Origin of the sequence: Campylobacter sp. P0109, assembly GCF_002138755.1 — a bacterium.
In the GTDB taxonomy this organism is placed as follows: Bacteria; Campylobacterota; Campylobacteria; order Campylobacterales; family Campylobacteraceae; genus Campylobacter; species Campylobacter devanensis.
In genome coordinates this window covers 1-43,464 of the sequence record NZ_MJKK01000008.1, presented here as the reverse complement: position 1 = coordinate 43,464, position 43,464 = coordinate 1, and the positions used below count along the sequence as shown (strand labels likewise).

General features: G+C 32.5%; 40 protein-coding genes, 5 tRNA genes and 1 pseudogene. 8 read left to right on the top strand and 38 right to left on the bottom strand.

What is annotated here, in order from left to right:
* Positions 1-494: 494 nt before the first annotated feature.
* From CIGNP109_RS07640 to CIGNP109_RS07490, 32 genes and pseudogenes are all read right to left on the bottom strand, one after another.
* Positions 495-2,264 carry an asparagine synthase-related protein gene (locus CIGNP109_RS07640; protein WP_086228818.1) on the bottom strand — a complete coding sequence of 590 codons (1,770 nt, stop codon included), beginning with the start codon at positions 2,262-2,264 and terminating at the stop codon, positions 495-497.
* Positions 2,265-2,822: 558 nt separating this feature from the next.
* A complete protein-coding gene (locus CIGNP109_RS07635) occupies positions 2,823-3,398 on the bottom strand; it encodes a formyltransferase family protein (RefSeq protein WP_086228817.1) in 576 nt (191 codons plus the stop codon).
* Positions 3,395-3,526: a WbqC family protein gene (locus CIGNP109_RS08875; protein ID WP_201789959.1), complete on the bottom strand. Its 132-nt coding sequence runs from the start codon at positions 3,524-3,526 to the stop codon at positions 3,395-3,397. The genes CIGNP109_RS07635 and CIGNP109_RS08875 overlap by 4 nt, the downstream gene beginning before the upstream one ends.
* Positions 3,516-4,094 (bottom strand): WbqC family protein, encoded by a 579-nt coding sequence (locus CIGNP109_RS07630; protein WP_201789958.1) that lies wholly within the window; start codon positions 4,092-4,094, stop codon positions 3,516-3,518. Before CIGNP109_RS07630 ends, CIGNP109_RS08875 begins: the two co-directional genes overlap by 11 nt.
* Positions 4,095-4,200: 106 nt before the next feature.
* Entirely contained in the window at positions 4,201-5,196 is a 996-nt protein-coding gene (locus CIGNP109_RS07625) for a glycosyltransferase family 2 protein (RefSeq protein ID WP_086228816.1), read from the bottom strand.
* Complete coding sequence (locus CIGNP109_RS07620) at positions 5,193-5,663, bottom strand: adenylyltransferase/cytidyltransferase family protein (protein WP_086228815.1); 471 nt, start codon at positions 5,661-5,663, stop codon at positions 5,193-5,195. Before CIGNP109_RS07620 ends, CIGNP109_RS07625 begins: the two co-directional genes overlap by 4 nt.
* Positions 5,656-6,747 (bottom strand): pyridoxal-phosphate-dependent aminotransferase family protein, encoded by a 1,092-nt coding sequence (locus tag CIGNP109_RS07615; RefSeq protein ID WP_086228814.1) that lies wholly within the window; start codon positions 6,745-6,747, stop codon positions 5,656-5,658. The genes CIGNP109_RS07620 and CIGNP109_RS07615 overlap by 8 nt, the downstream gene beginning before the upstream one ends.
* Entirely contained in the window at positions 6,747-7,988 is a 1,242-nt protein-coding gene (locus CIGNP109_RS07610) for a hypothetical protein (RefSeq protein WP_086228813.1), read from the bottom strand. Before CIGNP109_RS07610 ends, CIGNP109_RS07615 begins: the two co-directional genes overlap by 1 nt.
* Positions 7,985-9,511, bottom strand: a complete 1,527-nt coding sequence (locus CIGNP109_RS07605; RefSeq protein WP_086228812.1) for a DUF1796 family putative cysteine peptidase — start codon at positions 9,509-9,511, stop codon at positions 7,985-7,987. Before CIGNP109_RS07605 ends, CIGNP109_RS07610 begins: the two co-directional genes overlap by 4 nt.
* Positions 9,511-10,587, bottom strand: a complete 1,077-nt coding sequence (locus CIGNP109_RS07600) for a DegT/DnrJ/EryC1/StrS family aminotransferase (RefSeq protein WP_086228811.1) — start codon at positions 10,585-10,587, stop codon at positions 9,511-9,513. Before CIGNP109_RS07600 ends, CIGNP109_RS07605 begins: the two co-directional genes overlap by 1 nt.
* A complete protein-coding gene (locus CIGNP109_RS07595) occupies positions 10,572-11,438 on the bottom strand; it encodes a rhamnan synthesis F family protein (protein ID WP_086228810.1) in 867 nt (288 codons plus the stop codon). Before CIGNP109_RS07595 ends, CIGNP109_RS07600 begins: the two co-directional genes overlap by 16 nt.
* On the bottom strand, positions 11,420-12,250 hold the full coding sequence (gene rfbD, locus CIGNP109_RS07590; RefSeq protein ID WP_086228809.1) for a dTDP-4-dehydrorhamnose reductase: 831 nt from the start codon (positions 12,248-12,250) through the stop codon (positions 11,420-11,422). The genes CIGNP109_RS07595 and rfbD overlap by 19 nt, the downstream gene beginning before the upstream one ends.
* Positions 12,240-12,788, bottom strand: coding sequence for a dTDP-4-dehydrorhamnose 3,5-epimerase (gene rfbC, locus CIGNP109_RS07585; protein WP_086228808.1), 549 nt, complete (start codon positions 12,786-12,788; stop codon positions 12,240-12,242). Before rfbC ends, rfbD begins: the two co-directional genes overlap by 11 nt.
* Positions 12,789-12,872: 84 nt before the next feature.
* Positions 12,873-13,736, bottom strand: a complete 864-nt coding sequence (locus CIGNP109_RS07580; protein WP_086228807.1) for a glycosyltransferase family 2 protein — start codon at positions 13,734-13,736, stop codon at positions 12,873-12,875.
* Positions 13,737-13,942: 206 nt separating this feature from the next.
* On the bottom strand, positions 13,943-18,466 hold the full coding sequence (gene rpoC / locus CIGNP109_RS07575; protein WP_086228806.1) for a DNA-directed RNA polymerase subunit beta': 4,524 nt from the start codon (positions 18,464-18,466) through the stop codon (positions 13,943-13,945).
* On the bottom strand, positions 18,459-22,598 hold the full coding sequence (rpoB, locus tag CIGNP109_RS07570) for a DNA-directed RNA polymerase subunit beta (RefSeq protein WP_086228805.1): 4,140 nt from the start codon (positions 22,596-22,598) through the stop codon (positions 18,459-18,461). The genes rpoC and rpoB overlap by 8 nt, the downstream gene beginning before the upstream one ends.
* 94 nt (positions 22,599-22,692) lie before the next feature.
* Positions 22,693-23,067 carry a 50S ribosomal protein L7/L12 gene (rplL, locus tag CIGNP109_RS07565; RefSeq protein ID WP_086224027.1) on the bottom strand — a complete coding sequence of 125 codons (375 nt, stop codon included), beginning with the start codon at positions 23,065-23,067 and terminating at the stop codon, positions 22,693-22,695.
* 29 nt (positions 23,068-23,096) lie between these two features.
* A complete protein-coding gene (gene rplJ / locus CIGNP109_RS07560; protein ID WP_086226552.1) occupies positions 23,097-23,582 on the bottom strand; it encodes a 50S ribosomal protein L10 in 486 nt (161 codons plus the stop codon).
* Between the two features lie 102 nt (positions 23,583-23,684).
* Entirely contained in the window at positions 23,685-24,389 is a 705-nt protein-coding gene (gene rplA, locus CIGNP109_RS07555; protein ID WP_086228804.1) for a 50S ribosomal protein L1, read from the bottom strand.
* A 56-nt stretch (positions 24,390-24,445) separates the two neighbouring features.
* Positions 24,446-24,871 (bottom strand): 50S ribosomal protein L11, encoded by a 426-nt coding sequence (rplK, locus tag CIGNP109_RS07550; protein ID WP_086224024.1) that lies wholly within the window; start codon positions 24,869-24,871, stop codon positions 24,446-24,448.
* A gap of 11 nt (positions 24,872-24,882) precedes the next feature.
* Positions 24,883-25,416, bottom strand: coding sequence for a transcription termination/antitermination protein NusG (nusG, locus tag CIGNP109_RS07545; RefSeq protein WP_179186969.1), 534 nt, complete (start codon positions 25,414-25,416; stop codon positions 24,883-24,885).
* 6 nt (positions 25,417-25,422) lie between these two features.
* Positions 25,423-25,602, bottom strand: coding sequence for a preprotein translocase subunit SecE (gene secE, locus CIGNP109_RS07540; protein WP_086224022.1), 180 nt, complete (start codon positions 25,600-25,602; stop codon positions 25,423-25,425).
* A 13-nt stretch (positions 25,603-25,615) separates the two neighbouring features.
* Positions 25,616-25,691, bottom strand: a tRNA-Trp gene (locus CIGNP109_RS07535).
* Positions 25,692-25,716: 25 nt separating this feature from the next.
* Complete coding sequence (gene rpmG, locus CIGNP109_RS07530) at positions 25,717-25,884, bottom strand: 50S ribosomal protein L33 (protein ID WP_086226555.1); 168 nt, start codon at positions 25,882-25,884, stop codon at positions 25,717-25,719.
* Between the two features lie 49 nt (positions 25,885-25,933).
* Entirely contained in the window at positions 25,934-27,133 is a 1,200-nt protein-coding gene (tuf, locus tag CIGNP109_RS07525; RefSeq protein ID WP_086228803.1) for an elongation factor Tu, read from the bottom strand.
* 73 nt (positions 27,134-27,206) lie between these two features.
* A tRNA-Thr gene (locus tag CIGNP109_RS07520) sits at positions 27,207-27,281 on the bottom strand.
* 139 nt (positions 27,282-27,420) lie between these two features.
* Positions 27,421-27,497 (bottom strand) — tRNA-Gly (locus tag CIGNP109_RS07515).
* Between the two features lie 9 nt (positions 27,498-27,506).
* A tRNA-Tyr gene (locus CIGNP109_RS07510) sits at positions 27,507-27,591 on the bottom strand.
* Between the two features lie 57 nt (positions 27,592-27,648).
* Positions 27,649-27,724: transfer RNA gene (locus CIGNP109_RS07505), tRNA-Thr, on the bottom strand.
* A gap of 113 nt (positions 27,725-27,837) precedes the next feature.
* A pseudogene (locus CIGNP109_RS08870) lies at positions 27,838-28,242 on the bottom strand (methyl-accepting chemotaxis protein); the annotation flags it as partial.
* Between the two features lie 1,537 nt (positions 28,243-29,779).
* Positions 29,780-30,268 (bottom strand): peptidylprolyl isomerase, encoded by a 489-nt coding sequence (locus CIGNP109_RS07495; RefSeq protein WP_086228801.1) that lies wholly within the window; start codon positions 30,266-30,268, stop codon positions 29,780-29,782.
* A gap of 9 nt (positions 30,269-30,277) precedes the next feature.
* Positions 30,278-30,985: a YebC/PmpR family DNA-binding transcriptional regulator gene (locus CIGNP109_RS07490; protein WP_086226558.1), complete on the bottom strand. Its 708-nt coding sequence runs from the start codon at positions 30,983-30,985 to the stop codon at positions 30,278-30,280.
* A gap of 111 nt (positions 30,986-31,096) precedes the next feature.
* Between CIGNP109_RS07490 and CIGNP109_RS07485 the strand changes: the two genes are divergently transcribed.
* The 5 genes from CIGNP109_RS07485 to lgt are packed head-to-tail and all read left to right on the top strand — an operon-like array spanning position 31,097 to position 35,994.
* The gene (locus CIGNP109_RS07485; protein ID WP_086226559.1) at positions 31,097-31,300 is read left to right on the top strand and encodes a heavy metal transport/detoxification protein; all 204 of its coding nucleotides are present in this window, start codon (positions 31,097-31,099) and stop codon (positions 31,298-31,300) included.
* Positions 31,301-31,308: 8 nt separating this feature from the next.
* Positions 31,309-33,453 (top strand): heavy metal translocating P-type ATPase, encoded by a 2,145-nt coding sequence (locus tag CIGNP109_RS07480; protein WP_086228800.1) that lies wholly within the window; start codon positions 31,309-31,311, stop codon positions 33,451-33,453.
* A gap of 3 nt (positions 33,454-33,456) precedes the next feature.
* Positions 33,457-34,599, top strand: a complete 1,143-nt coding sequence (locus tag CIGNP109_RS07475; RefSeq protein ID WP_086224015.1) for a Y-family DNA polymerase — start codon at positions 33,457-33,459, stop codon at positions 34,597-34,599.
* 41 nt (positions 34,600-34,640) lie between these two features.
* Positions 34,641-35,192 carry a hypothetical protein gene (locus tag CIGNP109_RS07470; RefSeq protein WP_086228799.1) on the top strand — a complete coding sequence of 184 codons (552 nt, stop codon included), beginning with the start codon at positions 34,641-34,643 and terminating at the stop codon, positions 35,190-35,192.
* A gap of 22 nt (positions 35,193-35,214) precedes the next feature.
* Positions 35,215-35,994 (top strand): prolipoprotein diacylglyceryl transferase, encoded by a 780-nt coding sequence (gene lgt / locus CIGNP109_RS07465; RefSeq protein ID WP_086228820.1) that lies wholly within the window; start codon positions 35,215-35,217, stop codon positions 35,992-35,994.
* Between the two features lie 68 nt (positions 35,995-36,062).
* Here the strand turns inward: lgt and CIGNP109_RS07460 are convergent, their stop codons facing one another.
* Positions 36,063-36,257 (bottom strand): hypothetical protein, encoded by a 195-nt coding sequence (locus tag CIGNP109_RS07460; RefSeq protein WP_086228798.1) that lies wholly within the window; start codon positions 36,255-36,257, stop codon positions 36,063-36,065.
* A gap of 119 nt (positions 36,258-36,376) precedes the next feature.
* On the opposite strand from CIGNP109_RS07460, the gene CIGNP109_RS07455 reads away from it, so the two are divergent.
* Together CIGNP109_RS07455 and CIGNP109_RS07450 are read left to right on the top strand one after the other, a co-directional pair.
* On the top strand, positions 36,377-36,847 hold the full coding sequence (locus CIGNP109_RS07455; protein ID WP_086228797.1) for a hypothetical protein: 471 nt from the start codon (positions 36,377-36,379) through the stop codon (positions 36,845-36,847).
* The gene (locus tag CIGNP109_RS07450; RefSeq protein WP_086228796.1) at positions 36,834-37,274 is read left to right on the top strand and encodes a hypothetical protein; all 441 of its coding nucleotides are present in this window, start codon (positions 36,834-36,836) and stop codon (positions 37,272-37,274) included. Before CIGNP109_RS07455 ends, CIGNP109_RS07450 begins: the two co-directional genes overlap by 14 nt.
* 84 nt (positions 37,275-37,358) lie before the next feature.
* On the opposite strand, the gene CIGNP109_RS07445 is transcribed toward CIGNP109_RS07450, so the two are convergent.
* From CIGNP109_RS07445 to CIGNP109_RS07430, 4 genes are read right to left on the bottom strand one after another with little or no spacing between them, the layout of a single operon-like run.
* On the bottom strand, positions 37,359-39,191 hold the full coding sequence (locus CIGNP109_RS07445; RefSeq protein WP_086228795.1) for a primosomal protein N': 1,833 nt from the start codon (positions 39,189-39,191) through the stop codon (positions 37,359-37,361).
* On the bottom strand, positions 39,188-39,547 hold the full coding sequence (locus tag CIGNP109_RS07440) for a type II secretion system protein (RefSeq protein ID WP_086224012.1): 360 nt from the start codon (positions 39,545-39,547) through the stop codon (positions 39,188-39,190). Before CIGNP109_RS07440 ends, CIGNP109_RS07445 begins: the two co-directional genes overlap by 4 nt.
* Positions 39,531-39,770, bottom strand: coding sequence for a hypothetical protein (locus CIGNP109_RS07435; protein ID WP_086224011.1), 240 nt, complete (start codon positions 39,768-39,770; stop codon positions 39,531-39,533). Before CIGNP109_RS07435 ends, CIGNP109_RS07440 begins: the two co-directional genes overlap by 17 nt.
* Entirely contained in the window at positions 39,767-40,000 is a 234-nt protein-coding gene (locus CIGNP109_RS07430; protein WP_086224010.1) for a hypothetical protein, read from the bottom strand. Before CIGNP109_RS07430 ends, CIGNP109_RS07435 begins: the two co-directional genes overlap by 4 nt.
* 159 nt (positions 40,001-40,159) lie before the next feature.
* Between CIGNP109_RS07430 and uvrB the strand changes: the two genes are divergently transcribed.
* A complete protein-coding gene (gene uvrB / locus CIGNP109_RS07425; RefSeq protein WP_086228794.1) occupies positions 40,160-42,136 on the top strand; it encodes an excinuclease ABC subunit UvrB in 1,977 nt (658 codons plus the stop codon).
* 108 nt (positions 42,137-42,244) lie between these two features.
* Here the strand turns inward: uvrB and CIGNP109_RS07420 are convergent.
* The coding region (locus CIGNP109_RS07420) for a flagellin (RefSeq protein ID WP_141081050.1) at positions 42,245-43,464 on the bottom strand (1,220 nt) is incomplete at its 5' end.

Below are 43,464 nucleotides of genomic sequence, written 5' to 3'. Positions count from 1 at the left end.
CCCATCAATCCTAGCTTTTATCTCATCTTTATACTTGGAATTTATTGATTTTAAATCTAGAAATGGCATCATAAAATTACTCCGATAAATAAAGTGTTAATACTTTATTTATAAATTTTTATCAAATTCTAAGTTATATTTTTATTTTTAGAACTTTAACTTTCTCTATTATGCTATAAAATAAATTTTAATTATCATATAGCACAAAATTTAATATATTTTTTTCCTTATTTCATTATACTCTTGCAAAGTAAATTTAAAATAATAGTTTTATTCATCTTTGCTTGTTATTATAGCGCTAAACCCCTTATATGGCGCCTAAATAATCAAAAAATATTATTAATCCTACCAGAGCTTTCGCTATCTTTTACTCCTGCAATATGCATTATAAATTTAAGCATGATTCTCGATAATTTTTAAATTATATTTTTGCAACCAAACTCCCAATTATTTACTTAGTTGTCGTTTTTAAGTATACCAATTTACATGCCTTGCTAATTAAGATATTTTTTACTAAATGAACGCAAATAGAATTCTGCAGTTAATATAAGAGCTATTTTCCAAGCATTCTTATGCTCAACAAACTTTTCGATATCTTTCCAGCTAGAATATGAAACATAATTTTTTAAAATCGAATTACTATTAATATAATTTTCTTTTATGTATTTTATATTGAGATCATTAGATAATTCTTTGTCATAAACATGAAATGTGCGCTTATAAATTAAATTATTAATATTGATTCTTTTTTTTATTGAATTTTTCTGCTTTTTACTGAGAAAATTTAAATTTTCAATTTTTTCCATTAAGGCATTTATATTTTTTTTGTTATTTTTATAAATTCTCCCTTGAATTGGCAAATTATATCTATTCCAAGGTATATCATTGTAATATTCCGGATAAAACTTTAACAACAAATCTGCATATAAATGATTATGAGCCCTATATTTATCTGGAATTGAGTAGACAAATTCTATTATTTTGTTATCGATAAATGGCAACAAATACTCATTATAGTTGTTACCATAATTAAGCATTTGGGCGGTATATCTTCTAACCATATTCATAAACAAGTGCGGCTCAATCTTATCTATATTATAAAAATCATTATTATAATCTGAAAATTCATAGTATTCTCCGTAAAAATGCTTAGCAATTGTTGCGTTTATTCTTTGATCCAAAAAGTCGCTATTCTGCTTAAAAGTCTCTCCAAAAACCATATCCCCAACATAACCGCATAAACTATAATGATATTTTTCTATAGGCTTATAGCTCCCTTGTTCAATATATATCAGCATACCATCTGTTTCCCAGGGATAATCTTTTCCGTTTTCAATATAATTTGAATATCCCATCGGCAAATTTAAGCTATGCTTATATCCAAACTTTTTACAAAGCCTCTTCGCAAAAACCACATCTGTGCAATCTTTTGTGCCATTAGTAAATATATGTGCTGGCATTTTATCATATTTATTCAATATTGCAAAAATTAATCTGGAATCCAACCCTCCAGATAATGGTAGCTGTGCGTTACTTAAGTCAATTTTAGAAATTCTTTTTAAAACAGCGTCCTCGATTAAATTATGCAATATATCAATAGAATCTTCATATGAAATATTTGTTTTTTTGATTTCACTAAATTTCCAGTAATACTGTTGAGATAAAATATTATTTTTGATATCATACTCTAGGATTGTTGAAGGATTTAATAATTTTATATTTTTAAACATAGTATTATCATTTAATAAATAAAAATTACTTCCTCCATTGACAAAGCATTCAAAAGAATTTTTATCAATTTCTCTATCTATCTCTTTTATAGCCAAAATTCCCTTGACTTCACCAGAAAAAGCAAATACGCCATCTTTATAATAAAAAAATAAAAAACGGGTTCCTAATCGATCTGAAATTAAAAAAATCTTCTTTTTAATTTTATCGTAAATTACAGCATGAAAATAACCATCAACTTTATTAAAAAAATCTTTTAAACAATTTTTATTATATGCCCAATATATAAATTCCTGAAATGTCTCATATTTGGTTTTAAATAACAAATTTAACTCTTCTATATTATAACAGTAACCCTCTACAAAAATGATAATATCATTTTTATTATAGCTTTTAAATAAATTTGCTTTTAATGAAACTTGAGATATACTCACTAACTCATCAGTAAAAATATCTTTTCTTTCTACATTTGGCGTTGTCTGTAATTCATTGATCATTTCATTAATATCTATGTTTCTTATACACCCCCCCCACATAATCCACTCATATAGCTTCCTCCACAAATATATAATTCTTTCAACAGTTGGTATTTTAACATTATTTTGTAAATATTACAAAAATATTACAATCCCGTCCATCAAATGATTTTAGCAAATAAACAAGCGCCTATTATAACGCTCACTCATTTAAGTATATTACTATAATGCATATCAATCCAAATACTATATAAGAAATTTTTATTGCTGTATTAGCAAAATCTTTGCTTATTATAGCGCTAAATATCTTACAAAATGCTATACTTTGGCATTATTTTTTAATACTAAAATGACTTTTTAAAATCCAAGCTAATAAAAGTAAAGCTGCTCCCCCTCCCCCTTTTTTACCATTAATCAGATTTAGTGCATCAAGATCCGCTTGTACATCATATACAATATCCAACATCACATTATTCTGTAAATTTTATTAAAAATCTTATTTTCATCTACAGCAAGATACCGGTCTTTATCAAGAATAGCTTTTTATTCTTTTGTCGATTTCTGACCCAGATTTATTATTAATCTTTTTTAAGTATAAATATCAGAAATTTATATTTTTCACTTAAACATAATGTTTTGTATTGTTTTAATTAGCAAGTCACCCTCTAAGTCAAAAATTTTTCCACCTAATTCCCAAGGGGTGAGCGAATAATCTATCTTAATTTTTTCTTGAAATATTATTTCACCAGCATCTATTTCTGAAGTAACAAAATGAGTAGAACATCCTGCATAAACTTCTTTATTTTTCATTACAGATTCTTGTACTTTTACACCATACATACCTTTCCCGCCATATTTCGGCAATAATGAGGGATGTGTGTTAATAATTTTATTGCCAAACATGCAACAAATATCTTTTGATAATATTGTCATAAAACCTGCTAATACAATTAAATCTGGATTAATATCCAATTCTTTTTTTATTTGTTTTTCAAATTCTGTTGGCTTTAACTTTTTTTTGTCAATTAAAACATATTCAATGTTATTATCAACAGCACGCTTTATCGCCGCACATTCCTTATCGCAAATTAACTTGACGATTTTATAACCAATCAAATTTTGTTTATCGATAATTTTTTGAAAATTTCCACCGCCACCAGAAGCACAAACGATTATTTCAAATTTTTTGTTCATACAAGAACACACTCCTCTAATATTTTTTTAATCTCTTCTTTATTATTAAACATCATTACATCAATTATAGATAAATTAGGGACAAATTCATTTTTGAATTGTTTATAAATAATTTGATTAGTTTTCAAAAAAATAAAGCTTGATATTATTATTTAAAAAGTCTTCTTTATTGTATAATTCCAATCCACCAATTGGATTAATATAAATAGTAGATTTTTTAACTTGATTTATATATATAATTCTATCTTGAGCTTTAAGCGATTCTTCTTTTAATATATTGGAAGATTTAGAAATTTTTGTATTAATTGACAAGTAATCGCATATTTGTTTTATAGAAAAATCAATATATTTAGATAAATTTATTTCATCATTCAAAATACATTTTTCAATCACTGGGTAAGCATTATGAAAATAAGGGGCTTTTTTGTATGGCATATTTATAGTTTTTAAAAAATTAATTTTATCTTTATCAAAAAACTTTAATTGAGTATCTTTAATTAATTTATTTTGAGAAGGCTTATTTAAAGGAATTGAAAATAAATAATCTTTTCCATTAAGTAAAATTGAATTTCTATTTATGTATCCTCGAGTTATAAAACTAACATCATCAAGTAAAATAAATTCATCAACCATATTAATTAACTGCCAATAACCAATATAAGGAAATAAATAAGGCTGCATTATTGCTATTTTCATGCTCATCTTAACCTTTCTAAAATATATACTATTCTCCGTAAAATATCAAATGATTTTAAGCCAAGTTCAGATAATTCCTGTTCTGTATAAAAATTAGATTTCATATTTATCTCCCAACAATTAAATAAAGTATTATTATAAACAGTATCGCAGATAACAATCTAAAAAATGATATTTTCCTTTTTAGTCGACGTTGCTTTTTATGGTCATTTTTGGCTAATAGAGATGGAATAAATTTTTCCCATAATTCTGAAAATTCTTCTGACATTTGCTCTATGGTTGCGAAATCCTTGCGTTGTAAAAGTATATGTATCATCCTGTGTCCCATATATATGATGTTGTTCGTTTGGTCTATATTAAACATACTTTCCAATATCTGAAAAAATCTAATATGAGGAATACCACAACGCAAAAACCATTCATCTGTTTCTCCGGCTCCTGTCCAAATTCCACCTTGATTCCTGCGATAAACACTCATAACTTGTGGTAAAAAGCCTATTTTACCATGTTTTGCATGTAACAAGTGCCACAAATAATCGCACGGCAATATTCTTTTTTGAGGCCACATTTCTTTTTTTAGACACCAACGATACATTACAGAATTTGTTTGAATAAAGTTGTGTTTTAATAAATCTTTCAAAGTCAATGTATCTTTATGAAATCTTAAATCCGAGGTTGGAAAAATACTTTCTGGTTGAGAGTTATCTTCCCACACTACTTTCACCGGATGAAAACAAACACTAAAATCGGGATTAGCATCCAAAAAATCTACTTGTCGTTGTAGTTTGTTTTCATCTATCCAAAAATCATCACCTTCATTCATTGCAACATATTCGCCTTGAATATACTCCAACATACAGTCAATTATTATATCTTTTCCTTGTGAAAATTGATTTTCTTTTTGGTAAATCGGTTTGATAATATCAGGATATTTTTTTTCATAATCCCTAATTATCTCTGTTGTACCGTCGGTAGAAGCATCATCGTGAACAATAACCTCAAAAGGAAAGTTTGTTTTTTGCATAACAAAGCTATCCAAAGCTTTACCTATAAAATCTTTATGATTATACGTTGTACAAATAATGCTTACTTTAGGTTTCATTTGTTATCTTCCTTTGTTTCGGCATCTAAAGGAAAGTGATTATTTGCCGCATCTTGTAATTTTTTATAATTATCATAAATTCGTTTCTTTAGTGAACTTGAGCTAATACCTTGCCCGTAAGGAAAATAGATAACATCGACTCCTTGTTCCTCTAAATAATCGTATTTTCCAGACCAATCATCTCCAACAACAAATATATCAAAGTTTAATTTTTTTACTTTATCTGTATGGTCTAATGATTTTTGCGGAATTACGATATCAGGATATTTTAAAGCTTTAACAAGAGCTATCCTTTCTTCAAACGGAATAATGGGTTGAGATTTGTATGATGCCACTAATTCATCAGTGTTTACACCTACGATAAGTATATCTCCTAAAGCTCTTGCATATTCAATCATTTTTAAATGATTGGCATGAAGCATGTCAAATGTACCAGAAGTGTATACAACAATCTTATTTTTAATCATTTTTCTTACCTCTTTTTATTTCTTTTATTGCAATTTGAATTTTATCAAACAAATCATCAATATCAGAAACAGAAGTATTGCCAATGTGTGATACTCGGAACAACTTAGTTGCAAGCTCTCCTCCACAAGGATTTATGTATATTTGAAAATTATCTTTCAGGTATACAAATACGTCATAAGCGCTAACCTCTTCAAAATACAAAGATGTCAATAAATTAGATTGAGGAAATTCCGGCAACTTAAAGCCTAGAGACTTTGCTTTAGCTCTAAAATATTTAGCTTTTTCATCAATCTTTGCTAACCATTGTTCTTTTCCACCTGCCTCATCTATCATATTAAGCATATCCTCCAATTCATACATAACACATACGGGCGGAGTAAAAGGTGTTTGTCCTCTATCTATATTACCAATATAATTTTTAAAATTAAAATAGTAGCTTTGAGGATTGGGTAGTTCCAAAATACGTTTTTTCATACGTTCGGAAAAAGCAACAAAAGACATTCCAGGGGATAAGCACAACCCCTTTTGTGATGAAAAGATGGTAATATCAATTCCATATTTATCCATCTCATAATCATCGGCTAAAAATGTACTTATCGCATCAACAATCAAATACATATTGTTACTGTGGCAAAATTCAGATAATATTTTTATGTCATACAACTGTCCCGTTCCTGTTTCATGTAAATTAACAATCAGTGCTGTATATTTTTGATTATTGTACGGATGTAAATGTTCAGCCGTTAACGTTTCATTCCAAGCTAAATCAATTGATGAGTATTTTATTTTATACCAGTCACACAACTCACAAAAACGATGACCAAAAGCACCTCCATTAATAATTAGTACGTTATCATCTTTAGTGAGGCAATTATCTATTACCGCGTCCATAGCACCGGTGCCGGATGATGCCATATAAATTAATCCATCTTCTGTTGTAGTACCTAGCAAATTTTGCAAACGTTTTAAGCTTGACTTTACCAAATTTCCATATTCAGTAGTACGAAAATGCTGTACTCCTTTAATTCTTACAGCGCGTGTTGATGGGTACATTTCAACAGGACCTATTGTAAATAATTTCATTATATCTTCTCCTTAAAAATTTCGTTACATATATAATCATATATATTAAAAGCTGCTGATTTATTGTTTGGTGGTAAAAACTGGTCATAAATAATTTGTTGGCGATGATTACTTAAAGAAGAATCTTGTTTTGAACATACTATGTTATCCACAAAATTAATAACATCGTCATAACAATTTGATTTATACAAATTATCTTTAAGTTTTTCTGTGAAAGAATTAAACTTAAAATTATGCTTAGGTGTTTGTATACACATTGGCTTGCCTGTAATAAAATATTCAGCGATAAAAGATATAGAATCCAATATCATCGCATCAGAAGAAAAGAACAAATCAATAAACTCGCCTTCAGAGACAAAAGCATTAGGTAAATCTTGCCAAGATTGATAATAATTATCAATCTCAGTTTTATTCCAATGAGCAACACGTTGAAGAGAGCCTTTTAACCCAGGGTGAGGTCTAAAAGCAAATTGAATATCTGTTCTGGTTTGAGCCAAACTTAAGAATAAATCCTTATATTCCAAAAAATTTGACAACGGAGCATCCAAATGATGTGGTGCCCATATAATTCTTTTTATTGCTTTATCTTTAATTTTCCAAACATCTTTAAAACTATTTTGGCTAAACAGTATATTGTCAACTTTTAAATAGCCTAAAAATTCTCCTTCTTTATTTTTTTTGACAGCAGAAGCATTTTTCCACATTTGGGATAAATCTTTTGTTTCAAAAAAGCACTTATGTGCATACATATACGCATTAGTATTAGAATTGTATTTTAAATTATCATCTAGGAAGTAGCTATATGGAGTTATATATACAAGCTTTTCTCTAAAATTGTCGATTTTAAACTCTTTAGGAAACCAATCATAATGGTGACACATAAAAACAATATCGGGATTTATTGTTTTTGCAATATCTACAAAAACATCATCTTTTTCATCATGACCACAAACATAAGGTATTTTCAAGCTGTCCAGATATTCTTTTGCCTGATTTTGAATTTGTATCATTACTTCTTTAGAACCATAAGAGTTAGGTACAATAACCATGTAAGGTTCAAATCTTTTGTCTTTTTTAAACTCACTATATATTCCGGAAAATAAATCACAACTTGCTCCAAGTGCATAACCTAAAAAAGCAACTTTTATTTTTTTCTTTTTCCTCAGTTCTTTTATCAGTTTTTGGCGTTTAAATTCCAGATAATAAAACTTTAAAATGGTTTTAAATTTTTTTATACTCATTGTTTAGCCTCCAAAAATTCATTAATTTTCTTTGTCAGCTTTATTGAACCATGTATATTTAAATGATCTGCATCGTAAAAATCTGAGTCATTAAAATCTTTGTCTTTATAAAAGGAAATAAAAGAAATTCCATATTGATTACAAATATCTTTCAGCTTTTTTTTAAAATCTGTTGATATATATTTTTTATACATTTCAGTATATGGCGGAATTACGCAATATAATGTGATATCTTTTTGTTTTGCTAACTCAATAATTTTTATTAAAAATTCCTTCATTGTATCATTTTGGGCAAAGTCCATATGTTTTAATGCACGTTTTTTTATTTCTTCTTCTATTAATTCTTCACTTTCAAACAATGGATTGTTATCTGCTTTGATAGAAATATTCTTTAAAAAACATTTAGATGCTTTTTTATATAGTTTTTTATTAATACTATTATCTTCTTTATAAGGCTTAATTCCAAAAACAGTCTTCATAAATGCGGTACGATATTTTTCTGACGAATGAGAAATATTAAAGCCGGATGAAAAAGGAGAATAAAATAAAATTATATTTTTAATAGTTGAACAATTTTTTAAAGCATATTCAAACATTTTATAGCTTTGATACAAATCTTGAGATGTTGTTGCTAAATTAACCGTTGGTTGTTTCATAAACATGGAATTTATGCCACGATTTCCATGTGAAGATCCAAGAATTATGGTTTGAATATTCTTCTTGTTTTTAAAAACGTACTTCTTTTTATAATACTCTAATACCAATGATGATTCTTGCCTGAATATGGTAATGCCGCAAATTTTAACCTTTATTCCATTTTCATTTTCTTTTATCTTGTAAAGTTTCTTTAACATATTAGAAAAACAAAATAACTGTTGCTTAGGACTTTTAACTGATTGAAAAACAGCTTTCATTGATTTTGAACAATCTTCTATAACACCAGGAATGCCTGTGATAGTGGTCGTTTCTGCAATTATTAGATAGTCATTTAAGCTTTTGAAGGCAACATCACCATTTTTCATTTCAGAATTGTGTTTAATGTATAACATATCAATTTTTGTTGGAGCATAAACCTCATTGAGTTTTTTCACACATTCAATTATCTCATTATCCGAAGATGCACCTCCTTTTGTATTTGCTAAATCTCCATAACAAATCAGCACTTTTTTAGCTTTGGATATTATTTTTAATAATCTATTTATTCTGCGTTCATATTTTTCTTTAACAATATCGTATTCATAATCAAAAGGTAAATCAGAGTGAAAATCATGATTATAGTGAAGATTGGTTCTTTTGTTCCTATACGTAACCATTTTGTTTGATTCTCTATATTCTTTAAATTCCAAATCTTCTTTGTTAAAATAATTTTCAAATTTTGAAACTAAAATATCACATCTGGTTTTGAAATTTGAGCCATATATCCAATCAAATGGTCCTGAAAACATTCGCAAACCATTATTTTTTAAATGGGTTGCAATGAAACAAGCTTCACCTAAACTAAAAACGCAATCATATTGTTTCATTACAAGCTCTCCTTAATTATCATACATATTTTCAGCGCTTCATCATTTGTTAAATCCGGATAAAGCGGCAAACACGCAATGCGCGAAGCAATATCTTCAGATATCGGACAATCAAATTTGTCTTTTAGGTAGGTTAAAGTATTTAGACTCGGCCAAAAGTAACGGCGAGCATAAATATCTTGTTTTTTTAATTCATCAAAAACTTTTAACAAGTCTGCTTCAGATCTAAAGACAACAGGATAATAAGCATAGTTATATTCTAAATCCGATTGTTGTTTTGGACGTTGAACCAGAATAGATAATTCTTTATCATACAAATTAGAAACTCGTTTGCGTTCAGTGATTATCTTGCTGATATACGGATAATTTGCTAATCCCATTGCAGCATTAAATTCGGACTGCTTACCATTTATGCCTACACATTTGTAATCATCATAAAAATGTCCGAATTTTTTTTGCAATTCCAGTTTATCAGAAATATCTTTGTCTTTAATAATACAAGCACCACCTTCTATTGTGTGAAAAAGCTTTGTTGCATGAAAGGAACATGTTGTTATATCACCGTATGAAAGTAGGGATTTCCCTTTAAATTTACTGGCAAATGCATGAGCTCCATCATAAATGACTTTTAAGTTATGCTTGTCAGCAATTTGCTGTATTTTTTCCACATCGCAAGCATACCCAAAAACATGAACTGGCATAATGGCGCGTGTTTTGGGTGTAATAGCGGCTTCTATTTTTGTAACATCTATTGTAAAATTATCAGGCTCAATATCAACAAAAACCGGAGTACATCTCTCCCATAAGATACTTGTTGTTGTGGCAACATAAGAAAATGGAGTTGTTATAACTTCACCACCATCAATATCTAACGCAGCCAATGCTAATTGTAACGCAATAGTTCCATTAGTTACATATTGAAAATTTTTAACTTCTAAATAAGAACTTAATTTATTTTCAAGTTCTATGGATAAAGGACCTTGGTTTGTTAATATGCCGGAAGAATAAATACTTTTAATATATTTTTCATATTCTTTAATTGGTGGCATAAATGATTTTGTTACATAAATTGGCATTTGTCAGTCCTTTTTGAATAAACTGGGATTTTGCAGATTTTTACTGTTAAAACACCACGACTACTTATTTTTTTTTGAAATGCAAAAAACTTTAATCTTAATAATATTTTTTGAATTGAAATTAAATATTGTCTTGGAGTTAAAACATCAGCTATCTTTTTCTTTTCAGCTAAAACCAAACAACCCAATAAACGCTCTATTGTATGAGCAAGACTTGATGAATGCTCGCTATCAGGAACATCAAAATCTTTTATATTTAATTGTAACTTTAGAAGAGGATTAAGTAATTTAGCCCTTACAATAAACATTGTACCTGCAACAAAACCATAATCAGTGTTTTGAAAGCTAAGCTTCTTTAATAATTGTATTGCTTCTTTTTTTGCATTTTTATCATACAGTTCCTTATTACAAATTAAACGATAATTAGAAACCATCCCAAGATCGTTATTTTTTTCAAATTCTTGGATACAATATTTGAATTTATTTACAGTAGATATAAAATCCAATGCATAGTTACGCCATTTAGAACCAGATACATCAAAATAATTTAATAAGGAACCTTTTTTCATATCTCGTTTTGTATGAATTTTTACCACGTAAGAATAATCATCTAAATTAACTTGATTTAATACATGAACAAAAGGTCCAATATCGTAACCATGATTTTCAACAATCTCTATCTTAGCAGATGGAAATGTTGTTTTTATATCGGTTATAATTTCCGAATTTTCTGCAACCATAGTTACAAAAAGATCAAATTTATGCGGAGATATATTTAAGATACACTCTTTAAGTTCTTCATAAAAATTAGGATAATATATATGACAATGAACTAAAATTGTTTTAGACATTTTACTAAACCCTCCTTCCAATGAGGAATTTCAATATTAAACACGTTTTTAATCTTTTCTTTGCTCAGCACACTGTAAAACGGGCGAGTTGCTTTGGTCGGATATGCAGAAGAAGGGATAGGATTAACCTTGCAGCTTAGTCCAGATAATTCCATAATTTTCACCGCAAAATCATACCAAGAGCAAACCCCTTCATTAGTATAGTGATAAATACCTTTATTAGCTTCATTCATTTGTGGCAAAATGGTTACGATAGCTTGAGCTAAATCACCGGCAAATGTTGGACTGCCGATTTGATCAGCAACCACATTTAAAGTTTCTTTTTCTGCCCCTAAACGCTGCATTGTCTTTACAAAATTATTCCCATGAGCTGAATACAGCCAAGCAGTTCGAACAATAATAGCAATTTTAGCATTTTCTAATACAGCTAACTCCCCGGCTAGTTTGGTGCGACCATAAACTGAAATCGGATTTGTCTTGTCTTGCGGTAAATATGGCTTATAATTATTCCCATCAAAAACATAATCTGTTGAGATATGTATAATTTTAGCGCCTGATAATGCTAGATTGCGAGGCCCATCTTCATTGATTTTCTTAGCCAGTTCAATCTCATCTTCAGCCTTATCAACTGCAGTATATGCAGCGCAATTGATAATTATTTTAATATTATTTTTTTGAACAAAATTTTTAACAGCATCTAAATCAGTAATATCCAAAACATCTACACCTGCAAATATCGCATTTGGAAGCAGTTTTTTAAATTCTGTTCCTAGCTGACCGTTTGCACCTGTAACCAGTATATTATCGCTCATTTAAAATATCCTTTAAACTATTAGCCAAGCGATCTTTTTCTGAAGTGATGATCTTGTCTATTGACACTTTCCAATCAATTCCAATTTCAGGATCATCATAGCGAATGCCAAATTCAGCTTCTTTGCAATATAAATTATCACATTTATAAGCAAAAATGGCTTCTTCGCTCAAAACCGAAAATCCATGTAAAAAATGACGAGGGATAAATAATTGTCGTTTATTTTCTGCTGATAATTCAACAGCGACATGCTTACCAAAAGTTGGAGAACCTTTACGAATATCTACAGCAACATCTAAAACTTTACCTTGTAACACTCTAACCAACTTGGCTTGAGAATACTCTCCAAGCTGACAATGCAATCCTCTAATCACGCCGTAGCTTGATTTTGATTGATTATCCTGCACAAAGCGATTAGTAATACCATTTTTTATAAATTCAGCTTCATTATAACTTTCAAAAAAATATCCCCTATCATCTTCAAACACCGTAGGCTCAATGATAAAAACACCATCGATATCTGTTTTAATAAATTTCATAACACCTCTTTATATTTTTTCAAACATGCTTTATGTTTTTATTATTACTAATAAAAACCATGCTGTCACTATCTGTGAAAACCTTTATATTCTTTGACCTTTTAATTCTATTGCTTCTTTTATTTGCAATAAAAGGATTTTATCAAATAAATATACTCTAGTCCTATTTGCCTGCGTAATTATAGTCAAAAAAGGAATCAATCTAAAAAGCTTTATTCTTTTTATTTTCTTGATATTAAATAAGAAATCCTCATATAATGCTGGGTTTTCAACTTTTACAAATGAGCGAATAGATAATGTAGCTTGATCCATTTTACTTTTTTGTTTATTGGTGGTATTTTCGATATGATCTCTATAATGAAATAATACCTCAGGAATATTATAAAAATTTGTAAAAGGGATAAGTCGACACCACAAAGCATAATCTTCAGCCGGAGAAAAACGCTCTTCATAGTAAATATTATTATCAGTTAAAATAGATTTTCTAATCATTGATGCCGGGTGCATCATAGAACACACTCTAATAAGCGCCATTTTTATATCATAACTTTCAATTGGATTGGCGTGTATTATGTTTTTTACTAATAATTTTATACTAGATGAAACAACCCCGACATCTTGATGCTCATCTAAATAAGCAACTTGTTTTTCAAATCGTGTTGGCAATGAAATATCGTCATGATCCATAACAGCTAAATATTCGCCTTTTGCCATATCTATCAATTTATTACGAGATGGTGTAATTCCAAGGTTTTTTTCGTTCTTAAAGTATTTTATACGCTCATCTTTATATAATTTAATAATATCTTGCCTGTCATCATCAGGACAATCATCTAAAATCAAAAATTCAAAATCTTTAAAAGTCTGACTTAAGATTGATTCAATCGCTTCTTGCAAGTGTTCTTTATTTGTCCTGTAAATTGGCATCAATACTGATACTTTTGGCATTTAAACTCCAATATATAAATCTAACAAGCTATTTAATATTACTAAATTAAAGTATCAATTTTACTATAAATCAAATTCAATTCAACTTAAAAACTTTTTAATATTATTATAAATTTATGTTTATTATAAATTCTAAATTTAAGAAGATATATTTATATAAATTTATAAAATAATACAAGTAGCATTTTACTACTTGTATTGCCTAGCTATTCGCTATATTTCATCTTAATCTTTTTATCTTGATAAAGACCAGTACCCACAGGTATCATACGACCTAAAATAACATTTTCTTTTAAGTCTTCAAGGTAGTCAAATTTAGCCGCTATACTAGCTTCTGTAAGCACTTTTGTAGTCTCTTGGAAAGAGGCCGCAGAGATAACGCTATCACTACCGATAGCTGCTCTAGTAACGCCTAAAAGCACAGGCTCTGCGATCGCTGGCTCGCCACCCATTTTAATGATTTTCTCATTTTCTTCACGGAATTTACGACGGCTAACCATATCGCCTACGATGAAATTCGTATCGCCACTATCTACAATTTTAATCTGTCTTAACATTTGAGATACAATAATCTCAATATGTTTATCACTAATAGCAACGCCTTGAGAGCGATAAACTTGCTGAATTTCGCTAATTAGATATCCATGAAGTGCCTTCTCTCCAAGAATTCTTAGCACATCGTGACTACTTACTAAACCATCAGTTAATTTCTCACCAGCATGAACAAACTCGCCATCACGGACTTGAATTTGTCTTGATTTATCGATTAGATACTCAGCCGTTGTGCCATCTTCGGCTACTATTACTACTCTTTCTTTAGAGCGTAAAGGCTTTTCAAATCTAATAACGCCATCGATTTCAGCAATTATTGCTGTATTTTTAGGACGACGAGCTTCAAATAATTCAGATACCCTAGGAAGACCTCCGGTGATATCTTTTGATTTTGCTACAGCTTTTGGTGTTTTAGCTATAGTATCAGCTCTTTGAACTGTAGCACCATCTTTGACAAATATCGCAGTTTTTGGCTCTAGTTGATAGCGAATTAATTTGCCATTATCAGTTGTAATAACAATTGTAGGTTTAACTCCACTTGGTAGATACTCATTAATAACTAGCCTGCTCTCGCCTGTTGCTTCATCGTATTGCTCTGTTACACTATATCCTGGCTCGATATCTTCGTATGCCACTATACCAGCTTCTTCAGCGATTACTGGATTTGAGTATGGATCCCACTCAGCTATAACTAGCTTAGAATCAACCTGTGGTTTAGCTAAGATATCAGTAGCTACTACATCAGAGCTATCATCAAATTCAATTACGCTATTTCGTGGGATATAGTGGCGCACAGCCTCTCTATCTTCTTCATCCGCTACTACGACAAATAGACCTTTTTCTGCTACTATATCGCCTTTTTTAATCTCTCTAATTCTCTCTAGATAATCACCTTTTAAGATATAGTATTTTAGCACACCATGCGCACTAGCTACAATCTCTTGAGTTACTGGATCGCCATCAGCTACCTTAACTTCACTTGCAAATGGAATACGATTTGGAATATTCCATCCATCTTTAATCATCTCTACGATACTTTCATTCTCTTTTACTGCATCACCTTTTGAGTAAGGAATATAGAATTTACCATCTATTTTACCGCTTACACCGGCTAGCTCATTTGGTTTAGCTAAATCATGTCTTCTTAAAACATACTTAACTTCATCTTTTTTGCCTTTTATAGTGATATTTACATCTTCATGAGCAACTTCAATATCTATAACACCATCAAATGGAGCTTTAATCTTTGGTTCAACCAACAATATAGCAGCGTTTCGTCTATTTATCACTATAGATTTACCATTGTTTTCATAGGTTTTTAGGTTATAATATCTTATAAAGCCCTCTTTTTGCGCTACTATTTGTCTATCTTGTTGCTCTGTAGAGGCAGTACCACCGATATGGAAAGTTCTTAGCGTTAGCTGAGTACCAGGCTCACCGATTGATTGAGCTGAGATGATACCTACGGCTTCACCTGGTTTGACTAATTTACCCTCACCAAGGTTAATACCATAACACTTCGCACATACACCTTTTGGTGCTTTACATGTAATTGGTGTTCTAATGCTAATTGATTTTATACCAGCTTCGATAATTACTCTAGCCTTAGCTTCATCGATTAATGTGCCTTCTGTGTATAAAATTTCATTAGTAATAGGATCGATAACATCATCGCTTAATACTCTACCTAAAACTCTCTCTTCTAAACTCTCAATTAACTCACCACTCTCAGTGATTTCAGTAATTTCAACACCTTCGTGAGTGCCACAATCATCCATTGTAATCTTAACATTTTGAGCAACATCAATTAGTTTTCTTGTTAGATATCCGGCATTTGCGGTTTTAAGCGCAGTATCAGCTAGACCTTTTCTAGCGCCGTGTGTTGAAATAAAGTACTCAAGAACATTTAGACCCTCACGGAAATTTGAAGTAATTGGTGTCTCAATAATACTACCATCAGGCTTAGCCATAAGACCACGCATACCAGCAAGTTGGCGAATTTGAGCCGCACTACCCCTAGCGCCGCTATCAGCCATCATATAAATAGAGTTAAATCCGCTCTTATCATTTTTGATGAGTTTCATCATATCGCTAGCTACTTTGTTGTTTGTATCTGTCCATATATCAACAATTTTATTGTATCTTTCTGAATCAGTTAGCAAACCTGAGCCGTATTGATTTTGAATTTCACGAACTCTTTTTTTGGCTTCATCTACATATGAATATTTGCTATCAGATACTATTATATCAGCTATTGATATGCTAACTCCAGCTTTTGTAGCGTATCTAAAGCCTAAATTTTTAAGCTTATCCAAAAATCCCGCTGTGGATTCTAAACCGCCGTTTTTATAGACATAATCAACTAAATTTGCTATGTCTTTTTTCTTCATTACCTTATTCCACATACTCTCTGGAACTGAATTCTCTCCCAAATCAGGTAGAATTGATTTGATAATCAATCTTCCCGCAGTTGTAAATACAGTCCTACCATCTACCATTGTCTTAATCTTAGCATGTAGATCAAGGAAGTGAGTCTCAACTGCTATCATAACTTCATCAACGCTAGCAAAAATTTTATTTGAGCCTATTACATCTACTTTTTCAAGGCTTAGATAATATATACCAAGAACCATATCTTGGCTAGGGACTGTCACAGCCTTACCACTTGCTGGAAGCAAGATATTCATAGAACTAAGCATTAAAATTTTACACTCAGCAATTGCCTCTTGAGATAAAGGGACATGAACGGCCATTTGGTCGCCGTCAAAGTCAGCGTTAAAAGCTGAACAAACAAGCGGATGAAGCTGAATAGCCTTACCTTCTATTAATACTGGGTGAAATGCTTGGATAGACATTTTATGTAGAGTTGGCGCCCTATTTAGTAGTACTGGATGATCAGCAACAACCTCTTCAAGACACTCCCAAACTTCATTTGTCTTATCTTCTATCATCTTTTTAGCTAATTTAACATTTGTCGCATAGCCTTTTTCTTCCAAGCGAGCTAAAAGATGTGGCTTAAATAGCTCTAAAGCCATCTTCTTAGGTAAGCCGCACTGATCCATTCTAAGTCTAGGGCCAACTACGATAACGCTACGACCAGAGAAATCCACCCTTTTACCAAGCAAATTTTGTCTAAAGCGCCCTTGCTTACCTTTAATAATCTCGCTTAAAGATTTTAGTGGCCGTTTATTCGCACCTTTTACAGCATTTGCGCGTCTACCATTGTCAAATAAAGCATCAACTGATTCTTGCAGCATTCTCTTTTCATTGCGGATAATAATCTCGGGAGCATCAAGCTCCATAAGGCGTTTTAGCCTTGCATTACGATTGATAACTCTTCTATATAGATCATTTACATCACTAACTGCGAATTTACCACCATCTAGGCTTACTAATGGGCGAAGATCAGGCGGAAGTACAGGTAGATTTGTAATCATCATCCACTCTGGGCGATTACCTGAATTTAAGAAACTTTCAACTACTTTTAATCTTTTTACAATACTTTTTTTCTTAGCTTCGCTATTTGTGCTTCCAATCTCTATTTTTAACTGCTCTAAGATGCTAACAAGATCTAAATTTTCAAGCATATCACGGATGACTTCACCACCCATTCTAGCACTAAATCCACTATCAGCAAATCTTTGTTCTAAAAGTATATATTGCTCTTCATTTAAGACATCATAAATTTCAACTTTTTTGCTATTTTCGTTATCATAGTATGCTTCGCCTGGATTTTCTACTATATATGCTTCATAGTATAATACACGCTCTAAGTCTTTCATTTTAATACCAAGAAGCGTACCTATACGACTAGGAAGTGAATTTACATACCAAATATGTGCCACTGGGGTAACTAGCTCGATATGCGCCATTCTAGAACGGCGAACTTTAGAGCTTGTAACTTCAACTCCACATTTTTCACATTTGATACCCTTATAGCGCATCTTTTTATATTTGCCACATAAGCACTCATAATCCCTAATAGGCCCAAATATTTTAGCACAAAATAGACCATCTCTTTCTGGTTTTAGAGTTCTATAGTTGATGGTTTCAGGCTTTTTAACTTCGCCATAACTCCATGCTTTTATACGTTCAGGACTTGCTAATCTTAATTTAAATGCTTCAAAATCCCTTGGTCTTGCATCTTCTTTAATCTCTATAGGTTTTAACTCACTCATTATCATTATCCTCATCGTAAATCTCAACATCTAGTGCTAGAGATTTTAGCTCGTTTGTTAAAACAAAAAATGTCTCTGGAATACCTGTACTTGGGACATTTTCACCTCTAGTTAATGCTTTATAAGCTAACCATCTTCCTTCAACATCATCAGATTTTACAGTTAGCATCTCGCGAAGTGTATGAGCCGCACCATAAGCTTCTAAAGCCCAAACCTCCATCTCTCCAAATCTTTGACCGCCGCTTAAAGCCTTACCGCCGACAGGTTGCTGCGTAACTAAGCTATATGGACCAGTACTTCTAGCATGGACTTTTTCATCTACTAGGTGGTGAAGTTTTAGCATATACATACAACCAACATTTACACGCTCAGCCATCTTAGATCCGGTTCTACCATCGTATAATTCAGTTTTACCATCCATATCGATCTTTGCCATCTCAAACAATTTGCTAAACTCTTCAGCCTTAACCCCTTCAAATATAGGAGTAGCAAATCTTACACCGCTTGCCCAATCTCTTGCATATTCTATTAGCTTCTCATCATCGATTTTTTCTAATATTGCTTTAGCATCCATTAGTCTTGATACATCAGCTATTTCAATCATTTTAGCTCTTAATTCTGTTATCCATTCTTTTGATTTTCTATCAAAAATCTCTTGAATTTGCTCACCAAGCTTCATACCTACAAGACCTAAGTGGCTTTCTAAAATTTGACCAATATTCATACGACTAGGAACGCCCAGCGGATTTAGAACAATATCTACTGATCTACCATTTGGAAGATATGGCATATCTACATCTGGAACGATATTTGATACAATACCTTTATTACCATGGCGACCAGCCATTTTATCTCCAACTTTTAGCTTACGCTTAGTAGCTACATATACTTTGACAAGTTTGACTACTCCACTTGGCAAAATATCATCTTTTTCTAAAATTTCAAGCTTAGCATCATGCTCATCTTTTAATTTTTTCTTCTCATTTTGGAAGTAAGCTTTCATATCTTCATAGCTTTTTTGTACATCTTTACTAAAGCTTTTTACATATGAATTTAGAGTAAATCTATTTATGTTGGCAAGATACTCTTTTTGTATCTTTTGACCTTTTACATATGTAATTTTACCAACTTCTAAATCGCTTTGGAGTTCGTTATTAGCTAGTAAAGCAGTTACTCTTAACATCTCTTCTCGGTCAAGCATTAAAAGTCTATCGTGATGCTCTTTTTCTAAGATATTTTTCTCATCTTCATAGGCTTTAAATGATCTTGAGTCTTTTTCATAGCCTTTTTTAGTAAAGATTTTAACATCGATTACCACACCTTCCATGCTTGCTGGAGCGTATAGGGATTTATTTACTACATGGCCAGCCTTTTCGCCAAAGATTGCTCTTAGAAGTCTTTCTTCTGGAGTTGGCTTAACTTCACCTTTTGGAGATACTTTACCTACTAAAATCATACCAGGCTTAATATGAGTACCGATTCTTACGATACCACTTTCATCTAGATGCTCGATCTCTTCTTCTTTCATATTAGGAATATCTCTAGTGATCTCTTCTACGCCATCTTTTAGCTCTCTAGCTTCAATCTCTTTTTCATAGATATGAACACTAGTAAATGCATCTGTGCGAATCATTCTCTCGCTCATTACAATAGCATCTTCATAGTTATATCCATTCCACGGCATAAAGGCAATTAAGGCATTTTTACCAATTGCTAGCTCACCTTGATCCATACTAGAACCATCGGCAATTATCTGACCAGCTTCTACTTTTTGTCCTTTTTTTACGATTGGGTGTTGGCTAAATGTCGTATTTTGGTTGGTACGCATATTTTTTTCCATGGTGTATTGATCTATATATGGACCATTTTCATCTTCGCCTAGAATAAATATATTTTTATTATCAACTTTTTCTATTACACCGCCACGTCTTGCTTTAATAGCTTCCCAAGCATCACGTGCTACAATAGCTTCCATACCTGTACCTACAATAGGTGCAGTTGATTTTAAAAGAGGCACAGCTTGGCGTTGCATATTTGAACCCATAAGCGCACGGTTAGCATCATCATGCTCTAAAAATGGAATCAATGAAGCAGCAACACCCATTACCATACCGCTACAAAGGTCAATTAGTGTTACATCATCTCTTTTGGCAAGTATCATCTCACCATCTTGTCTAACCTCTATTAAATCCTCGCTAATCATACCATTCTCATCTAAGATTGTAGATGCTGGAGCAATAATATGACCCTCTTCTTGAGTTGCTGTAAGATAGACGATTTCATTTGTTACTCTACCATTTTCTACTTTACGATATGGAGATTCAACAAAGCCTAAATCATTTACTTTAGCATATGTAGAAAGAGTATTTATAAGACCGATATTTTGACCTTCTGGGGTCTCAACTGGACAAATTCTACCATAATGAGTAGGGTGAACGTCACGAACCTCAAAACCAGCTCTTTCTTTAACTAAACCACCTTCACCAAGTGCTGATAATCTACGCTTATGAGTAACTTCACTAAGTGGATTAGTTTGATCCATAAACTGACTTAGCTGACCACCGGTAAAGAATTCCATAATAGTAGTGGTAATCATTTTAGGATTTACAAGATCATATGGCATAATCTCATCGATATTGTTGCTTAGGCTTGTAAATTTATCCCTAATAGCCTTTTGCATTTTTACAAAACCTAAATGAAGCTCATTAGCTAAAAGCTCACCAATAGAACGAATACGGCGATTACCTAAATGGTCTCTATCGTCTATATGACCTTGACCATTTTTTACCTTAATTAGATATTTAGCAGTTTTAATGATATCTTCATTAGTTAATACTGTTACATAATCAGGTGCATTTAATCCAAGCTTATGATTCATCTTCATACGACCAACCTTGGTTAGATCATATCTTTCTGGATTAAAGAATAGATCATTTACAAAACTTCGAGCAGCTTCTTTAACTACAGGCTCACCTGGACGCATAACTTTATAAATTCTAATTGCAGCTAGATCATTTTCATCTTCTACGCCTTCTGTTTGTTTAAGAAGTTTAAGAGTCTCATAATCTTGCAAAAATGAGTTAATAATAGCATCATCGACTCCATTTGCTAAATCATTTGCTATCTCTATACTATCTTGCTCATTAGCGATTTTAGCTATTTTATTCTCATCAAGTTGTGTAAGAGTATCATATAAAACCTCGCCGCTATCTTTATCAATAACAGGACTAGCGAGATATCTATTTACCAATGTTTCAAGCGGATATTCTATAAATTTAACGCCATCTTCTATTAATTTATCAGCTTTTTTTCTAGTTAATCTCTTACCAGCTTGATGTAAGATATTGCCATCTTCATCTTTAATATCATAATCAACCCTACCAGTAAAATCATCTGGATTAAACTCTACTAAGAATTTATTATTTTGAATTTTTAGAGTTTGCATAGGGTAAAATAACTTCACGATATCTTGTTTTTTATATCCTAAAGCCCTAAATAAAATGGTAATTGGCACCTTACGACGCTTATTAATACGGACATATAATACATCTTTAGTATCATACTCAAAGTATAACCAAGATCCACGATCTGGGATAATCTGAGCAGTATAAATAAGTTTATTTACAACCGTAGGACTCTCTTCTTCTTTAAAAATAACACCAGGACTTCTATGCAGCTGATTAACAACAACTCTCTCAACACCATTAATAATAAATGAAATTCTATCGGTCATTAAGGGAATTTCACGAACAAATATCTCTTGTTCTTTGATATCCTTTACTCCAATTTTTTCACCTGTTTTTTCATCTCTATCATGAACTATTAATCTAATTTTTATTTTTAAATTTACAGAATATGTCAAACCTCTTTCCATACACTCTCTAATTGTGTATCTAGGCTTACCTATTTCACTACTGACATATTCAAGCGAAAGTCTATTTTGCGGATCGTGAATAGGAAAAATAGATTTAAATACTTTTTCGATTCCGCTTTCGGTTTGTGAATTATCAAGATTTAAAAAATGATCAAAACTCTTTTTTTGTAATTGTAATAAATTTGGAACATCAATCTCTTTAGCAACATTAGAAAAATCTACCCTAAGACGATTTCCAGAATAAAGGCTATTTAGCATTTTACTACCTCTATAGAATAGTTAATTGAAAGAACGTCGTAAAAACGACAATGGAGTTGGAAGCGAGAAAATCTCGCTTCTACAAAATTGTAAATTATTTAAGTTCGACTTTAGCGCCAGCTTCTTCAAGTTGTTTTTTAGCTGCTTCAGCTTCTTCTTTGCTCGCACCTTCTTTAAGAACTGATGGAGTACCTTCAACAGCATCTTTAGCCTCTTTAAGACCAAGACCAGTTAAAGCACGAACAACTTTAATTACTTCTATTTTTTTAGCACCACTATCAACTAGAACAATGTTAAAATCAGTTTTTTCTTCAGCAGCTTCAGCAGCTCCGCCAGCTACAGCACCAGCTACCATTACTGGGGCAGCACTTACACCAAATTTTTCTTCAAATTCTTTTACTAATTCACTTAGTTCAAGAACTGATAAATTTGAAATAAACTCTAATACATCTTCTTTAGTTATTGCCATTTTAATTCTCCTAAATTTTATTTTTTAAATTAAGCAGATTGCTCTTTTTTCTCTTTAAGCGCATTTAAACCAATAGTGAAATTTTGAATTGGCGCATTCCAAACTTGTAGTAGCATAGCAATAAGCTCGTCGCGAGACGGCATTTTTGACAATGCAACAACTTTAGATACAGGAGCAACCTCACCATCAATATAAGCTGTCTTGATTTTAAATAGATCTTTATTAGCTTCTTCAAATTTAGCTACAACTTTAGTAACTGCTAGCTGGTCTTCACCCCATACAAAGATATTTGTATCTTTAAGCTCCATACCATCTTTAGCAGAATTATTCAAAGCTATTTTTGCTAAAGTGTTTTTAATAACTTGAACTTTTACATTTTGCTCTTTAGCAGCAATTCTTAACGCCTCAAGTTTTTTAACACTTAAACCTCTATAGTCACATACTACTATAGCTTCGCTAGCTTTAAATTCAGCCTCAAGGTTTGAAATAATTTCAGCTTTTTCGTTTCTAGTCACTTTCATTCTCCTTTCCGACCGGTGATTTCAAGCAGAGAGAGCGAAAATACGCTCAATTAAGCTTATGCCTCAGCTATCTCCAATCTAAGATAAAAATATTAATTATTTAAGATCCATAAGCTCTTGAGTTTCAAGAGATATAGATGGACTCATTGTTAAAGATAGTGCTGCAGATTTAATATATTTACCTTTTGCAGCTGCAGGTTTATGTTTATTTATCATCTTAATAAAGGCAGAGATATTATCATTTAGCTGCTCTTTTGTAAAGCTAACTTTACCTAGACCAGCATGAATATTTCCTTGTTTATCAACACGGAAGTTAACTTGACCACCTTTAGCATTTTTAACAGCCTGAGCAACATCCATAGTTACTGTACCAGTTTTAGGATTAGGCATTAAACCTTTTGGTCCTAAGAGACGACCAATTTTACCTACTAAACCCATTAAATTTGGAGTAGCTATAAGGACATCAAAATTTATAACACCTTTGGCAATCTCATCAACAAAATCCTCAGCACCAACTATATCAGCACCAGCTGCTTTAGCTTCATCAGCCTTAGCATCTTTAGCAATTACTGCTACTCTTACAGTTTTACCAGTACCAGCAGGTAAAACTACTGAACCACGAACCATTTGATCAGCATGTCTAGGATCAACATTTAATTTAAGTGCTATTTCAACTGTTTCATCAAATTTAGCTGAAGCAAGCGTTTTAACTGTCGATATAGCTTCATCTAAATTATAAGTTTTATTTGAATCTACTTTCTTAAGTAGTTCTGCAAATCTCTTTGTAGTTTTTTTTGACATTAATTTCTCCGCATTTTTAAAGTGCTACCACTAATTTTAAATCCTAGTGGTAAGGATTAATCTACTACAGTTATACCCATAGAACGAGCTGAACCAGCTATAATTTTAGCAGCTTGCTCTCTATCTTTTGTATTCATATCAACTATTTTTTTATCAACAATCTCAAGAATTTGAGCTTTTGTTAACTTGCCAACTTTATTTTTAAGCGGATTATCCGCACCTTTAGTGATGCCAGCAGCTTTTTTGATTAGATCAGTTGCTGGTGGTTGTTTTGTGATAAATGTAAAGCTTTTATCTGCATAAACAGTGATAACAACTGGAATATTATAACCAGCCATATCTTTTGTTCTTTCATTAAATGCTTTACAAAATTCCATAATATTTACACCTTTTTGACCTAGAGCAGGACCAACCGGTGGACTTGGATTTGCTTTTGTAGCTGCAATTTGCAATTTAATTTCACCTACAACTTTTTTAGCCATAAACTATCTCCTTAGACTATCTTTTCAACTTGTGAATACATAATTTCAACAGGTGTACTTCTACCAAATATTGATACATTTAAGCGAAGTTTACCATGAACCATATCATACTCTTCTACAGTTGCGTTAAAGTTTGCAAATGGACCTTCTGTAACACGAACAATTTCGCCAGTTTCAAATGAAATTTTTGGTTTAGGCGCTGCTCTTTTACTAACCTTTTCTAAAATAAGATTTATATCTTTATCACTCAAAGGTGTAGGTTTCTTTGCTTCACCAATAAATCTGCCAACCTTAGGAAGAGACTGAATTTTGTGCCAAAGTGCAGTATCAAGATCCAAATAAGCGAAAGCATAACCTGGATATAGGCTTCTTTCATTAATCTTTTGCTTTCCATTTTTAATCTCAATTACATCTTCAGTAGGAACGATAACTTCTAAAAGTTTCTCTTCAATACCATGATCTTTTACTAGATTTTCAATGGCTCTTTTGACACTCATCTCACTACCTGCATAAGTTTGAATAGCATACCACTTATGTGCCATAATATGTCCTTATACAAGCTTAGAAACAGAAAATGACATAATTAAATCAACCAAAGCTAAAAATAAAGAAACTATAGTCACAACAGCGAAAACTGTTATAAAAGCATTTCTAATCTGCTCTTTGGTAGGAAATATAACCTTGCCAACTTCTGCACGTGATAATTTTAAATAACTTATAAACTTTTCCATATCTAACCTTTTGTGGCAGGGCAAGAGGGATTCGAACCCCCAACCATCGGATTTGGAATCCGGCGCTCTACCGTTGGAGCTATTGCCCTATATAAATACAGCCAAGAAGTTAGCTTATTTTAGCTTAACTTCTTTATGAACTGTATGTTTTTTTAATCTTGGACAATATTTTTTAAGCTCTAACTTTTCAGTTTTTGTTTTGCTATTTTTGGTTGTTGTGTAATTAATATCATTACATTCAGAACACTTTAAACCAATTTTAACTCTATTTGCACTTGCCATATTTTTTCCTTAAAAAGGGTGCAAATTAAATTCGCACCCATAAGTTAAATTACTTAATAATTTTAGATACAACGCCAGAACCAACAGTTCTACCACCCTCACGGATAGCAAATCTTGTACCCTCTTCTAGCGCAACTGGAGCAATAAGCTCAACAGTTATTTTTAGGTTATCGCCAGGCATAACCATCTCTGTACCTTCTGGTAGACTGATTGAACCAGTAACATCTGTTGTTCTTACATAAAATTGTGGTCTATAGTTATTAAAGAATGGAGTATGACGACCGCCTTCTTCTTTAGTTAAGATATACACTTCACCTTCAAATTGTGTATGTGGAGTGATAGATTTTGGCTTACATAGAACCATACCTCTTTCAACATCTTCTTTTTTAGTACCACGTAATAGAACGCCTACGTTATCGCCAGCTTCACCTTGATCCATCTCTTTTCTAAACATTTCAACACCGGTAACTGTTGTTGTTTGAGTATCACGGATACCAACGATTTCAATAGTATCGCCAACTTTCACAACACCTTTTTCAATTCTACCTGTAACAACTGTACCACGACCAGAAATTGAGAATACATCTTCAATTGGCATTAAGAAATCTTTATCAGTTGCACGAACTGGAGTTGGAATATAGCTATCAACTGCATCCATAAGAGCCATAATTTTAGCTGACCACTCACCATCTATACCAGCTTTAGCTTCTTCAAGCGCTTGAAGAGCAGAACCGCTAACAATTGGAGTGTCATCACCTGGGAAATCATATTCACTTAGAAGTTCACGAATTTCCATTTCAACTAACTCTAAAAGTTCGGCATCATCAACCATATCAGCTTTGTTCATGAAAACAACAATATATGGAACACCAACTTGGCGAGATAATAGTATATGTTCACGAGTTTGTGGCATTGGGCCATCAGCTGCAGAAACAACTAGGATAGCGCCGTCCATTTGAGCAGCACCAGTAATCATATTTTTAACATAGTCGGCGTGACCTGGACAGTCAACGTGTGCATAGTGGCGATTTGTTGTTTCATATTCAATATGAGAAGTAGCAATTGTAATACCTCTCTCTTTTTCTTCTGGAGCATTATCGATATTATCGTAATCTTTAAGCTCTGCAAGACCTTTTCTTGATAAAACAGCAGAAATAGCAGCTGTTAGTGTAGTTTTACCATGGTCAACGTGACCGATAGTACCAATATTTACGTGTGGCTTATTTCTTGAAAACTTCTCTTTAGCCATTGTATCCTCCGTTATAAAATTCAACTTTTATACTTAAAGTTTGTATTTTTTGTATTTCTTATTTCTACTTTTATGGAGCTCATAGCGGGACTTGAACCCGCGACCTCTTCCTTACCAAGGAAGTGCTCTACCTCTGAGCCATATGAGCGTTTCTAGATATGGAAACTTCAGCTTGGCAAAACAGAGTTATACTAAAATTATACAAACACCGAAAAACTAAAAAATGACTAAGATTAACTGCAGAATAGAATATAAATTCAAAAAAACAGCTCCCAGTCAAATTTAAATGGAGCGGGAAACGGGACTCGAACCCGCGACCCTCAGCTTGGAAGGCTGATGCTCTAGCCAACTGAGCTACTCCCGCGTATAGCAATGGTGGTGAGACGTGGATTCGAACCACGGAAGACATAGTCAGCAGATTTACAGTCTGCCCTCGTTGGCCACTTGAGTATCTCACCCTAAGTAATTAAAATAATGATTGCTATATGTATCTGGTCAAACACTGTAAAGATAAATGGAGCTGGTGAACGGAATCGAACCGCCGACCTACTGCTTACAAGGCAGTTGCTCTACCGGCTGAGCTACACCAGCACCTTTAACTTGTGAGCTGAAATTATAGCTAATTTTATTTTATTTGTCAAGGGTTTTTTGAATAATTTTAAAAAATTTCGCCAATTTTTTTATAATCGGCGAAATCTTAGTATTTAGAATTTATTTTTATTTATATTAGTAAGCATCTCTTCACTCATCTCTTCAACATTATTTGAGATACTAGCTATTTTAGTAGTTTCTTCATAATTGCGTTCTGTACCATTCTCTATAGCGCTCATAGCTTCGTTTATTTGATTGATTGCTGCAGTTTGTTCGTTAATGCTAGCACTCATATCAGTAATACTTTGAGTTAAAATATTTACATTAGCTTCAATTTCAGTTAGAGATTTGCCAGTTTTTTCAGCTAATGTTCTAACTTCATCGGCCACAACTGAAAATCCTCTACCATGTTCACCAGCACGAGCAGCTTCTATAGCAGCATTTAGAGCAAGTAAATTTGTTTGTTCAGCTATATCTTTAATGATAATAATAATATTTTTAATATCATCACTTTGCTTTATAACCTCATTTGCTCTTTCATTTATAGAATTCATTGAGCTGCTTAACTCCTCTACGGCTGCGGCACTCTCTTGTAAAGATGCTGCTTGAAGTTTTGATGATTCATTTAATTTATCAATTCCATCTTTCATATTGTGTGATGCTTCATATAGTGTTTGACTGGATTTTTGTGATAGGCGTAGCATCGCTACAGTAGCATCACCTAACTCATTTACACCATCAGCCATTTTAAGAAGATAGTGTTTTAAATTCTCATTTGAAGCTCTTTGAGTATAGTCATGCTCTGAGTATTTGGCTATAATTTTAACTATCTCATTTATATTTTTTTCAAGTGCTAAGGCCATGTTGTTTAGCGTCTCTTGTAGTTGTTTCATTAGTGGAGAATCGCAATTGCTATTTAAACGCACATTAAAACTACCTTGAGATAGCTCTTTTAGAGTTTTTACTGTTTCATTAATAAATTTACGCTCAGAGCCGATTTGAATGCGTAAATTTGATATATTTTGATTAATCATCTTAGCTATTACGCCAAATTCATCTTTTGAGTTAATATCTATGGTCTTGCAATCATCTTTTTCATGTCCAAGGAAAGCAAAAAATCCTCTAAGCCCATCACTAACTGGCTCAATTTGAGCTATCTTTTTACGAAGAACAATAGAACCAAGCACAATCACGATAATATTAATAATGAATAATCCTAAAACAGCATCAAAATATAGTGTAGTTTTATCGATTTTAGATTGCACTTCTTGATCTGTTCTGCTCTTAAGCATCACAAAAAACTCATCAATTGGCTCCATAATTTTAGCTTTTTCAATGTGATATTCTTTAGAATGAGTTAAATCAATTGCTAGGCCTACATCTGGCTGACCTATGATGGTGTATTGACCATTACTATCCATAAATTTACCCATTACCGCATTCATAGCTCTAGTTTCGATATCTACTAAGTAATTTGAGCGAGCCTCAGACTCTTTTAATTTATCTAGCTCGGCTCTACTAAAGCCTAACGCTTCCATTTTTTTAGTCAAAGCAATTGTCTCGTTACTATCTGGGCGAGGCTTTTGGCCTGTTGCTGCTACAAAATCCCAATAAATTCTTTCATAATTCATAGGTCTTGGAACTTTACCATTTCTAATATCTAATATAGTATTATACTGGTCAATATAGTGACTATCACCTGTAACGCTATAAGTACGAGCTAATCTAGTTAAATCATCAGAACTTTGGCGAAGTTCATCAGCTAGTATATATGACTGATATCTTCTCTCAGATGCCTCTATAAGCTCATCTTGTACACCAATCACTCCAAGTAGAGCGACTAAATTTAAAACGACTATAGTAATAATCGCACCAAAAATAGCATAAAACAAGGTAGTGAATTTCATGAAAATCCTTAAAAATAGTAAAATTGCGATTTTGTTATAATACAAATATTGTAGTTAAATATTGCTTAAGTTTATGGGTAAATATTAATAATTTATTTAAAGAATTTAACTTAGCGTGAGAAAACTCACGCAATAAATATAATTGAGTTTATAAACTCTCTTTAATCTCTATAGTAGTGATTTTATCCCCTTGTCTAATCGCATCTAAAACACTCTTGCTCTCATCATCTATCAACTCGCCAAATATAGTATGGACACCATTAAGATGTGGTTGTGGGCTATGGCATACGAAAAATTGGCTACCGCCTGTATCTCTGCCGGCGTGTGCCATGCTTAGGCTACCTCTATTATGTTTACGTTTTTGACCGACACATTCGCATTTGATTCTCCAGCCTGGGCCACCAACACCATTACCGTACGGGCAACCACCTTGGATAACAAAATTTGGTATAACTCTATGAAAATTAAGTCCATCATAAAATCCAGATTTAGCTAATTCTACGAAGTTAGCTACGGTTTGTGGAGTTTCATCTGGATATAACTCGGCTATCATATCGCCTTTATCTGTTTTGATAACTGCGAATTTACATTTAGATAATTCATTGGCATCTATATCATATATTTTTAACTCTTCCATTAATTCTCCTTATTCTATATTTGTATATACTGCTTGGATATCATCGTCATCATCAAGCTTATCTAAAAGCTTTTCAATCTCACTAAGCTCTTCATCATTGAGCGAAATTGTGGAATTTGGAATGTATTGTAAGCTACCTTTTTTAAGTGTTAGATTACACTTCTCAATCCCATCGCTAAGCGTGCCAAAGCTCTTATAATCACCATATATCATCAAGCTATCTTCGCCTTGTTCTAATAACTCAAGGCCATAATCTATAAGCTCTAATTCTAACTCTTCTAGATCACTACTTGGTAACTCTACTTCAAATACCGCCTTACGACTAAACATAAAACTAAGGCTACCGCTAGGCAAAATCTCTCCACCATTTTTGTTAAATATAGCCTTTACATTTGCTACTGTCCTAGTGGCATTATCAGTAGCTGCTTCTACGATGATTTGAACGCCGTGAGCTGCCTTGCCATCATAAAATATAGTTTTGATATCGCTACTATCTTTGCCACTTGCCCTTTTGATTGCTGCGTCAATATTATCTTTTGGCATATTTTGAGCTTTGGCTGTAGCTATGGCTGAGCGGAGTTTTGGGTTCATATCTGGATCGCTTCCACCCTCTTTGGCCGCTACTGTGATCGCTTTAGCTAATTTGGGAAATAACTTGCTCATCTTATCCCATCTAGCCTCTTTACTAGCTCTTCTATACTCAAATGCTCGTCCCATTTTTGTCCTTTTGGATTTTCTAAGGCGGTAATTATATCAAAAAATCGTTAAATTTTAATTAGCTATATAATTATATAATTTTTAAAATCTCAATTAAATTTAGGATAAATCGTGAAATTTGAAGTTAAAAATATCAATTGCCAAAGTTGTGTAAATTTGATTAAGAATTCTCTTGAAGATGAATTTGGCACTATTATCATTGATTTAACAAGTGAGCCAAAAATTCTTACTATAGATATAAATAGTGATGAGATTAAGGCTAAATTTATAGATGAGCTAAATGAGCTTGGCTTTGAAGTTATTAAAGAAATTTAGGAATTTACTTGAATAAGATTGAGTTAAAAATTAGCGGAATGAGCTGTGTAAATTGTGCAAATTCTATTAAAAAATCAGCACTAAAAATCCCGGGAATAAAGTCTGCAAATGTAGATTTTAACACTCATTGTGCTGTATTTGAATATGATCAAAATGCTGATATAGAAGCATTAAAAAATAAAATTATTAAACTTGGTTTTGGTATTGCAAACAATCAAGATGAGCTTGAAAATGCTCAAAATAAAGAATTAAAAAATTACCAAAATAAATTTATAATCTGTTCTATAATTAGCGCAGCTCTTATGTGGGCAGAGATGAGTAAATCCAATCCTATACCTATGCCATTTATGATTGCTTTGGCTTGTATTGGGATATTTTATTGCGGATCTAGTTTTTACTCTCATGCATTAAAGAGCTTAAAAGAGCGTAATTATGATATGAATGTACTTATATTTTTGGGTACTTTTTGTGCATTTTGCTACTCTATTTTTGCCACAATTTTTCATAATCAAATTCCACAAAATCTAAACTATCTATATTTTAGCGGTGCGACAATGATTATAACCTTTGTCTTGCTTGGCAAATATTTAGAAAATAAAGCCAAAGCCACTGCTTCATCTTACCTAAAATCTTTAATAAATCTAAGCCCAACCAAAGCTTTTATCATCTCTAGCGATGGGAGTACCAAAGAGACTTTAGCTAGTAGTCTTAAAATCGGAGATATAGTTTTAGTCAAAACTGGCTCTATAATTCCATGTGATGGCATTATAGAAAATGGAGGTGCTGAGATAGATACAAGTGCAATAAATGGCGAAAGTATGCCAGTTTATAAAAGCACTGGTCAGATGGTATATAGCGGTACTCTAAACTGCAATGGCCATATATTAATAAAAGTTACTAAAAGTCCAAATGATACCTTACTGGCTCAAATTTTAAATCTTATTCAAAACGCAGCTAGTAAAAAGCTATCTATCTCACGCATAGCTGATAAAGTAGCAAATATTTTCATCCCCTTAGTAATAGCTACTTCTGTGGCTACATTTTGTATCTGGGCTAGTTTTGGTATGGAATTTAATGGAATTTTAAGTGCTATTTGCGTACTTATTATCTCATGTCCTTGTGCCTTAGGACTTGCTACGCCAATTGCTATAGTTTGTGCTATATCACTGGCTTTGAAGCATTCAATTTTGATTAAAAATCCAGTTGCCCTAGAGCAATTCAATGATATTAAATTTGCCGTATTTGATAAAACTGGAACCATCACAACAGCAGATATAAGCGTAATAGAAACCAGTCTTAATAAAAATGATTTATCCATAGTAGCCAATATCTCGGCACTAAACTCGCACCCAGTTTCAAATGCGATTACAAACTACGCCAAAGAGCTAATCAATGTCAAATTTCAAAGTAAATTTGAGTATATTAGCGGGCTTGGAATTAAAAGCGATAATGTTTTAATAGGCAATGAAAGATTACTAAATTTAAATTTAATATCCATAGACAAAAATCAAAAAGCCATAATAGAGCAAAAAATGGATATTGGCTATGGGGTTATCTTAGTAGCGATTAATGGCAAATTTAGCGGATATATCGCAATTAGCGATACTATAAAGCCTGAGGCAAAAGAGGTTATAAAGAGCCTAAAATCACAAAATATAACCCCAGTAATTTTAAGCGGAGATAGTCATAAAATCAGCAATCTAGTAGCCAAAGAACTTGATATAGATATGGTTTATAGCGAGGTTTTACCACATCAAAAATATGAGATAATAGAAGATTTAAAAAAATCAGGAAAAGTCGCATTTATAGCAGATGGAATCAACGATGCTGCTGCTTTAAGGGCTGCTGATATCTCTATAGCGATGAACTCTGGAAGCGATCTAGCCAAAAATAGCGCCGATATAATCTTAATGCAAAATAGTCTAAATGGAGTTATAAAAAGCATAAATCTAGCCAAAAAAAGCAACACTACTATAAAACAGAATTTAACTTGGGCGTTTGGATATAATACTATTTGTATTCCAATTGCTGCTGGAATTTTAGAGCCATCTTTTGGAATTCATCTTACACCGATGTGGGCAGCACTTGCTATGAGTCTAAGCTCTATTAGCGTAGTTTTAAACTCTTTAAGATTAAAACTAGCTAGAATTTAGACTATGTTTATTCACATAGATCTTGATGCATTTTTTATCAGTGCAGCTGCAACAATAGATAAAAGCTTAATTGGTAAAAAAGCCGCCGTAGCAAGTGGAAGTAAATTTGATATATTTGGCGACTATCATGAGTATGGCATAATTTTAAGCGCTACCTATGAAGCTCGTGCTATAGGAATTAACTGCACTATGCACTCAAGTTTAGCTAAAAAACTCTGTCCTGATTTAATCATCGTTCCAACAGATTTTGAGCTATATCATAAATTATCAAATTCTCTTTATAATTTATTGCTTAATTATACTGATGAAATTGAGAAGTATAGTATTGATGAGTATTTTATAGATCTTGCTGGAACAAAATATGATATTAATCCTTTAGTATTTGCTAATAAGCTTAAATTTGAGATAAATAATAAACTAAATTTACCTTGTAGTATAGGAATTGCGCCAAATAAACTACTAGCTAAGCTTGCAACCAATCTAGCAAAACCTAGCAAAATATATCAAATAAATAGTCCCCAAGAGATAGAAAATTTACAAATTTCCAAGCTTCCAGGAGTAGGTAAATCTCTTTATAAAAGCTTACAAAAATATGGAGTTACTACTATTAAAGATGCTCTAAATGCCAAGCATATATTTGACAAACTTGGCAAATATGCCATAAATCTTTATAGCTCTTTAAATTTACTCCATCAAGACAAAATTATTAAAAATCAGCCACGCAAATCTCTAGCTATAGCTAGAAGCTTTGCCCCAATTAAAAATAGAGATGATATCAATAAAAGATTAATGACTCTATGTAGGCATCTATATTTTGAAGTAGCCTCACTTGCTTTAACCCCAAGCAGGATCGAGCTAAAACTTCGCTATAAAGGACAAGAGCAAATAAGCATAAGCACTACTATTAGTGCTAACTTTACTCACAAATTTTTAGAACAGATTACTAAAGATCTATTTATAAACTTAGATAAATTTAAAGAGTATGAGATAAACTATCTAAGTCTTTGTGCGGCTGGATTTGATAAGCAGCAACAGCGATCTTTATTTGATACTCAAAGTCCAAAAAATAGCAAAATTAGTACTGCCATAATGCAAATTCAAAAAAAATATGGTGTAGATGCTATTAAAAGCTTATCTGAGTTTTAAGCAAAATTTAGCTAAAATCAGCAAAAAATTTAAGGAAAATTATGAAAGTAGCCGATGCGTACTCTATGATTTGCATGGTTTTTGCTAGTAATTTTGCTAATGCAATCACTAATGAAGCGATCAAAAAACTACAGCCAACTTGGATGATAAAAACCCAAAATCTAGAAAATGAAAAGGGTAACGCCCTGCTAGCTAGAGCTTTAATGCACTGCAAAGCTGAGGAGATTGCTGCAGATTTGGATAATTTTAAAGTTGCGTGCTCACTAAAATTTTTTAGGCAAGTTAGCGATGAAGAGATAGAGCATTTGTATAAACAGCTTAACTTTGATAAGCCATTTACTAACTTACGTGCTACCCATGTTTCAAATATGTTTGCTCTACTTGGCGTTATATTTAAAAATAATACAAATGAAAAAACTCATACAATTCTTGGAATGTATTTGGTTGATTTTTTCTTGCCTAGTTTGGTGTTATTTGCTAAATTTCTACGTTATAATGCCAAAACTCCATATTATCAAGCTATGGGCGAATTTATAATGGATTTTATAAAAACTCTTAAGACAAATTTGGGGTTAAAAATTGACGTTAAATAGCTGGAATTTAATCTATTTAAATATGAACCCAGTGGCATTTAGCCTATTTGGATTAAATATACACTGGTATGGAATTATGTATGTTTTAGCCTTGCTAGTAGCGCTTTGGATGGCTAAATTTGTTGTTAAAAAAGACAAACTACCAATCTCAAATTCGCTTTTAGATAGCTACTTTTTCTGGGTTGAAATCGGCGTAATTTTAGGTGCTAGGCTAGGCTATATCATCATTTATGACCCAAATACCCTATACTATCTCACTCACCCATGGCAGATTTTTAATCCGTTTATAAATGGCGAATTTGTAGGTATTCGTGGAATGAGCTACCATGGTGCTGTTGTTGGATTTATTATTGCGACTCTTCTGTTTTGCTATAAATTTAAGCAAAATATCCTTTTATATCTTGACCTTGTAGCAATTAGTGTGCCATTAGGTTATATCTTTGGTAGAGTTGGAAATTTCTTAAATCAAGAGTTAATTGGTCGTACTACTGATGTGAGCTGGGGTGTAGTAAGTGCAGGCGTATTACGCCATCCTAGTCAACTTTATGAAGCTGTGCTTGAAGGACTAGTGATATTTGTTATTTTATATTTTTACCGTATTTATAAGCAATTTAATGGTGAATTAATCGCCCTTTATGCAATGCTTTATCCAATTATGCGATTTATTTGCGAGTTTTACCGTGAGCCTGATTTTGGTATTGGGTTTGTCGCATTTGGACTTAGCATGGGACAAATTCTCTCTATTATTATGTTTGGCTTTGGGTTTTGGCTATATATTTGGCTTAAGTGGGTAAAAAAGTAGCTTAGAGATATTCTGTATTTATCCACTTTAAGCCCTTTAAGTTGTCATTAAAAGTAAATATAATTAAATTATCTATTTTTTAGTGATTCTTTTAATATATTTTTAATATCTTTAGTTATCTCTTCTTCACTCTCAATCATCTCGTATAGCTTAAATCCAGCCTCTATAATTGCATATAACTCAGGCTTTGTTGTTCGCCATCTTTGTAGTGTTCTAGTAGTTGTGCGTAGTATTCGCGCTTTATCTTGCATTGTGTATTTCATAATGATAGATTAGCAGATTTGTATTTAAATAAAAATTCAGATATTATTTCATAATTTTATTAAAAATTTAGACTTAATATCTTATAATTCATCTCACTAAATTTACAAAAAGGATTAAAATGTTTAAGGTATTTAAATATTCCATTTTTGCTGGAGTGTTTTTGACTTTAGCAGGGTGTGGAACAAAAATTGAAATCTTGCCAGAAATAGTTGAATCTAGCAAAGACCAACATATAATCTACGCTAAATTTGATAGTAATAAAACTTATATGAAAAAGTATCTCCCAAGTAATGTTATAATAAAAGATGATGCTCCTATTAGCGTTAAGTATAGTTTTACCAATATAAAAACAGGAAATATAACAATTGAACATAATTTAACATTAGAAATGAAAGCTGATTTGAAATTTTTTAATAACAACAAAGAGATTAATATAACTTCATTTTGTAATACATATAAACATGCATCAGTATTTTCTTATGGTAATTATACAAAATTCAGAAAAGTATGTATTCCTGAAATTCAAAAAAATCTACAACAGCAGATAAATATTAAATTTGAAAAAGGAGAATTTAATGTATTTAAATAAAAGCTTTACAGTTTTAACTATTTTCATTATGGCAATTATTGTCACTGGATGCGGTGCCAGAGGAGCTTATTTTAATAAATTTGAACAACCTACCGATGGCAATGCTTCAATTTATGTATATAGGCCTGCTATGTTTTTTCGTGGCGGTATGAGATATAATGTCATAATAAGCGATGATGATAATGATATAACAGAAGGATTAATGAGCAATGGTGCCTATATTTATACACAAGTTCCAGCAAATAGAGAAATAGAGATTAAAACCGATACTACAAGCGTAGGATCAATTTTAATCGATACAGAAAATCAAAAAACTTATTGTATAAAATCTTATCCCGTTGAAGGTTTTATCTCTAGAGCTAAAATAATGCAAGTTGATATGGAAACTTGCAAAAAAGAGATTATAAATACTCAATTACATGAATAATTACTCGAGCCTAGATTTCTAGGCTTGGTTTTATCCAATTTTATTTCAATGCCTTTCAATTTCGTTTTATAATAATAGCTAAATTTAACTAAAATTCACCGGATCGATATCAGGTAAGGCGCCATAATCTCTAGCAATTTTACTAGCCTTTAATAGCGGAGTATGAGTAGCAGATCGTAAAAGTATCTGATAGCGGTGCTTAGATGCTATTAACTCTATAATGCACTTACCATACCCTACTATCTCTAGCTCAGCCATACTCTTTAGCTTGCCTAAAATTTGCTGCATTTTACTCACAGCCTTAGATTCATCTTTATCTTCAATTTTAATACGCAAAAGCCTCATAAATGGTGGATATAGCCCCTCTCGCACAGCCATCTCATCAGCAATAAAACGATCAAATTCATCCATATATTCAGCAAAAAACTCACACTTTAATCCCTGTATAATCACCCTGCCATAGTTAGCACGCCCCGCACGCCCCGCTACTTGCATAGCTAGAGCCAGACTCTTGCTTCTAGCTTGATAATCACTATAATCTAAATGCTCATCAAGCCCCATAATGATAGCAAGACTAACATTATGATAATCATGCCCTTTGCTTAACATCTGAGTACCGACAATTATATCAATTTTATATTCATTAAAATTTTTAAGAAGAGTTGTTAGTTTTTTTTGTGTAGTAATCTCATCACGGTCAAATTTTGCCACATTTGCAAGCGGAAAATACTCTTTAATCTGGGCGACTAACTCACTAGTTCCAATTTTACGAGACTCTAGCATATCACTATTACACTGGGCACAAGCACTAGGAATCATACAAGCAAATCCGCAGTAATGACATCTCATTGCCCTATTTTTTTTATGTAAGCTTAGGGCAATAGAACAGTATGGGCACTGCATACTTTGGCCACACTTTTGACAAATTAGAAATTTAAAATTCGCTCTAGTTGGTAAAAATATTATTACCTGTTTTTTAGCCTGCAAGGCTTGTGAAATCTCACCTAAAATTAACTCATTTAATCCTGTTGGACTATGGTCATAGATATACTCTTTTTGTGATGCGTAAAATCTTCCTTTTAGCCTAAAATTCGGAAATTTAGCATAGCTATTTAGACTTGGTGTAGCACTTCCTAAAATGCATTTTATCCCCATTTTATTTGCAATATAAATAGCTAAATCTTTAGCATTATAGTATGGGTCGCTGTTGCTTTTATAACTCTCATCATGTTCTTCATCAACTACAATTAACCCCAAATCACTAAAAGGCAAAAATAGTGCTGAGCGTGCGCCTGCGATTAGGCGAATTTTGCCTTGACTAAACTCACTTAGCAAATTTTGCTTTTTTTTAGGTGTGATTTTAGAGTGCCACACACCTACGCTATCTCCAAAATATGCTTCTAAGCGCTCTTGCATCTGCGGTGTAAGAGAAATTTCAGGCATTAAAAATAATGCTTGTTTACCTAGGTTTAAATACTCACGAATTAAGCTAATATATATCTCACTTTTACCGCTTCCTGTATCGCCAAAAAGCAAACTAATAGGATTTTTTTTAATAAATTTAGCAGCTTCAAGCTGTAGAGGGCTTAAATTTGGCGCTTTGATAAAACTACACTTTGATTTGCCATAATGACTAAAAGGTTCAAATAATCCTAATGAAACACCAATTTCGCAGGTATAGTAATAACTAATAAATTTAGCCAGTGTAATTTGTAGCTGTGTAAAGGTTAAATTTAACCGCTCAATAACTGGCAATGTTTTAAAATCTGGCTTTGGTACTGCTTTTATTATACAACCATTTTGAGTTTTATTTCTTAGCTTTATAGTAACTATTTCAAATTCATTTAGCACGCACTGACTCTCATATGTAAGCGGAGCTAAATTTGCACCTATTATGGCAATCTCATAGTAGTTCATAGTTTTAGTTTATCACAAATTTCTTGTGGGCTTAGGCAATTTATAGTAGCATTGCTATCATAGCTAAATCTCACGCTATTATCAAAAACTAAATTTTGATTATCAATACTCCACTTGTGCAAATTTAACTCAGTTAAAATTTGCGAATTTAAAACTGGTTCTTGCACTTTAGCACTAAGCAAAAGAGCGGTTTTTTGGTGGAGAATATTTGCTTGAATTGTAGCTATATCGGTTTTGATTTTGAGTAAATTTGCATCATCTTTACTAAAAAATAGCCTTGGCACTGCTATTGCTAACAAAACACCAAGGATAATAATAACAAATGTTAATTCAATTAAGCTAAATGCTTTTATCATGAGTTAGGGCTTTGTCTATATTGCCAAGAATCGAGCTTAGCTCATTTTTTTGCTCATAATTTTCATAGCACTTTTGAATAAAGGCAGTAAGCAAAGCCTTGATAGTAAGGAGATTTTTATCATCCAAATAGTGTCGTAACTCCTCCTCAAAATAGTCAGCAAATTCATCATCAAGAGTAATATTAAAATCTTTACTAGCTATATTTAAAGAGATTTGTCTCATCGACCAAGCACAGCCTCAACTTGCTTTAATAAATCATCGCTAGCTAGGTCTTGATTTTTTAGCTCCTCTTCAAGCCTCATTATTTGATTTGATTTAGCTTCGTTTTGTGCTTTAACGCTAATTAATTCATTTCTTAAAGCCTCATTAGCTTCGCATACTTCTTCATATTTTAGCATCAGCTCAGTTACTTTTGAAGCTAGATTATTTAAAACCTTTCCGTTTTCTAACATTACAAATCCTTATTTTATGGTGATTAAAGTGAATAATTTTATCATATTTTTTGTAAATATGGGCTAAATTTTAGCTATTTTTTAGCAATTTTAGTGTAGGAAATTTAAAATTTTGGTTAAATAAAAAATGGTAAAATCGCCAAAAATTAAGGCAATAATATGGACAAATTCGATTTAAATAGCAAATTTTCACCTAGTAAAGACCAGCAAAACGCCATTAACAATATTGTAAACGCATTTAAAAATGGTGCAAAGTATAGCGTATTACTAGGCGTAACAGGTAGTGGCAAGACATTTACCATGGCAAATGTAATAAAGCAGTTAAATATCCCAACACTAATTATGACACACAATAAATCCCTAGCCGCTCAGCTATATAGTGAATTTAAAGGCTTTTTCCCACACAATCATGTGGAGTATTTTATAAGTTACTATGACTACTATCAGCCTGAGGCATATATCCCAAGACAAGATTTATTTATAGAAAAAGATAGCGCTATAAACGATGAATTAGAGCGCCTAAGACTATCAGCTACAGCAAATTTACTCGAACACGATGATACTATCGTGATAGCTAGCGTATCAGCAAATTATGGTCTAGGTAATCCAGCCGAATACAAAGGTATGGTTATTACTTTAGAGCGTGGTATGCAAATTAGCCAAAAAGAGCTACTTTTAAAGCTAGTTGATATGGGTTATAAAAGAAATGATAGCTACTTTGATAGGGCTGATTTTCGTGTAAATGGTGATGTAGTAGATATCTATCCGGCATATTTTTGCGATGAAGCTATTAGACTAGAGTTTTTTGGTGATGAAATTGAAGAGATTTATCACTTTAACGCACTAGAGAATAAAAAAACTAAAAATTTAAATAAATTTATTCTATACGCAACAAGTCAATTTGTAGTCGGAGAAAATCGCTTAAAAGAAGCGATTAAAGGGATTGAGGCTGAACTAGATGAAAGACTTAAATTTTATGAAAATCAGGGGCGAATGGTTGAATATCAACGACTTAAGCAACGGGTTGAATTTGATCTAGAAATGCTAGCTACCACTGGAAGCACAAAGGGCGTAGAAAACTATGCTAGATATCTTACCGGTCAAAAAGCAGGAGAGACACCATACTCGATGTTTGATTATTTTGAAATGAATGGACAAGATTATCTAATTATAGTTGATGAAAGCCATGTTAGCTTGCCACAATTTCGTGGAATGTATGCAGGCGATAGAAGTAGAAAAGAGATCTTAGTAGAGTATGGATTTAGATTGCCTAGCGCACTAGATAATAGACCGCTGAAATTCGATGAGTTTATAGTCAAAAAAGGGAAATTTCTCTTTGTCTCTGCTACGCCAAATGAGTATGAAATTCAGCTAGCAAACAATCATATATATGAGCAAATTTTACGCCCAACTGGCCTGCTAGATCCTGAGATTGAGGTAATTAGTAGTGATAATCAAGTTGAAGTTCTTTATGATAGAGCAAAAGCTGTAATAGAACGAGGCGAAAGAGTGCTAATAACTACTTTAACAAAAAAGATGGCCGAAGAGTTAACAAGATACTATCTAGAGCTTGGATTAAAAATCAAATATATGCACTCAGATATTGATGCTGTGGAGCGAAATGAGCTAATACGCGGTCTAAGGCGTGGGGATTATGATATTTTAGTTGGGATAAATCTACTTCGTGAGGGATTAGATCTTCCTGAGGTGAGTCTAGTAGCAGTAATGGATGCAGATAAGGAAGGATTCTTGCGTTCTAAAACTAGCTTAATCCAGACAATGGGGCGAGCTGCTAGAAATGTAAATGGCAAGGTGATTTTATTTGCTAATAAAATTACTAGTTCAATGCGTGAAGCTATTGATATTACTTCTGCACGCCGCAAATACCAAGATGAATATAATAAAGCAAATGGTATCACACCAAAAAGTGCAAGTCGCAATATCGAAGATAGTTTAAAAGAGGATGATACTATAGAGCTTTATACTAAGGCTAAAAAGCTTGAAAAGATGCCAGCTAATGAGCGTGCTAAGATGATCAAGGAGCTAAGAACTATGATGATGGAAGCTGCTAAAAATCTTGAGTTTGAAAAGGCAGCCGCACTGCGTGATGAGATTGCTAAGTTACGACAAATTTAATCATTATAATGTTTATTATTACTGGAAAATAAATAATTTTTAACAATAAACCCTCGCAATGACTAAGCATTGCGAGTAAATTTAAGCTATTAAAGATTTAAATTTAAGTTACTGTAGTAGTCTTAATATATTTTGTTGTACAGCATTTGCTTGACTCATAGCGTAGCTTCCACTTTGGGCTAGTATGTTAAATTTAGAGAAGTTTGCACTCTCACTAGCAAAGTCTACATCTCTTATTTGAGATTCAGCTGATTTTACATTTACTTGGGTAACTGTAATATTATTTATAGTAGCTACTAATTGATTTTGTACTGAACCTAGGTCAGCTCTTAGCTTATCTAGACTTTTTCTAGCTGCTTCAGCTACATCAACCATAGCTTGAGCACCACCATAAGTATTTACGCCACCGGCTTGGTCTGTCATTTGACCTGCATTAGAGGCTCCGCCATTAAAAAATCCCATTGCTTTAGCAATTGTAGCACTAATTGTACCAGAGTTCATATATTTTAAATTCACTGAAGCTTGATTATAAGTAGCCGATGCGATTGAAGCTTCGGTAATAGCTGCAGCTGTCATACCACTAATAGCTGACATACCATTTAAACCCACTTTAATATCTCTAGCATCTTGGCGAACAAATGTGATTTGACCCATTAACACAGTGCCAAGAGAAGCATTTGCACTACCACCGCCTGCAGAAGCACCTGACAATCTACCGCCTAAAGCTGTATAGCTGTCTGAAAAAGTACCAATTCTTATAGCTCTACCATCTTTAGCAGCTAAAACTAATCTACCGTTATCTAGACTTGCTTCTACTCCAGTTTCATCTTTTTTAGCGTTAATTGCTGCAGTTAAAGCATTGTCGGCATCGTTTGCTTGGGTTTTAATATTTCCTATCATTACACCGTTAATTGCTAAGCCTTTAACATTTCCAGCTTTTACCGCTTCGCTAAAAATTTGAGTATTATTTACATTTACTTTTACACCAGTTTTATCTGATACACCATTCATCATATCAGCTACGGCTTTGTAACCATCTTTCCATAGATCGCTAGCTTCTATTTTTTGAAATTCATAACCACTAGGATATCCATCAACACCACTAAGTTTTACAGTTAAACCTGCTGAAAAAGCTCCAGATATAACTGAAAATATCGCATTATTTGTAGTCTCAAACCTAGTATGCCCAATTGTATTTGAGTTTGTAGCACCTATGCTTACTTTAGCTGTTTCATTACTATAAGCACCAATTTGGAAGTTTTTGTTTGAAAAATTTCCATTTAGTAGTTGTTGGCCATTAAAGCTTGTAGTAGTAGCTATCATATCTA

Excerpts from the sequence above, each read along its gene's own strand:
- CIGNP109_RS07620 (WP_086228815.1), bottom strand. The coding sequence starts at position 5,663 with ATGATTAAAAATAAGATTGTTGTATACACTTCTGGTACATTTGACATG.
- CIGNP109_RS07455 (WP_086228797.1), top strand. The coding sequence starts at position 36,377 with ATGTTTAAGGTATTTAAATATTCCATTTTTGCTGGAGTGTTTTTGACT.
- CIGNP109_RS07450 (WP_086228796.1), top strand. The coding sequence starts at position 36,834 with ATGTATTTAAATAAAAGCTTTACAGTTTTAACTATTTTCATTATGGCA.
- rpoC (WP_086228806.1), bottom strand. The coding sequence starts at position 18,466 with ATGAGTGAGTTAAAACCTATAGAGATTAAAGAAGATGCAAGACCAAGG.
- CIGNP109_RS07630 (WP_201789958.1), bottom strand. The coding sequence starts at position 4,094 with ATGAAAATAGCAATAATGCAGCCTTATTTATTTCCTTATATTGGTTAT.
- CIGNP109_RS07600 (WP_086228811.1), bottom strand. The coding sequence starts at position 10,587 with ATGCCAATTTATGTAACAAAATCATTTATGCCACCAATTAAAGAATAT.
- rpmG (WP_086226555.1), bottom strand. The coding sequence starts at position 25,884 with ATGGCAAGTGCAAATAGAGTTAAAATTGGTTTAAAGTGTTCTGAATGT.
- CIGNP109_RS07495 (WP_086228801.1), bottom strand. The coding sequence starts at position 30,268 with ATGGAAGAGTTAAAAATATATGATATAGATGCCAATGAATTATCTAAA.
- CIGNP109_RS07445 (WP_086228795.1), bottom strand. The coding sequence starts at position 39,191 with ATGAACTACTATGAGATTGCCATAATAGGTGCAAATTTAGCTCCGCTT.
- CIGNP109_RS07475 (WP_086224015.1), top strand. The coding sequence starts at position 33,457 with ATGTTTATTCACATAGATCTTGATGCATTTTTTATCAGTGCAGCTGCA.
- CIGNP109_RS07635 (WP_086228817.1), bottom strand. The coding sequence starts at position 3,398 with ATGAACAAAAAATTTGAAATAATCGTTTGTGCTTCTGGTGGCGGTGGA.
- CIGNP109_RS07615 (WP_086228814.1), bottom strand. The coding sequence starts at position 6,747 with ATGAAATTATTTACAATAGGTCCTGTTGAAATGTACCCATCAACACGC.
- rfbD (WP_086228809.1), bottom strand. The coding sequence starts at position 12,250 with ATGAGCGATAATATACTGGTTACAGGTGCAAACGGTCAGCTAGGAACA.
- CIGNP109_RS07640 (WP_086228818.1), bottom strand. The coding sequence starts at position 2,264 with ATGTGGGGGGGGTGTATAAGAAACATAGATATTAATGAAATGATCAAT.
- secE (WP_086224022.1), bottom strand. The coding sequence starts at position 25,602 with ATGGAAAAGTTTATAAGTTATTTAAAATTATCACGTGCAGAAGTTGGC.
- rplL (WP_086224027.1), bottom strand. The coding sequence starts at position 23,067 with ATGGCAATAACTAAAGAAGATGTATTAGAGTTTATTTCAAATTTATCA.
- CIGNP109_RS07490 (WP_086226558.1), bottom strand. The coding sequence starts at position 30,985 with ATGGGACGAGCATTTGAGTATAGAAGAGCTAGTAAAGAGGCTAGATGG.
- CIGNP109_RS07580 (WP_086228807.1), bottom strand. The coding sequence starts at position 13,736 with ATGCCAAAAGTATCAGTATTGATGCCAATTTACAGGACAAATAAAGAA.
- CIGNP109_RS07625 (WP_086228816.1), bottom strand. The coding sequence starts at position 5,196 with ATGAAACCTAAAGTAAGCATTATTTGTACAACGTATAATCATAAAGAT.
- CIGNP109_RS07470 (WP_086228799.1), top strand. The coding sequence starts at position 34,641 with ATGAAAGTAGCCGATGCGTACTCTATGATTTGCATGGTTTTTGCTAGT.
- rpoB (WP_086228805.1), bottom strand. The coding sequence starts at position 22,598 with ATGCTAAATAGCCTTTATTCTGGAAATCGTCTTAGGGTAGATTTTTCT.
- CIGNP109_RS07595 (WP_086228810.1), bottom strand. The coding sequence starts at position 11,438 with ATGTCTAAAACAATTTTAGTTCATTGTCATATATATTATCCTAATTTT.
- rplA (WP_086228804.1), bottom strand. The coding sequence starts at position 24,389 with ATGTCAAAAAAAACTACAAAGAGATTTGCAGAACTACTTAAGAAAGTA.
- tuf (WP_086228803.1), bottom strand. The coding sequence starts at position 27,133 with ATGGCTAAAGAGAAGTTTTCAAGAAATAAGCCACACGTAAATATTGGT.
- lgt (WP_086228820.1), top strand. The coding sequence starts at position 35,215 with ATGAACCCAGTGGCATTTAGCCTATTTGGATTAAATATACACTGGTAT.
- CIGNP109_RS07435 (WP_086224011.1), bottom strand. The coding sequence starts at position 39,770 with ATGAGACAAATCTCTTTAAATATAGCTAGTAAAGATTTTAATATTACT.
- CIGNP109_RS07460 (WP_086228798.1), bottom strand. The coding sequence starts at position 36,257 with ATGAAATACACAATGCAAGATAAAGCGCGAATACTACGCACAACTACT.
- CIGNP109_RS07430 (WP_086224010.1), bottom strand. The coding sequence starts at position 40,000 with ATGTTAGAAAACGGAAAGGTTTTAAATAATCTAGCTTCAAAAGTAACT.
- CIGNP109_RS07440 (WP_086224012.1), bottom strand. The coding sequence starts at position 39,547 with ATGATAAAAGCATTTAGCTTAATTGAATTAACATTTGTTATTATTATC.
- rplK (WP_086224024.1), bottom strand. The coding sequence starts at position 24,871 with ATGGCTAAAAAAGTTGTAGGTGAAATTAAATTGCAAATTGCAGCTACA.
- CIGNP109_RS07610 (WP_086228813.1), bottom strand. The coding sequence starts at position 7,988 with ATGAGTATAAAAAAATTTAAAACCATTTTAAAGTTTTATTATCTGGAA.
- rfbC (WP_086228808.1), bottom strand. The coding sequence starts at position 12,788 with ATGAAATTTATTAAAACAGATATCGATGGTGTTTTTATCATTGAGCCT.
- CIGNP109_RS07605 (WP_086228812.1), bottom strand. The coding sequence starts at position 9,511 with ATGAAACAATATGATTGCGTTTTTAGTTTAGGTGAAGCTTGTTTCATT.
- uvrB (WP_086228794.1), top strand. The coding sequence starts at position 40,160 with ATGGACAAATTCGATTTAAATAGCAAATTTTCACCTAGTAAAGACCAG.